This window comes from Mycobacterium sp. NPDC003449, assembly GCF_053588415.1.
The window spans coordinates 1-41093 of record NZ_JBSFPX010000044.1; the positions used below are offsets into that span (position 1 = coordinate 1).

General features: G+C 68.6%; 40 protein-coding genes. 16 read left to right on the forward strand and 24 right to left on the reverse strand.

Annotated features, from left to right (window positions below):
- Nucleotides 1-130: 130 nt before the first annotated feature.
- From ACWDTP_RS14005 to ACWDTP_RS14035, 7 genes are all read right to left on the reverse strand, one after another.
- Entirely contained in the window at nucleotides 131-739 is a 609-nt protein-coding gene (locus ACWDTP_RS14005) for a GNAT family N-acetyltransferase (RefSeq protein WP_450020586.1), read from the reverse strand.
- A 141-nt stretch (nucleotides 740-880) separates the two neighbouring features.
- Nucleotides 881-2251, reverse strand: a complete 1371-nt coding sequence (locus tag ACWDTP_RS14010; protein ID WP_450020588.1) for an MFS transporter — start codon at nucleotides 2249-2251, stop codon at nucleotides 881-883.
- Nucleotides 2248-3870, reverse strand: coding sequence for an acyl CoA:acetate/3-ketoacid CoA transferase (locus tag ACWDTP_RS14015; protein ID WP_450020590.1), 1623 nt, complete (start codon nucleotides 3868-3870; stop codon nucleotides 2248-2250). The genes ACWDTP_RS14010 and ACWDTP_RS14015 overlap by 4 nt, the downstream gene beginning before the upstream one ends.
- The gene (locus ACWDTP_RS14020) at nucleotides 3867-4658 is read right to left on the reverse strand and encodes an SDR family NAD(P)-dependent oxidoreductase (RefSeq protein ID WP_450020592.1); all 792 of its coding nucleotides are present in this window, start codon (nucleotides 4656-4658) and stop codon (nucleotides 3867-3869) included. Before ACWDTP_RS14020 ends, ACWDTP_RS14015 begins: the two co-directional genes overlap by 4 nt.
- Nucleotides 4655-5413, reverse strand: coding sequence for an enoyl-CoA hydratase/isomerase family protein (locus ACWDTP_RS14025; RefSeq protein WP_450020594.1), 759 nt, complete (start codon nucleotides 5411-5413; stop codon nucleotides 4655-4657). The genes ACWDTP_RS14020 and ACWDTP_RS14025 overlap by 4 nt, the downstream gene beginning before the upstream one ends.
- Nucleotides 5414-5492: 79 nt before the next feature.
- Complete coding sequence (locus ACWDTP_RS14030; protein ID WP_450020596.1) at nucleotides 5493-6521, reverse strand: LacI family DNA-binding transcriptional regulator; 1029 nt, start codon at nucleotides 6519-6521, stop codon at nucleotides 5493-5495.
- Nucleotides 6522-6606: 85 nt separating this feature from the next.
- Nucleotides 6607-7038 carry a CBS domain-containing protein gene (locus ACWDTP_RS14035; protein ID WP_450020598.1) on the reverse strand — a complete coding sequence of 144 codons (432 nt, stop codon included), beginning with the start codon at nucleotides 7036-7038 and terminating at the stop codon, nucleotides 6607-6609.
- A 222-nt stretch (nucleotides 7039-7260) separates the two neighbouring features.
- Between ACWDTP_RS14035 and ACWDTP_RS14040 the strand changes: the two genes are divergently transcribed.
- From ACWDTP_RS14040 to ACWDTP_RS14070, 7 genes are all read left to right on the forward strand, one after another.
- On the forward strand, nucleotides 7261-8127 hold the full coding sequence (locus ACWDTP_RS14040) for a ribonuclease Z (protein WP_450020600.1): 867 nt from the start codon (nucleotides 7261-7263) through the stop codon (nucleotides 8125-8127).
- A gap of 80 nt (nucleotides 8128-8207) precedes the next feature.
- Entirely contained in the window at nucleotides 8208-9224 is a 1017-nt protein-coding gene (locus ACWDTP_RS14045) for an amidohydrolase family protein (RefSeq protein WP_450020602.1), read from the forward strand.
- A 6-nt stretch (nucleotides 9225-9230) separates the two neighbouring features.
- Entirely contained in the window at nucleotides 9231-10373 is a 1143-nt protein-coding gene (locus tag ACWDTP_RS14050; protein WP_450020604.1) for a Gfo/Idh/MocA family protein, read from the forward strand.
- Between the two features lie 14 nt (nucleotides 10374-10387).
- Complete coding sequence (locus ACWDTP_RS14055) at nucleotides 10388-11467, forward strand: Gfo/Idh/MocA family protein (RefSeq protein ID WP_450020606.1); 1080 nt, start codon at nucleotides 10388-10390, stop codon at nucleotides 11465-11467.
- Complete coding sequence (locus ACWDTP_RS14060) at nucleotides 11464-12537, forward strand: amidohydrolase family protein (RefSeq protein ID WP_450020608.1); 1074 nt, start codon at nucleotides 11464-11466, stop codon at nucleotides 12535-12537. Before ACWDTP_RS14055 ends, ACWDTP_RS14060 begins: the two co-directional genes overlap by 4 nt.
- Nucleotides 12537-13574, forward strand: coding sequence for an Ldh family oxidoreductase (locus tag ACWDTP_RS14065; RefSeq protein ID WP_450020610.1), 1038 nt, complete (start codon nucleotides 12537-12539; stop codon nucleotides 13572-13574). Before ACWDTP_RS14060 ends, ACWDTP_RS14065 begins: the two co-directional genes overlap by 1 nt.
- A 13-nt stretch (nucleotides 13575-13587) precedes the next feature.
- Nucleotides 13588-14463 carry a fumarylacetoacetate hydrolase family protein gene (locus ACWDTP_RS14070; protein WP_450020612.1) on the forward strand — a complete coding sequence of 292 codons (876 nt, stop codon included), beginning with the start codon at nucleotides 13588-13590 and terminating at the stop codon, nucleotides 14461-14463.
- A gap of 75 nt (nucleotides 14464-14538) precedes the next feature.
- Here ACWDTP_RS14070 and ACWDTP_RS14075 read toward each other — a convergent pair whose 3' ends face one another.
- From ACWDTP_RS14075 to ACWDTP_RS14090, 4 genes are read right to left on the reverse strand one after another with little or no spacing between them, the layout of a single operon-like run.
- The gene (locus ACWDTP_RS14075) at nucleotides 14539-15282 is read right to left on the reverse strand and encodes an ABC transporter ATP-binding protein (protein WP_450020614.1); all 744 of its coding nucleotides are present in this window, start codon (nucleotides 15280-15282) and stop codon (nucleotides 14539-14541) included.
- Nucleotides 15283-15285: 3 nt separating this feature from the next.
- A complete protein-coding gene (locus tag ACWDTP_RS14080; RefSeq protein WP_450020616.1) occupies nucleotides 15286-16326 on the reverse strand; it encodes an ABC transporter permease in 1041 nt (346 codons plus the stop codon).
- Entirely contained in the window at nucleotides 16323-17132 is an 810-nt protein-coding gene (locus ACWDTP_RS14085) for an ABC transporter permease (RefSeq protein ID WP_450020618.1), read from the reverse strand. The genes ACWDTP_RS14080 and ACWDTP_RS14085 overlap by 4 nt, the downstream gene beginning before the upstream one ends.
- Before the next feature lie 57 nt (nucleotides 17133-17189).
- Complete coding sequence (locus tag ACWDTP_RS14090) at nucleotides 17190-18257, reverse strand: ABC transporter substrate-binding protein (RefSeq protein WP_450020620.1); 1068 nt, start codon at nucleotides 18255-18257, stop codon at nucleotides 17190-17192.
- Between the two features lie 259 nt (nucleotides 18258-18516).
- Between ACWDTP_RS14090 and ACWDTP_RS14095 the strand changes: the two genes are divergently transcribed.
- The 3 genes from ACWDTP_RS14095 to ACWDTP_RS14105 are packed head-to-tail and all read left to right on the forward strand — an operon-like array spanning nucleotide 18517 to nucleotide 20893.
- Entirely contained in the window at nucleotides 18517-19626 is a 1110-nt protein-coding gene (locus ACWDTP_RS14095; protein ID WP_450020622.1) for an LLM class flavin-dependent oxidoreductase, read from the forward strand.
- Entirely contained in the window at nucleotides 19623-20162 is a 540-nt protein-coding gene (locus ACWDTP_RS14100; RefSeq protein ID WP_450020624.1) for a carboxymuconolactone decarboxylase family protein, read from the forward strand. Before ACWDTP_RS14095 ends, ACWDTP_RS14100 begins: the two co-directional genes overlap by 4 nt.
- Nucleotides 20159-20893 (forward strand): alpha/beta fold hydrolase, encoded by a 735-nt coding sequence (locus tag ACWDTP_RS14105; RefSeq protein WP_450020626.1) that lies wholly within the window; start codon nucleotides 20159-20161, stop codon nucleotides 20891-20893. The genes ACWDTP_RS14100 and ACWDTP_RS14105 overlap by 4 nt, the downstream gene beginning before the upstream one ends.
- Nucleotides 20894-20907: 14 nt before the next feature.
- On the opposite strand, the gene ACWDTP_RS14110 is transcribed toward ACWDTP_RS14105, so the two are convergent.
- Nucleotides 20908-22218, reverse strand: coding sequence for a PucR family transcriptional regulator (locus ACWDTP_RS14110; RefSeq protein ID WP_450020628.1), 1311 nt, complete (start codon nucleotides 22216-22218; stop codon nucleotides 20908-20910).
- Nucleotides 22219-22316: 98 nt separating this feature from the next.
- Entirely contained in the window at nucleotides 22317-23309 is a 993-nt protein-coding gene (locus ACWDTP_RS14115) for a Gfo/Idh/MocA family protein (RefSeq protein WP_450020630.1), read from the reverse strand.
- A 206-nt stretch (nucleotides 23310-23515) separates the two neighbouring features.
- Here ACWDTP_RS14115 and ACWDTP_RS14120 point away from each other — a divergent pair, with 206 nt between their 5' ends.
- A complete protein-coding gene (locus ACWDTP_RS14120) occupies nucleotides 23516-24664 on the forward strand; it encodes a flavin reductase (protein WP_450020632.1) in 1149 nt (382 codons plus the stop codon).
- Here ACWDTP_RS14120 and ACWDTP_RS14125 read toward each other — a convergent pair.
- The 3 genes from ACWDTP_RS14125 to ACWDTP_RS14135 are packed head-to-tail and all read right to left on the reverse strand — an operon-like array spanning nucleotide 24661 to nucleotide 28125.
- On the reverse strand, nucleotides 24661-25500 hold the full coding sequence (locus ACWDTP_RS14125) for a transglutaminase family protein (RefSeq protein WP_450020634.1): 840 nt from the start codon (nucleotides 25498-25500) through the stop codon (nucleotides 24661-24663). The two genes, ACWDTP_RS14120 and ACWDTP_RS14125, sit on opposite strands and share 4 nt — an antisense overlap.
- Nucleotides 25501-26475, reverse strand: a complete 975-nt coding sequence (locus ACWDTP_RS14130; RefSeq protein ID WP_450020636.1) for an alpha-E domain-containing protein — start codon at nucleotides 26473-26475, stop codon at nucleotides 25501-25503. It abuts the gene before it with no gap.
- A 12-nt stretch (nucleotides 26476-26487) separates the two neighbouring features.
- A complete protein-coding gene (locus ACWDTP_RS14135) occupies nucleotides 26488-28125 on the reverse strand; it encodes a circularly permuted type 2 ATP-grasp protein (RefSeq protein ID WP_450020638.1) in 1638 nt (545 codons plus the stop codon).
- A 173-nt stretch (nucleotides 28126-28298) separates the two neighbouring features.
- Between ACWDTP_RS14135 and rpsT the strand changes: the two genes are divergently transcribed.
- Entirely contained in the window at nucleotides 28299-28559 is a 261-nt protein-coding gene (rpsT, locus tag ACWDTP_RS14140; RefSeq protein WP_217159606.1) for a 30S ribosomal protein S20, read from the forward strand.
- Nucleotides 28560-28580: 21 nt separating this feature from the next.
- On the opposite strand, the gene holA is transcribed toward rpsT, so the two are convergent.
- The 5 genes from holA to ACWDTP_RS14165 form a co-directional block, all read right to left on the reverse strand.
- The gene (gene holA, locus ACWDTP_RS14145; protein WP_450020641.1) at nucleotides 28581-29555 is read right to left on the reverse strand and encodes a DNA polymerase III subunit delta; all 975 of its coding nucleotides are present in this window, start codon (nucleotides 29553-29555) and stop codon (nucleotides 28581-28583) included.
- A gap of 13 nt (nucleotides 29556-29568) precedes the next feature.
- The gene (locus tag ACWDTP_RS14150; protein WP_450020643.1) at nucleotides 29569-31113 is read right to left on the reverse strand and encodes a ComEC/Rec2 family competence protein; all 1545 of its coding nucleotides are present in this window, start codon (nucleotides 31111-31113) and stop codon (nucleotides 29569-29571) included.
- On the reverse strand, nucleotides 31110-31931 hold the full coding sequence (locus ACWDTP_RS14155; RefSeq protein WP_450020645.1) for a helix-hairpin-helix domain-containing protein: 822 nt from the start codon (nucleotides 31929-31931) through the stop codon (nucleotides 31110-31112). Before ACWDTP_RS14155 ends, ACWDTP_RS14150 begins: the two co-directional genes overlap by 4 nt.
- 96 nt (nucleotides 31932-32027) lie before the next feature.
- Nucleotides 32028-33143: a hypothetical protein gene (locus tag ACWDTP_RS14160; RefSeq protein ID WP_450020646.1), complete on the reverse strand. Its 1116-nt coding sequence runs from the start codon at nucleotides 33141-33143 to the stop codon at nucleotides 32028-32030.
- A gap of 81 nt (nucleotides 33144-33224) precedes the next feature.
- The gene (locus ACWDTP_RS14165) at nucleotides 33225-34682 is read right to left on the reverse strand and encodes a purine-cytosine permease family protein (protein ID WP_450020648.1); all 1458 of its coding nucleotides are present in this window, start codon (nucleotides 34680-34682) and stop codon (nucleotides 33225-33227) included.
- 228 nt (nucleotides 34683-34910) lie between these two features.
- Between ACWDTP_RS14165 and ACWDTP_RS14170 the strand changes: the two genes are divergently transcribed.
- The 3 genes from ACWDTP_RS14170 (at nucleotide 34911) to ACWDTP_RS14180 (ending at nucleotide 37310) form a co-directional block, all read left to right on the forward strand.
- Nucleotides 34911-35603 carry a hypothetical protein gene (locus tag ACWDTP_RS14170; protein WP_450020650.1) on the forward strand — a complete coding sequence of 231 codons (693 nt, stop codon included), beginning with the start codon at nucleotides 34911-34913 and terminating at the stop codon, nucleotides 35601-35603.
- A gap of 19 nt (nucleotides 35604-35622) precedes the next feature.
- Nucleotides 35623-36561, forward strand: coding sequence for a PDR/VanB family oxidoreductase (locus tag ACWDTP_RS14175; RefSeq protein WP_450020652.1), 939 nt, complete (start codon nucleotides 35623-35625; stop codon nucleotides 36559-36561).
- 95 nt (nucleotides 36562-36656) lie between these two features.
- A complete protein-coding gene (locus ACWDTP_RS14180; protein WP_450020654.1) occupies nucleotides 36657-37310 on the forward strand; it encodes a GntR family transcriptional regulator in 654 nt (217 codons plus the stop codon).
- On the opposite strand, the gene npdG is transcribed toward ACWDTP_RS14180, so the two are convergent.
- Nucleotides 37274-38023 carry an NADPH-dependent F420 reductase gene (gene npdG, locus ACWDTP_RS14185; protein ID WP_450020656.1) on the reverse strand — a complete coding sequence of 250 codons (750 nt, stop codon included), beginning with the start codon at nucleotides 38021-38023 and terminating at the stop codon, nucleotides 37274-37276. The two genes, ACWDTP_RS14180 and npdG, sit on opposite strands and share 37 nt — an antisense overlap.
- 139 nt (nucleotides 38024-38162) lie before the next feature.
- On the opposite strand from npdG, the gene ACWDTP_RS14190 reads away from it, so the two are divergent.
- Nucleotides 38163-39821, forward strand: a complete 1659-nt coding sequence (locus tag ACWDTP_RS14190) for a PucR family transcriptional regulator (protein WP_450020658.1) — start codon at nucleotides 38163-38165, stop codon at nucleotides 39819-39821.
- A gap of 1 nt (nucleotide 39822) precedes the next feature.
- Here ACWDTP_RS14190 and ACWDTP_RS14195 read toward each other — a convergent pair whose 3' ends face one another.
- Nucleotides 39823-40446: an SRPBCC family protein gene (locus ACWDTP_RS14195; RefSeq protein ID WP_450020660.1), complete on the reverse strand. Its 624-nt coding sequence runs from the start codon at nucleotides 40444-40446 to the stop codon at nucleotides 39823-39825.
- A partial coding sequence (locus tag ACWDTP_RS14200) for a xanthine dehydrogenase family protein molybdopterin-binding subunit (protein ID WP_450020662.1) occupies nucleotides 40443-41093 on the reverse strand: 651 nt, incomplete at its 5' end. The genes ACWDTP_RS14195 and ACWDTP_RS14200, both read right to left, overlap by 4 nt.

Consider the following 41093-nt stretch of genomic DNA (forward strand, 5'->3'; position numbering starts at 1 on the left):
CTCACCCGTTCGTCGCCGCCACGCCGTTCACAACCTCCCCAAGAGTTACAGCTAGGCCCCCGGCCGCGAGCCTGCGCCCAGATCGCGTTCGCGGCGGTTTCGATGATCCCACCGCAGTCTCGGAACGGAATTACCGGGGCGGCCGCCACATCGGCGTCATGGTGGGTCCGCCGCCGGGCAGCGTGATCTCTCCGGTGACCTCGAACCCGAACCGCAGGTAGTACGGGATGTTGTCAGGGTTACTGGATTCCAGATACGCCGGAGCGTGTTCGGCGTCCACCCGATCCAGGCGCGAGGTCATCAGGGCATGCCCGAAACCGCCGCCGCGCACCGCGGGATCGCTGCCGATCACCGCGAGATACCAGTGCGGTTCCTCCGGGTGATGCTTCTTCATCAGCTCGGCGATCTGTTTGCCTCGCCCCAGGCTGCGGCCGAACGCCAGCACCAGGGCGGGCAGCATCCGCAGCTCCTGCCGTTGGGTCTGCTTCCAGCGCCCCGGCCCGTCCCACAGCGCGGCCGCACCGATCTCCCCGTCGCGGCAGGCCACCTCGGCCCCACCTCCGGCCAGCGCATGGTGCTGCGTGATCGCCGCGAACAACCGGGGTAGGCCCTTGGCCCGGCGACCGTCGTCGGGTAGCACCCACTTCATCACCGGATCGTCGTAGAAGGCCCGGCCCAGGACCGCGGCCAGCTCCTTGACGTCGGCCTGGTTCGGCGGGCGGACGGTGGTGGCGGTCACCTGCCCACGATCGCACAGCTGTCAACGCCGGCCCCGACGTGGCGGATCTCGCGCGCCCGACAGTCACCCCGCCGCGGCCTACCGCGGCGCCTTCGGCGACAACGACCTGCTCAACGGTGTCGGGGAGGCGGTCGCGACCGGTTAGAACGCCGCGTCCTCGACGCTCAGCAGATCACGGCCCCGCGTTTCGGGGGTGACGAACGTCGTCGCCAACGAGATCGCCGCGAACAACGCCGAGTAGGCCGCGATCGACCACCAGCCCCAGCCGGAGGATGACAGCAGCACGGCGCCGATCAACGGCACGAACCCGCCGGCGAGCACCGCGGAGATCTCGCGGGACAGTGCCACCCCGGTCAGCCGGTGTGGCGCGCCGAACAGCTCGGGCAGCAGCGAGCAGTGCGGGCCCGAAACCCCCTGCACCGCAACGCCGAAGCCCAGGCCGATGACCAGGATGGCCAGCCATGGCTGGCCCAGCGAGATCAGGTAGAAGGCCGGAAAGGCGATCAACACCTGCATCGTGCAACCGATCTGATAGGTGCGGATCCGGCCGATCCGGTCGCTCAACCAACCGAAGAACACCACCGAGAAGGTGGCGATGGTGGCACCGACCGCCACTCCCGCGCTGCCGATCGAGGCACTGCTCTCATACACGTCCAGCCCGGCGACGAACGCCACCACGAGGGTCAGATAGACCGAGGAATTGCCGTTCTCGGCCATCCGCAGCCCGATGGCGCGCAGGATGTTCGGCCGCGAGGTGCGCAACACGTCGCGCACCGGGTTCTTGACGAGTTCCCGCTCGTTCTCCATGGCCTTGAACGCCGGGCTCTCCTGCATCTTGAGCCGGATGACCAGCGCGACGGCGATCAGGACCGCGCTGAACAGGAACGGAACCCGCCACAGCCAGGCGTGCACCAGATCCCGCTGGAGCGCCCCGAGCAGCGCGAAAACGGCTGCGCCGAGCAGGGTGCCGCCCTGGATACCGATATAGGGCAGCGCCGAGAAGAATCCGCGCCGGGCCGGTGGCGCGAATTCCGCCATCAGGGTGATGGCGCCCGCCTGCTCGGCCCCGGCGCCCAAGCCCTGCAGAATGCGCAGGCCCACCAACAGAATCGGTGCGGCGACCCCGATCGAGGCGTAGGTGGGCAGGCACCCGACCAGAAAGCTCGCCGAACCCATCAGGAGCAGGGTGACCAGCAGCACTGTCTTGCGGCCGTACTTGTCCCCCACCGCGCCGAACACGATGCCGCCGAGCGGGCGGGCGCAGAATCCCACCGCGTAGGTGGCCAGGGACGCGAACAACGCGGCACGGTCGCTGCCGAGACCCGAGAAGAACAGCGGTCCGAAGATCAGTGCGGAGGCCAGGCCGTAGATGTAGAAATCGAAGTATTCCAGGGCCGACCCGACCGCCGCCGCGAGTGCCGCGCGGCGCAGTTGGCGGGGTTCGACGACCATTTCGGGCTCACCGTCTTCGCCCGATGGCGCGTGTCGCGGCACCGATGTCGCCTTGGTCATGCTGACGCCCTTTCGGTTGGAGTCTGTTGAGTTTCGTTGTCGCTGTTGCGTTGTCCGATCCACCATCGCGGACCGAGCCGTTCCGGCGCGAAGATCCGCGCATCCATCACCGCCAGGTCGTCGCTGACCTCGACCGGGCCGAGGTGAGTGAGCACATCGGCGTGAATATCGATACCGGGCGCCACCTCGATGAGCCGCAGTCCGGTCGAGCCGAGTTCGAACACCGCCCGTTCGGTGATATAGAGGACGCGCTGGCCGCGTTCCCGGGCCTGCGCGGCGGAGAAGGTGATCTGCTCGACCTGGTCGACGAACTTGCGGTGCCTGCCCTCGCTGACGATCCGGAGCACACCGTCGACGGGCTCGGCCACCAACCCACCGGCGGTGAACGTGCCGCAGAACACCACCGTCCTGGCGGTCTGGGAGATGTTGACGAAACCACCGGTGCCGATGATGCGTCCGTTGAACTTGGAGACGTTGACGTTCCCGGCCAGGTCGATCTGGGCGAAGCCCAGGAAGCAGATGTCCAGGCCGCCACCGTCGTAGAAGTCGAATTGCGAGGGCTGGTCAAGGATCGCCGTCGGGTTGGTGGAGACCCCGAAGATCACACCACGGGCCGGGATTCCGCCGATCAGCCCCTGCTCGATGGTCAGGGTGAAGGTGTCCAGGCGGCCCTCCTCCGCCGCCACCGCCGCGACCCCGTCGGCGATACCGACCCCCAGATTCACCACGTCGGCATCGTTGACCTCGCGAAGTGCCCTTCGTGCCACTACTTTTCGTTGGTCCAGCGGGAACGGCGGCAGCGTGGACAACGCGGCGCGGGCAGCGCCGCTGAAGGCGGGGTTGTAGTCGTGGGTCACCAGTTGGCGCTGGTCCGGATGGGCCACCACGACATCGACACAGATGCCGGGGACCTCGACGGTGCGCGGATCGAGGGTGTTGGCCTCGGCGACGTGTTTGACCTGCGCGATCACGATGCCGCCGCTGTTGCGGGTGGCCTGCGCGATCGCCCGCATCTCCAGCCGGGCGGGTTCCTGCTCACAGGAGATGTTGCCGAGTTCATCGGCGGTGGTACCGCGGATGAAGCACACATCGATGGGTTGGGCCGGATAGAACAGCCATTCGCGGCCACCCAGGGTCACCACCTCGACGAGGTCATCGGTGGTGCGGGCGTTGAGTTTTCCGCCCTCAAGGCGCGGGTCGCAGAACGTGCCGATCCCCACGTGGGTGACGGTGCCGGGACGGCCCGCGGCGGTGTCGCGGAACAACTGCGCCATCACGCCCTGCGGAAAGTTGTAGGCCTCGAAGGAGCCGGCGACCGCCAGTTCGCTCATTCTCGGGGCCATACCCCAGTTCCCGGCGATGATCCGTCGCGCCAGTCCGTCATGGGCCAGCAGGTCCATTCCGCCGCCCTCGCGGTCGCCGATGCCGGTGGTGTGGATCAGAGTCAGACCCCCGGGGGTGCCGGTGCCGGTGAAGCGTCGGCCCAACGCCGCGAGAAGCAGGTCCGGTTCCATCAGCCCGCCCCCTGAGCCGCCGATGGCCACCGTGGCGCCCGGCGGAATCAATGCGACGGCCTCGTCGGCCGACAGGAACTGCGCGCCGAGCTGTGCCGCGGTCACGCCATCACCCCGCCACCGTTGAGATGCAGCACCTGACCGTGGTAGAGCGCAGCGTCGTCGGAGGCTAGAAACACTGCGGTTCCGGCAATTTCGTGCGGCATCGCCAAGCGGCCGAGAACCGAGTCGCGGGTGCGCTCGTGTACCCAGTCCGGGGTGGCGACGTCTGCGATGAACGGGGTGTCGACGGGGCCGGGCGCGATGGCATTGACCCGGATCACCGGCCCCACCTCCCTGGCCAGGGCCCGGGTCAGGCCCGCGACACCGGCTTTGGCGGCACAGTAGGCCGTGTAGTCCCTGGCGCCCTTGAACGCGAGTTGCGAGGATACGTTGACGACGACCCCGCGGCCCCGCTCGAGCATGCCCGGCAGGATGTGACGGGTACAGAGGAAAACGCCGTCGAGGTCCACCGAGACGGTCCGGCGCCACGCCGAAAGATCCATGTCGACCAGGCTGGCGGCGGCCATCACCCCGGCGTTGTTGACCAGTACGTCGATACCGCCGAAACGGCACTCGACGGCCCGCGCGAGATCGGCCACGGATGCCTCGTCGGTGACATCGGCCTCGAACACGTCGGTGTCGATCCCGTCTCCGGCCAGTTCCTCGTGCCGTCGCCGGGCCTGCGCGGACTGCCCGAGATGGTGCAGGGCGATCCGGGCTCCGCTGTGCGCGAAGGCATCCGTGAGCGCGGCGCCGAGGCCGCCGAGCGCGCCGGTGACGAGAACTCTTGCCCCGGCGAGCGACGGATGGGTGGCGTACGGGTGCGTCCGCACCCCGGGGATGGTGGTCACCGGATCTCCTTCGAATTGTTCCTGCGGTCGAGGAATGCCTGCTTGCGCTCCCGCGATGCGTCCGACGAACTGAAGTAGGCGGCCAGGACCGGTTCGACGGCGACGGTCGTCTCCAATCCGGCGAGCACGCTCTTGACGGCGCGCACCGCGGTCGGCTCGGTCTCGTGCAGGTCGGCCAGGGTCCGGCCAAGCAGGTCGTCGAGTTCGTGGTCGGCGGTCGCGGCATGCACCAGGCCGATCTCGCGCGCCCGCTCCCCCGACATCAGGGCACCGGTGAGAAACATCTCCCGGGTGCGGCCGAGGCCGATGGTGTCGACCAGCCGAGCCAACCCACCCCATGCGGTGAGATTGCCCAGCCGCGGCTCAGGGAAGCCGAGTGTGGCGGTGCTCGTCGCGATCCGGAGGTCACAGGCCAAGGCCAGCTCGAGACCACCGCCGACGGCGCCACCCTCGATCACTGCCACGGTGGCCACCGGCAGCGCGGCGATCTGGTCGAACGCCTCGGTGCCGAGGCGGGACAACTCGGCGGCCAGGTGCGGTCCGGGGTCGGTCCAGTCGCCGATGTCGGCGCCCGCGCTGAAGTACTTCTCGGCCCCGCGCAGCACGACGGTCCGGATGCGGCCGTCGCCGGCGAGCCCACGGGCGGCGGCGGCGAGGTCGGTGAGCATGGCGCGGTCGAGGGCGTTGCGCTTGGCCGCGCGGTCGAGCCACAACGTGACATCGCCGTCGTCGGACCGGGTGATGCGGGTCGGCACGGAGAACCTCTCTTCTGTCGTGGATTCTGTTGGAAACCGGTTTCTCAAAACTGCCGAGGAACCGGGGATACGGAGGTGTCTAGGAACCGGTGCAGCCGCAGGTCCGGCGGACGACGAGTTCGCTGCGCAGCACCATGCGCTGCGGCCGCCCCGATGTGTCGCGGCCCGCGCCCTCGAGTTGTTGGGTCAACATATTGGCCGCGGCGCGGCCGACCGGCCGGGTCTTCGAGTCGATCGTGGTGAGCTTGATGCCGGGCAGTCGACTGACCCAGATGTCGTCGAATCCGATGACGGCCAGGTCGTCGGGCACCGAGAGCCCGGCCTCGTCGGCCGCCGAGAGCACACCGAGGGCGATCGTGTCCGTCGCGGCGAAGACCGCCCGCGGCGGATCCGCGCGGCCCAGCATCTCGCGGGCGGCCGCGGTCGCGATCTCCAGGTCGTTACCCGTGGCCTCGACGATGTCGGCGGCATCGCCGTAGACCGCGCGGAAGCCGTCGAGCCGCAGCCGGAACGGAGCCACGTTCAACGGTCCGGTCAGGAACATCGCACGCTCGTGACCATGCTCTTCCAGGTGGCGCGCGGCCAGAACACCGCCGCCTCGGTTGTCGATCACCACGGTGTCCAGCGCCGGACCCGACAGTTCGCGGCTGGCCACCACGACCGCGATCCCGGCGTCGACGAACCGGCGGACCCAGCGGTCCTTCACGGTGGCCGCGCTGACCACCACGCCGTCGACGCGGCGGCGGATCATCGCGTTCACCACATCCAGTTCGCGTGCGGCGTCCTCCTCCGATGAGCCGAGCAGCAACGTGTAGCCGGTCGAGTTGATGACGTCCTCGACGCCGGCCACCAGCTCGGCGTAGAACGGGTTGGCGACGCTGGGCACCAACACCCCGATGACATTGCTGCGCTTGGTCGCCAGACTCTGCGCCGATGCATTCGGCTGGTAGTCGAGTTCGGCGATCGCGTCCTCGATCCGGCGCCTGGTCGTGCGGGACACGTAGTACGCGCCGCTGGCATTGAGGTATTTCGAGACCGTCGCCTTGGAGACGCTGGCCCGCGCGGCGACGTCCATGATCGTCGCCCGTTTCGGAAACCGGTTCCCCATGTGGGCCATCCTGAGCGCGGCGAGACACACCCGTCAATGAGTTTCCGAAAGGTTTCCGATCCGGGCCTGGCCCGGTCGTGTCGCGTCAGCGCCCCTGGGTGATGTAGGCCTGCAGCTGCTGCTGCTCGGCTTCCAGCTCCTCCATCCGCGTTTTGACCACGTCACCGATGCTGACGATGCCGGCCAGCCTGCCTTCGTCGAGCACCGGGATATGCCGAACCCGGTTCTCGGTCATGAGCACGCTCAGATGATCGACGGTATCGCGCGGTGTGCAGGTGGCGACCACCGTCGTCATGATCTCCGACACCGGCTGCGCCAGCAGGCTGCTGCCGCGCTCGTGCAGCTTGCGCACCACATCGCGTTCGGACACGATGCCGGCCAGACCATCGGGCCCCATCACCACCATGGCCCCGATGTTCATCTCGGTGAGGCTGGCCAGCAGCTGCACCACCGTGGTCTCCGGTGGGATCGTCGCCACCGCCGTGCCCTTGTTCTTCAGCACATCCGCGATCCGCATCGATCGCCTCCGATCGTGATCTACTTCACAACAGACTAGGTCGGCGGCGACCCGATTGAAAGAAGAACCGCATCTGGACTCGCGTGGATGAGCCGGAGCGAGCACCGGCCGCTACCCCGACCCGACCCGAAAGTCGTTGGCGTGTGGGCGATGACGCACGAAAATAGACGGATACGAAAGTTTTCGGCGTGTCACCGGGCCCGGAGCGGTAGGAATGACCGCATGATCGAGGTCACCCTGCTCGGCACCGGCAGCCCCATCCCTGATCCGAATCGAGCCGGGCCGTCGACGCTGGTCCGCGCCGCCGACCAGACCTTCCTCGTCGACTGCGGGCGCGGCGTGCAGCAGCGGCTGGCCGCGGCGGGGACCGGCGCCAACCGGCTGACCGCGTTACTGCTCACCCACCTGCACAGCGATCACATCGCCGACCTGGGTGACGTCATCATCACCCGCTGGGTGACCACCTTCACCGCCGACCAGCCACCGCTGCCGATCATCGGCCCGCCCGGCACCGCCGACGTCGTCGACGCCACGCTCAAGGCGTTCGGTTTCGATATCGGCTACCGGATCGCCCACCACGCCGACCTCACCGGTCCGCCGCCGGTCGAGGCGCACGAGTACACCGACGGGGTGGTGTGGGACGGCGACGACGTGAGCATCCGGGTGGCGCCGACCGATCACCGCCCGGTCTCGCCCACGATCGGGTTCCGGATCGAGCACGGCGGTGCCTCGGTGGTCCTGGCCGGCGATACGGTGCCGTGCGAGAGCCTCGACACCCTGGCGGCCGGAGCCGGCGCCCTGGTGCACACGGTGATTCGCAAGGACCTCATCGATCTGCTGCCGCAGCAGCGCATCCGGGACATCTGCGATTACCACTCCTCGGTGCAGGAGGCGGCTGCCACGGCGCAGCGCGCCGGGGTCGGCATCCTGGTGCTCACCCACTACGTCCCCGCGATCGGCCCAGGGCAGGAGGATGATTGGCGGGCGCTGGCCGCCTCGGAGTTCGACCGGCAGATCGAACTGGGCGACGACCTGCACCGGGTCGAGGTGCACCCAGGGGTGTGCGGCACGCGCGACGTTCACGCTTGACGTGAGTGTGGATGTCGAGATGTGACATTGCCCGTTCACCGCGGGTTTCCTACGGTCGACATCATGCGGAGCGCACCACGATGAGCAGGGTCAGGCGCGGCGACGGCCCGGTGATCGACATCCACTGCCATCGCGAATGCCCGCCGGCAGCCGAGATCATGTCCGAGGCGGCCCGTAGCGCCGGGAAAGTCGCACTGGGGCACGGCAATCCGACCACCCAGGCGGTCAACCGGCGCCAGCTGGAGACGATCAGGCCCAAGATGGACCTGCTGGACGTCCGGCTCGCCGACATGGATCGCATGGGCGTGGACATCCAGGCCGTCGCGGTGGCGGTCTACCAGTACTACTACTGGGCCGACCCGGAACTGGGCGCCAAGGTCGCCCGCATCGTCAACGAGGAATTGGTCGAGGCGACGACGGCGCACCGCGGCCGGTTTCTGCCGCTGGGGACGGTACCGCTGCAGGACAGCGAGGCCGCCATCGCGGAATTGCGCTATCTGTCAGGCGAACTCGGAATGCGCGGCATCGAGATCGGCACGCATGTCGAGGGTGAGGAGATCTCGGCACCCCGGCTCGAACCGTTCTGGGCCGAGGTCGAGGCGCTCGGCCTGGTGGTGGTGATCCACACCCAGGGTGCCACCCACGCCCAGCGGCTGGCCGACCACAACTTCGTCAACATCATCGGCCACGCGTTCGAGGCCACCCTGGCGACCGCACACCTGATCTTCGACGGCGTGGTGGCCCGCCATCCCGATCTCAAGATCGTGGTGGTGCACGGGGGCGGGTACCTACCGGCCTACCCGGGCCGGATCGACCACGGCTGGAAGGCGAGGGCCGATGTGCGGGAGGGCGTTCCCGAGCTGCCCACCTCGTATCTGCGCAAGTTCTACTTCGACACCATGGTGTTCGAGCCCGGTCAGCTCGAGTATCTGGTCGACCGGTACGGTGCCGAGCACGTGCTGCTCGGCACCGACTACCCCTACGACATGGGTGACCAGGACCCGCTCGGATTACTCGGCACCGCAGCGGGATTCGACCAACGGCAGGTCGACCTGATCGCCGGCGGAAATGCCGCCCGACTACTCGGATTGGGGTGAACGCCGATGCCCACAGCACACGGAACCGTAGGACTGGCCGTCATCGGATGCGGCACGGTGGGGCGCATCCGCGCCGTACTGGCCCGTGAGTATCCGGGAATCGGCTGGCTGGGCCTGTGTGACCGCGACGAGCAGACCCTCAAGAACCTCGCCACCGACACCGATGCGGATTTCGCCACCACCGACATCGCCGACCTGTTGGCCCGTCCCGAGGTGGGTGCGGTGATCGTCGCGACCGACGAGCGCGAACACGTCGATCCGATCCTGCGGTCGGTTGCCTTGGGGGTGCCGCTGTTCATCGAGAAACCGCTGGCTACCGACCCCACCGAATCGGCCCGGGTGCTGGCGGCCATCAACGCCGCGGGTGTCGACGCGGTCGTCGGGTACACCCAGCGGTTCCGCCGCCGGTTCCAGACCGTCAGACAACGTCTGCGCGACGGCCAGATCGGCGACGTCACGACCGTCGTCACCCGTGCCTTCATGAACCGCATGGTCCCCGAGGCGACGCTGCGCAAGATCCCCGAAGGCACGGCCACAACCAATCTCACGCCCATGGTGGTGTCGGGCACCCACAGCCTGGACATGTGCATGTGGCTGCTGGAGGGTCGCAGGCCGGTCGAGGTGTACGCGCGTTCCACCGACCGCACGCTCGGGTCGATCGGAACCAAAGACGCCACCCTGGGCGTCTTCACGATGGACGACGGTGTGGTGTTCAGCATGAACATCAACTGGGCGCTGCCGACGGTGTGGCCCGGCGCGGTGTACGGGCTGGAGATCGGCATCGTCGGCACTCGCGGTGTCATCGACATCGAGGACACCCACCGGGATGTGGTGCTGGCATCGGAGATCGGCCAGCCCGCCGGGTACAACAGCCGCGGCTTCGAACCGCCCGCCCCGCGCCACGTCGACTTCGTCGGCAGCTATCCGCCCGGCGACGTTTCGGATGGAATGCTGTGGGGCCCCATGCGCGAGGAGACCACCACCTGGTTCGCCCGGATCTGCCGCGGGGTGGCGACCCCGCACGCCACGGCCGCCGACGGGCACGCCAATCTCCTGTACACCATGGCGATGGATCTGTCGGCGCGGACCGGTCGCCCGGTCGCCCTGCCGATCGACGCGGATGAACTCGTCGCCGGACTCGGCGCCTGACGGAAAGGACCGCAATGCGGCAGATCAATCTCGGCATCATCGGTACCGGCTGGTGCGGGGGTATCCGGGCGGTGACGGCATCACGCAGCCCGCTCGTCGGCGAGTTGCACCTGGCCGAGATCGACCCGGGCCGCCGGGCCGAGATCGCCGAACTGACCAACCCGGCGCAGCTCACCGACCGCTGGCAGGACATCGTCGGGAACCCGGCCGTCGACGCCGTCGTCGTGTCCGCGACACCCGAGGTGCTGCATCACCCGATGACCAGGGCGGCGCTTGAGGCCGGCAAGCATGTGCTGCTGGAGAAGCCGATGGCGGTCACGCTGGCCGAGGCCGATGAGCTGATCGGACTGGCCGAGGCCGGTGGGCTCAAGTTCACCATCGGGTACTCGCAGCGGTTCAACGCCAAACAGGCGATGATCAAACGTTCCATCGACGACGGCACTCTCGGCGATGTCACCAGCATCCTGCTGAGCCGGCACATCACCCGGTCGCTGGGCGCCAAGATCTCCTCGCGCACAAAGCTTTCCCCCGCGGCGATGGAGGCCACCCACGATCTGGACTTCGCGTTCTGGTGCCTGCAGCCGCGCCGCCCGGTGCGGGTGTATTCGCAGAACGCGTGGGGCGTGCGGGCCGCGACGCTCGGAGCGCCGGACTCCCAGTACATCGTGGTGACGATGGACGACGGGGTGGTGGTCACGGTCGGCGCCGGGATGTCCCTGCCCCCTGGGTATCCCAATGCGGCGACCACCTGGATCGAGGTGATCGGGACCGAGGGCGCGGTGCTGGCCGATGCGAGCCACCGCGATATCGTCCTGAACACCGTGGCGAACGGGGTGCAGTTCCCGCTGTCCACCATGCCCGGTGAATTCGTCGACCACGTCTACGCGGGCCCGATGGAACGCGAGACCACGCACTTCATCGAATCCGTCGCGCTGGACCGGCCGGTGCTGGTCGAACCGCGGCTGGCCCGCACCACCATGGAGGTCTACCTGGCCGCGGACCTGTCCGCGCAACGCAACCAGGTGGTGGAACTGCCGCTGTCCCCGACCGACGTCGACGAAGCCCTGGGTGAGACGGCGTTGAGCCCGGCATGACCCGTGGCGAGTGGTGGCCGCAGCTGGCGCCGCGGATCGAACCGTCGCGGGCGCCGCGGCCGGGCGGTCCGTGCATCGACGCCCACACCCATCTATCGGTGAAACCGGCTGCCACCCTTGCCAAACCGCACTTCCGTCCCGAGTTCGAGCCGCGCTCGCTTTACTCGTCGCCGGAAACCACCCGGTACAACGCCGAGTACCGGGCCAGCCCGCTCAACACCGCCCAGTTCGAGGATGCCGAACAGCGCCTGGCCGACATGGACGCCCAGGGCGTGGACATGCAGGTGCTGTCGGTCCCGCCGACCGAGTACTTCTACTGGCTCGACGAATCCGAGGCCGTGCGGGCCAACCGGATTCAGCACGAACGGTTCGCCGAGGTGGTGGCCAGGTGGCCGGATCGGTTCGCCGCGGTCGCCAATGTGCCGATGAACCATCCGGATCTGGCCGTCGCGGTGTTGCGGGAGGCCAGGGGCGATTTCGGTTTCGGCGGCGTGGAGATCAGCGCCGACGTACTGGGCCTCGATCTCGACGACCGCCGCTTCGACCCGTTCTGGGAGGCCGTCGTCGAACTGGACATGACGGTGATCCTGCATCCGCAGGGCTTCACCCACGGACAGCGGTTCAGCGACTACTACCTGGTGAACGTGATGTGCATGCCGCTGGCCTCGACGCTCGCGGTCACCCGGATGATCCTGGGCGGCGTGTGGATTCGCCACCCGCTGCTGCGGGTTCTGGTCGTTCACGGCGGCGGCTACCTGCCGTTCTACATCGCCCGCACCGACCATGCCTGGCGGGTACGTCCGGAGCTGCGGCACCACCTCGACGTCCCGCCCAGCGAGGTGCTGCGGGCGATCTACGTGGACACCAATGTGTTCGACCCGCGGATGGTGGCGACCCTGGTCGCCGACCTGGGCGCCGAGCACGTCCTGATGGGAACCGATTACCCGTTCGATATGAGCACCGTCGACCCGGTCGGATTCCTCACCGATGTCGACCTCGCCGCATCCGAACGGGATCTGATACTGGGCGGCAACGCGATCCGCCTGTTCGACATCGACACCGCACGATGATGCGGGTCGACCGCGCCGCGCTGACCTGGTTCGCCCGCGATGTGCTGCGGGCCGAGGGCGTCCGGCCCGACCATGCCGCCATCACGGCCGCACGTCTGGTCGAGGCGGATGTGCGGGGCCGCACCGGGCACGGCCTGATCCGTCTGCCGGCGTATGTGGACCGGATCCGCGCCGGCGGTGTGAACGTCGACCCCGATATCGCGGTGACCCACGAGACCCCGGTGTCGGCGCTGGTCGACGGCGACAATGCACTCGGCCAGGTGGTGATGACCCGCGCCACCGAGCTCGCGATCGGCAAAGCCGAGCGGTCCGGGCTGGCCTGGGTCGGCACCGTGCGGTCCAATCACGCTGGTGCGGCGGGCCTGTACGCGCAGATGGCGGCCGACGCCGGGCTGGTCGGGATCTACCTCGCCGTCGCCAACGCCAACGGCATGCCTCCGTGGGGCGGCACGAATCCGCTGCTGGGGACCAATCCGCTGGCCATCGCGGTGCCCACCAAGACGGCGCCGTTCGTCCTCGACATCGCCACCACCGCGGCCTCGCACGGCACCATCAAGGTGGCCGCCGGTGCGGGCAGGCCGATGCCGGAGGGCTGGGTGATCGATGCGGCCGGGCAACCGATCACCGATCCGGCCCGTGCGCACGAGGGCTTCCTGGTGCCGATGGGCGGCTACAAGGGCTCCGGGCTGACCGTGGCCATCGGCCTGCTCGCCGGGGTGCTCAACGGCGCGGCGTTCGGCGCCGACGTCGTCGACCACCGCCGGGACCTGAGGACCCCGACCAACACCGGACAGGCGGTTCTGGTGCTGCGGGCCGATCTGTTCCGGCCGGGTGCCGAGGTGATCGCCGACCTCACCCGCCATCTCGACGAGCTGCGGGATTCCGGGGCCGTCGACGGCGGTCAGGTCCGCCTGCCCGGGGACGAGGCCGCGCGGGTGGCGGCCGACAACGAACGGCTGGGCGTACCGGTGCCGCCGTCGCTGGCCGGGCCCCTCGACCGGTTGGCCCGCGACGCGGGAGTCGAATCACCTTTCTAGAGAGGACGACACGTTGAAACTCGTCACGTTCCGCCGGCCCGGCGGTATACCGGAGATCGGTCTCGTCGACGACGACAAGATCGTCCCGCTCGCCGCCGACGCCGGACTGCCGGTGACGATGGCCGAGTTCGTCGCGCTCGGCGCCGACGGGCTCGCACGGGCGTCCGCGCTGGCCGCCACCGCACCGCGGATCGCCGCCGACGCGGTACGGCTGCTCGCGCCGATCCGGCCGCGCAACAACGTCATGTGCGTGGGCAAGAATTACCACGACCACGCAAAAGAGTTCGCCGGCAGCGGATTCGACGCCAGCCAGAAGCAGGTCGTGCCCGACCATCCGGTCATCTTCACCAAGGCGCTGTCCTCGCTGGCCGGTCCCGGTGACCCGGTGTGCGTCAGCGACGACGCCACCGGTACCAGCGACTACGAGGGTGAGCTCGGTGTCGTGATCGGCCGCGGCGGGCACCGGATCACCGCGGCAGACGCCTTCGGGCACGTATACGGCTACACCATCGTCAACGACGTCACGATCCGCGACCTGCAGCACCGCCATGTGCAGTTCTTCGTCGGCAAGAGTGCGGCCACCTACTGCCCGATGGGCCCGGTGCTGGTGACCGCCGATGAAATCGGCGACATTGGCGCGCTGCGTCTGCAGACCCGGGTCAACGGCCGGCTACGCCAGGACGCGACGATTTCCGATCTGATCTTCGACATCCCCACGTTGATCGAGGCGATTTCGGCCGCGGTCCGGTTGGAGCCCGGCGACGTGATCGCCACCGGAACGCCTGCCGGTGTCGGTATCGGCCACACCCCGCCGAAGTTCCTGTCGCCGGGGGATCTGATGGAGGTCACCATCGACGGCATCGGCACGCTGACCAACCCGGTGCGCTGAGCGCCACGGCGGGCGTGGAGCTGGGCACGTGATTGAGGGGTAGGCGCGCGTGCCCAGCTCCAGCGCGGCGGCCGGTCAGGACACGGCCAGTGCTCCGATGTCCTCGAAGGTCTTGAACACCTCAGCCTTGGTCACCGCCACGTCGGCGTCGGAGACGTCGCGCGGGAACGGCAGGGTGAGCTTGATATCGTCGGCCAGCCGACCGCCCTTGGCGAACACCAGGATCCGGTTCGACAGCTCGACGGCCTCCCCCACATCGTGGGTGACGAATACCACGGTCTTCCCGGTCTCGGCCCAGATCGTGTGCAGTTCGGAACGCAGGGTCCGGGCCGTGATCGCATCGAGATGACTGAACGGTTCGTCCATGAACAGCACATCGGGTTCGGTGGCGAACGCCCTGGCGATACCGACCCGCTGCTGCATGCCGCCGGACAACTCGCCGGGGTACTTGTCGCCCTTGTCGCCGAGCTGGACCATCTCCAGGTAGTGCCTGCACCGGGCCCGGGTCTGCTCGGACCGGTCCTTCTGGACGAACAGCATGTTGTCCATCACGCTGCGCCACGGCAGCAGCCGGGCGGCCTGGAAGACGTAGCCGGCCCGCGCGGGCTTGCCGTTCTCGGTGATGCTCACCCGCCCACTGGTCGGTGTTTCGATTCCGGACAGGATGTTGAGCAGCGTCGACTTCCCGCAGCCCGACGCCCCGACGACCGATACGAACGCGTGCCCGCTGATGTTCAGGTTGACGTTCTCCAGGGCGATCACCTTGTCGGCGCCGAGGCCGAACTCCTTGTGCAGGTCGGTGACGGTGATATCGGCCATGTTTCAGTGCTCCTGTTTCCGGTCGGGCGCGTCGGGCGCCGTTGGTGCTCCGGCCTCGTCATCGGGGCCGTGAGTTGCCAGAGTGATGCTGCCGAGTGCGGCGCTGGTGGAGCTGGCACCGGTTTCGGCGGCCACCACCGCGGCGCGGGACGGCTGGTCGAACCGCTCCTCGACGACCTCGACCGAGTCGACCGCGGGCCGCCACTTGAACAGGCGTTTGGAGAGCTGATCGAACATGAACTTCTCGAAGATCAACGCGAAGATCACGAACAGCAGCGCGTACCCGATGACGCCGTAGGCGCGGTGCGCGTCGTACCAGAACTTGATCGTCCAGCCGGCACCGTCCTGGCCGCCGAACACCTCGGCGACCACCAGTCCCTTCCAGCCCAGCGCGAAGCAGTACCGCGCGGCGGCGAACAGGAACGGCAGCAGCGACGGGATCAGTACCTGGCGGATCACCCGGTCCCGCGGGACGCCGAACGCCCGCGCCATATCGAACAGGTCGGTCGGGGTGTTGCGTACGCCCTCCCGGACGTTGATGATCACGAACGGTATCCCCGTCAACACCACCGTGACGATCGGGCCGACGTCGCCGAAACCGAAGGCCAGGCTGCAGAACAGCGCCCAGGCCAGGTTCGGCATCGCCAGGATGGCCACCACCCAGTCGTTGAAGAAGGCGTCGACGGCCTTCGAAAGGCCCATCGCGATGCCGATGACCGTGCCGATGACCAGGGCGATGGCCATCCCGACCGCCAACCGCTGCAACGAGATACCGAAGGTGACGTACATGTTGTGCGGGGCGAGCGTGTCGCCGCGCAGCTCGTCGGCCATGAACCCGAACACCTGCCACGGCGTCGGCAGCACGTCGACGGCGAACGGCCAGATCGTGGTGACCGCCTTGATGGCCAGCAGCCAGAACACCAGGCAGGCCACCGGGAACAGCAGCCGGCCGACCAGTGAGTTGCGGGTCGCCGTCCGCCAGGCCCGGGTGAGCGGGGACGGCCGGTGCGGCGCGGCGGGGCGGGGCGTGGTCTGAACGCTCATGACTTCAATTCCCCTCTCCAGGCGAAGAATCGGCGCTCCAGCGATTCGAGCACCACCTTGTCCAGGAACAGCGCGAGGATGTAGAACGCCAGAATCCAGGTGAGGAACTCGTCGAGGCGGAACAGCTGTGTCGCGGTGCGCATCTCGAATCCGATGCCCTGGGACGCCGAGAACACCTCGGTGAGCACCGTGACCTTCCAGGCGATCGAGAAGCCGAACCGCACACCGGTGAAGATGAACGGCGCCAGATGCGGAACGACGATGTGCCGGTTGCGTTTCACCACCCCGACGTCGAACGATTTGCCCATATCGATGAGGTCTTTGGGCAGCGCCTTGATACCTTCGGAGATGTTGACCGTGATGAGCGCGAACGTGGTGAGCACGATCGCGGTGATCGGCCCGGCCGTCCGGTTCCCGAAGATGATCGCGGTGATCAGCGCCCAGATCAGGCCGGGTGTGGTCACCCCGATGGTGACCGCGTCCCGGAAGAAGCCGTTGAGGAAGCGGTTCTGCATGAGGATGCCGATCGCCACACCAAGGACGAAGGCGATGGAGAAACCGACGGCGATCCGGGCCAGGGTGGTGGCGAAGGCGCCGGGCACCTCACCGGTGGCCCACAGCCGGCCGAAGGTCTCGAACACCGTCGACGGTCCGGGCAACAGGCGCTCGTCCATCAGGTTGCCCGAGGCGAGCTCCCAGATCCCCAGGAAGAACACGTAACCGGCGATGCGCCAGCCCCATGTGGTGATGCGGTCTTTGCGTTTGGCCGCGCGAACGATGTCCTCCTCGCTCGTTCGCGGGGGCACTTTCGGGGGTGACTCCAACGTCGTGGACACAATCGCCTCTCGGGTGTTGGTGGGGAATCACGAAATCTTGACGGCCTCGAAACGCGGAGTCGGCGCATCCGGCCGCAGATAGTTCGCGTTCTTCGGATTGAGCTGCTTCATCAGGTTCCAGATCTCGGTCTCCACCGGTATCCAGTCCTTGTCCATCGCCACCTTGTCGACGAACCAGTCGTTGTCATCGGACATGAAGTTGGTGATCCAGTCGATGTCCTCGGGTGTCTCGACCGAGAAATGCTGCGGATACTTGCGCACCACGTCGGCCTTCTGCTCCCGGAACATCTCCACGCCGTGCTGCCACAGCTCGAGGAATTTCACCGCGAGATCGGGATGGGCGTTGTACCACTCCTCGGTGGCGGTGAAGGTGTTTCCCACGACGTGCCGCTGGTCGTCGCTGTCCGGCGCGAACTCCTTGTAGAGCTGGAACGGAAGTTTGCCGCCGTACATGATTTTGAGTTCGCCCTTGCGCAGCTGCGGGACGGCGGCCTCGGGGATGACGGCCGCGGCTTCGCAGTCACCGCGCAGCAGGTTGGTCGGGTTGACGAAATGGTCGTTGACGAGCAGCTGGAAGTCACCGCCGCCGACGCGGTAGTCGAGGTTGTGCATCTGCTTGGCCAGCACGGTCCAGAACGCGGTGTTCGAGGTCGGCCCCGAAACGCAGATCTTCGAGCCCTTCGGGATGTCCTCGAGGGTTTCGTACGGGCTGTCGGAGCGGGCCAGCATCGGCACCCGCTGGTAGTTGTACTTGCCGAAGGTGACCGTCTTGATGCCGGTCTGCTCCTCGAGGACCGGCACCTCCTGGGTGGACATCGACACGACGTCGCCGTGGCCGCCGGCGAAGTAGGTGAATTCATCCCAGGTGGAACTGGTCTCGACACGGATGTTGCTCTCCCGCTCCCACTTTGCGAGCTCACCGGAGTCCTTGAGCAGGTCCCACACGGGATCGGGGGCGAAGGCGAACCGGATCACCTGCTGCCCGTCCGCCCCCTGCGATTGTTGCGATCCCCCACAGCCCACGGCCGCCGTCAACGCCAGCACCGCCGACGCGGCGAGGCATAGCGACTTCCTTGCCGTCCTACCGACCTTCACAGTGGTCCTCCTCATGGTCCGCAGCCTTCTGTGATGTGTGACACTCAGTACAGTGCCAGCCGGCGGGCACACCTATGTCGTGGCACGTGAATTTCGTTCCCGACGGGTGTCGCGGCCTGTGACGTGGGCCGTCACCGATCCGGCGGCGGTGACGCAAGCCGTGATGTGTGCCTTGCCGATTTCGACTACGCCGCCACTGACGCGCGGCGCCCTCGGGCCTTGACTGGATGTGCTTGTCCGTCGTGACCTGGAGGAATCAATGCGACTCGGCTACTTCGCAATGCCGCTACACCCCGCCGGCCGGCCCTGGTCGGAAACCCTTCGCGAGGACCGGGAGGCGGTGATCCTGGCCGACCGGCTGGGCTTCCACGACGCGTTCATCGGCGAGCATCTGACCGACCGGCACGAGAACATCACCAACAGTCTGGTGTTCCTCGCGACGCTGATCTCCGAGACCGGGCAGATTCGGCTCGGCACCGGCACCACCAATCTCTCCCAGCAGCATCCGGTGCTGGTCGCGGCGAACTCGGCGATGTTCGACCACCTGGCCGACGGCCGGTTCATCCTCGGCATCAGTGCCGGCGCGCTGCCCTCGGATGCCGAGGCGCTGGGGATCCTCGATCAGGACCGCAACGAGATCTTCGCCGAGGCGATCGACGCGATCACCGCGGTGTGGGAATCCGAACCGCCGTATTCCCTTGTCCGCGAAGGCGGCCGGTTCCCGGTCAGCACCGCGAGAACCTACGATCCGGAACTCGGCGTCGGGATCCTGCCCAAGCCGCTGCAGCGGCCGCGGCCCGAGATCGTCGGCACCGTCGTGGCCCCCTATTCCAAGGGGGTGATCACGATGGGCGCCCGCAATTTTCATCCGCTTTCGGCCAACTTCCTGCTGCCACAGTGGGTTTGCACACACTGGCCCAACTACGTGCAGGGCAGGGAGTCGGTGGGCGAGGTCGCCGACACCGCGGACTGGCGGGTGGCCAGGACGGTGTTCGTCGCCGACGACGCCGCCGTCGCCGAGCGCTACGGCCGCAGCGACGCCCGCAGCCCGTACCGGTTCTACTACTCGAAGATGCTGACCAAGATGCGCAAGATCGGCCGCCTCGAACTGTTCAAGACGCACCGCGAGCAGCCCGACGAGGACGTCACCCTCGACGGTGTGCTCGACGAACTGGTCATCGCAGGCACCCCCGAATCGGTCACCGAGCAACTGCTGGAGTTCCGGGAGCGCACCGGTGAGTTCGGTGAGCTCGTCTACGCCGGCCTCGACTGGGTCGATCCCGGCCTGGCGCGGCGGTCGATGGAACTGATGGCCGAGAAGGTGATGCCCGCGGTCAATGCGGCCGGACCCGGGTCGCAGCGGCCGTGACCGATCGACTTCCCCTGCCCGCCGCCATGGACGCCGACCAGCGAGCCGCGGTGCAGCGCATCACGACCGGACCGCGCGGCGGGCTGTTCGGCCCGTTCGTCCCGCTGCTGCGCGCCCCCGAACTCATGACCCGGGTGCAGCTGGTCGGCGAGTATCTGAGGTTCGGGTCGGGCCTGGCCGATCACCTGCGCGAACTGGTCATCCTGCTCATCGCGCGGGACTGGGACCAGGATTTCGAATGGGGCCACCATGTCCCGCTCGCCCGCGGCGCGGGCCTGGATGCCGGGGTCATCGCGGCCGTCGCGGCGGGTGACTCGCCGACCGGCCCACCCGAGGTGTGCACGGTGTGGCGATTCGTCGAGGAACTGATCGGCGAACACCGCGTCGGCGACGACACCTTCGAGGCGGCCGTCGGCCAGCTGGGCGATGCCGGTGTCGTGGAGATGATCGTGACCGCCGGTTACTACACCACGCTGGCGATGACGTTGAACGCCGCGCAGACCCCGGTTCCCGACGACTACGAGCGGCTACCGTGACCGGATCCGAGGCGCTGCCCTACCTGCTGCTGCATCCGCTGGGCGGCGACCGGACGTTCTGGCAGCCCGTGCAGGCCGAACTCGCACCGGGCCGGGCTGTGGCGCTGGACCTGCCCGGGCACGGGTCGGCCGCGCCGCTTCGCCGCGGTGCGGGCGTGGCGGAGTTCGCCGCTCAGGTGGCCGACCAGTTGGCCGGCGGGCCCGCACCGGTGCACGTGGTCGGCGTATCGCTCGGCGGCATCGTCGCCCAGCGACTCGCGATGGACCGGCCCGATCTGGTCGCGTCGCTGTTCCTGGTCGACACGGTGGCGGTGTATCCGGAACCGATGCGCCAGATGTGGCGCGAGCGGGCCGACACCGCCCGGCGCGGCGAGCTCGCCTCGCTGGTGCCGCCCATGGTCGAGATGTGGTTCACCCCGGCGCTTGTCGCGGCGGACGATGCACGGGTCCGGCGGGCCCGCGAGGTGTTCGCCGGCACCGACGCCGAAGGGTACGCGCGGGCGTGTGACCTGCTGGCGACCGTGGACCTCACCGGCGGCCTGGCCGGGTCGCCGGTGCCCACGGTGGTGGTGTGCGGCGAGGACGACGCCCCACCGTTCCGCGCCGCCGCGACCGGGCTGGCCGACGCCACCGGCGGTGCGCCCGTCTACTGGCTGCCCGGCAGGCACGCCTGCGCGGTCGAAGCGGCGCAGGCCTTTGCGTCGCTGCTGACCGCCGCCGCCCCGGGCTGAGCGGCGGCGCGGCGTCAGCCGGCGCCGAAGCCCGGCAGCAGCCGGATGAGCCGGGCCGCGACCTGCAGCTCGGTGCGGCGCTCACCCATGGGATGCCCCAGCAGCTCCTCGACCTTGTGCAGGCGGTTGCGCACGGTGTGTTCGTGCAGCTGCAGATGTTCGGCGGCCGCCACGTGCGAGCCGAACCGGAACGATGCCTCCAGGGTCTCGCGCAGCCGCGCGGCCTCGACCGTGTCGCGGGCCAGCGGCCCCAGTTCGCGGTCGACGAACTGCCGGGCCCGCTCCGGGTCGCGCATGAGCAGGATCTCCAGACCGACGTCGTCGTGATGGACCACCGACGGGGCACCCGCGCCGCCCCACGCCGCGCGGATCCGCTCGGCGTCCACCGCCTCGGCCAGGGTCGCGCGGAAACCGTCGATCCCGGCGTGCGCCCCGCCCAGGGTGGCCACCACCCCGGCTTCGGCGAGCACCGCGTCGAGGGCGTCGAGCACGGTGCGCTTCCACTCCCCGATCCGGCCCAGCCACACCACCGTCGAGCTCAGCGTCAGCGGGTAGGCCAGCGCGTACTGACAGCTGACAGCCGACCGCAACCCCACCGACAGTTGCGTCGCGGCGCCCTCGGCCAGGGTGGGCAGCACCACCGCGATGTGGCGCGAACTCAGGTCGTAGGACAGGATCGCGGTGTCCGAGCCGGTGAGCGCACTGTTCTCACCGCGCAGGATGTCCTTGACCAGGCTGCGCCGCATATGCCCGCGCGACCGGTTGAGTGCCTCGTAGTCGCGGGTGTAGGTCTCGGCCACCTGGGACGCCACGAAGTCCTGGTAACCGAGAATGGTCTGGGTCAGCAACTGCAGCGCCAGGGTGGCCTCGTCGCGATCGATGTCGTGGTCGGCGATCACCCGCCGCAGGAACCCGGTCCAGGCCTCCCACATGGTGAAAAAGCTGACCCGGTAGGACCGCTGCATCGATTTCTGCGGTATCCGCAGCTGCGCCTGCACGGTCGCGAACGACAGCACCTGCTCGAGATAGACGTCCTCCAGGGCCATCTCACCGGCGATCACCGACCGCAGGCAACGCGCGTTGGCCCGGGTGCTCGCGGTGAGATGGCCGCGAAATTCGTCGTCGCCCACGTGGTTGGGGAACGCCACCCCCAGGCAGCGCCCGATGATGACGTCGACGAGCGCATCGACGTCGAACTCGCCCGCGGCCCGCTGCACCCAGGGCGGCACCGGCCGCTCGTCACGCCACAGATGCAGCGGGGCAGGCATCGTCACACCGGCCGGGTCGGGATCGGCCTCGGCCGTCGCCTCAGAGATCAAAGACATCGCGTTGCACCTCGGTGGGGTTGTGCGGGGGTGCGATAATGACCTGCGTCACACCGTGCCGCGATGGTAGCCGCAACCGGCGCCTGCGGGCACCCACCTCACCGCACCGGCTCCACGGCCCCGCTCCGCGCGGATCGGGTGATCGCCTCGAACGTGCATGCGTTGGCGACCATTTCGTCGAGCGGAACCGGATAGGCGGCGCCCCCGGCCACCGCCCTGGCGAACGATTCGATGTTCTCGCGCACGGACGCGTGCGGCGGGAAGAACGTCGTGGAGGCCGGATGTCCGCGCAGCTGGCGGGTGACGTCCCAGCCCTCGGGGGCCTCGGGGTGGGTCCGGTCGCGGATCTCGACCCAGCCCTCCGAGCCGAGCACCGTCACCCGCCCGACGAACGGTGTCGCCAGCACCGCCGTGATCAGCGCGGTCTGCCCCTTCTCGAAGGCCAGCGTGATCGCCAGGGTGTCGCCGTTGGCGAATGCCGTCGCCTGGGTGGACAACCGCGCCCACACCTCGGTGGGGCGGCCCAGGATGCTGATGGCCAGGTCGACGAGGTGGATCCCGGTCGCCGACAACGGCCCCACCGGCGCCTCGACGGCCGACAGCCGCCAGTTCTCGGCGGGCAGATCGAGGAACTTGTCCTGGCTGAAGTTGCCCTCGAAGATCAGCGGCACCCCGAGTTCGCCCTGGGCGATGGCCCGGCGCAGCCCCACCACGGCGGGCTCGAACCGACGTTCGTGCCCGATTCCGAGTTGCACCCCGGCGGCCTTGACGGCGGCCACCGCGCGCCGCGCGTGCGCGCCGGAGGCGCTCAGCGGCTTCTCGCAGAACACGTGTTTGCCGTTGGCAGCGGCCGCGACGATCTGTTCGGTGTGGAATTTGTGTGGTGTGCAAAGGATTACCGCGTCCGTCGAATCGTCGCGCAGGACCGCGTCGTAGTCGTCGTGCACATCCTCGACCCACGGTCGTACGGCGGCGCGCGCCGGTTCGCTGATATCCACTCCGGCCACGATGCGCACATCGTCGCTGCCGGCCAGATCGCGCACGATCTTGCCGCCCCACCAACCCAGTCCCACCACGGCTGCTCTGATCACATCAGACAGTCAAAGGTTCGGCCGGGGTGCGTGCATTGTCGGCGAACGTGAACTTCTGGTCGCCGGGTGGCGCATTCCGTCACCGGCCCGCGCGGCCGTGTCCTCGGGCGCCATCGGCACCGACCGAGATTCACGAACTCCGTGAGTGAATGCCGGTCCGGCCCGACGTTCAATTGAGGGCAGCAGTGCGACGACAGGAGACACACGTGACCCAGGACTACGTGACCGCGGGCGGTGGGGTCGACACAGACCTGTTCCGTCACGTCGTCGGACACCTGGCCAGCGGGGTCACCGTGGTGACCACCCGGGTCGACGGCCGCGATTACGGCATGACCGCCAGTTCGGTGACCTCGCTGTCGATGGAGCCGCCGATGATGCTCGCGTGCGTCAACAACGCGGTTCCCACCGCGACGGCGATCGAGCGCAGCGGCCGCTACACGGTCAACGTGCTCGGGCAGACGCAGGGCGAGCTCGCCTATCAGTTCGCCGCGCCGCGACCGGACAAGTTCGACGGGGTGGCGGTCGAGCGGGGCATCGCCGATGTGGCCATCCTGTCCGAGGCCATCGCGGCGCTGGAGTGCGAGGTGACCGAGCAGGTCACCGGCGGAACGCATTCGGTGTTCCTGGGCTATGTGCTGGCCGCGACCGCACGTGACGGCGCACCGTTGACCTACTTCCGGGGCGGTTTCGGGCGTTTCGAATTCGAACGCAACGACAACGCCTACGCCCGGGCCCGCGACATGGTGCTGAGCCGGGTGTTCACCGCGGGCCAGGTGGTCACCGTCGACGAACTCGCCGAGCGCCTCGACGGCGACCGGCCCCAGGCGTTCTACGTCCTGACCCGGCTGGCCGCCGACGGACTGGTGCTGCGCGACCCGCACCGCGGTTATGTGATCGCACCGTTCGACGTCCGCACATCCGACTACACCTTCGAGGCCCGGCTCGCCATCGAACTGGGCGTGATCGACTCTGTCGCAGGCAGAGCCGATCCGCGCCAACTCGCCGTCGCGCGCGGTCACCTCGAGACGATGTCGCACCATCTGGTCGATGACCGGTTCGAGGACTTCCATGCCTATCTGGACGCGAACTACGCGTTTCACGAGGCGATCGTCGCCCTGACCGCCAACCCGGTGCTGATCGCGGCGTTCGGATCGTTGAGCATCAAGAACGTCATGATGCGCAGTTTCGGCACCACCGCACAATCCTCGGCCGCGTTCCTGTCCGCGCAGCGCGATCTCCTGGTCGCCCTGGAGAACGGCGACGCGGCGGGCGCCCGCTCCGCCGCGCGTACCTACTGCGAACTGGCCAAAGCACGTACCCGCCAACTGCTCTCACTCACCGGCGGACTGTTCTAGGCCAGCCGGGTGATCTCCACGACCACGTCGAGGTCGGTGGACCCCTCACCGGAGTAGATGCCCTTCAGCGGGGCCACGTCCGAATAGTTGCGGCCGACACCGACACTGACGTACCGCTCGTTGATCTCGGCGTCGTTGGTGGGGTCGTAGTTCCACCAGCCGCCGGTCCAGGCCTGGATCCAGGCGTGGCTCTGCCCGTCGACGGTGTCGCCGACCGAGGCCTTGCGTTTGGGGTGCAGGTAACCCGAGACGTAGCGCGCAGGAATTCCCATGGACCGCAACATGATCAGCGAAAGATGCGCGAAATCCTGGCAGACACCCTTGCCTTCGCGCAACGCGTCCAGACCCGACGAGTGCACACCGGTAGTGCCCGGCACGTAGTCGAGTTCGCTGCGCACCCACTGGGCCACCGCGATCACCGCCTCGTGGGGCTGGTGATCCTTGGCGATCCGTTCACCGACCCGTTGGATGCGCTTGCTGCGCGGGGTGTACTGGGTCGGGGCGAGCATCTCGTCGAATCTGTCGAAGACGGCCTCGGAGGCCAGGTCCTCCCAGCTCGCCATGTCGTCGGGTTTCTCCCCCACCTCGGTCTCGACCACCGACGCCGAGGACACCTCCAGTTCGGTGTGCGGAGCGTGCAGGTCGAACGCCGTCACCGCGGTACCCCAGTAGTCCACGTAGCGGTAGGACCTGGTGGCGGGGACGGTTTCCACCCGGTTGAGGATCACGTTCTGCCGGGAGTCCGAACGCGGCGTCAGCCGCGCCTCGTTGAAGGACGCGGTCACCGGGGACTTGTAGGCATAGCCGGTCGAGTGCACCACCCGCATGCGCCACATCTAGAGCTCACCCTCCTCGATCACCAGCGGATCGCCGTGCCCGGCGTCCGTCCACGCCACCCACGGAACGGAATGGAAATACTGCAGCGCCAAGGCTTCTCCGACATCACGACAGGTCCGCTGGAGTTCGGCAAGGGTGTTCTCCAGCGATTCCAGCAGCACACCCGGCTGCAGGAACTCGAGCTCGCTGCGGGCCCGGCCGAGCAGACGCTGCGCCTCGGCGGTCGCGCCCACCCGGCTGTAGGGCGAGCTGAGCAGTTCGTCGAGGCTGTGTTCGGCCACCCGCAGCGAATGGAAGATCGACCGGGGGAACAACCGGTCGAGCATCATGAACTCGACCACCCGCCCGGCGTCGAGGACACCGCGGTAGGTCCGCAGGTAGGTGTCGTGCGCGCCGGCCGCCCGCAGCAGCGTGACCCAGGCCGGTGAGGAGGCACTGTCCCCGACCCGGGACAGCAGCAGCCGCACGGTCATGTCGACCCGCTCGATGGCCCGGCCCAGCAGCATGAACCGGTAGCCGTCGTCGCGGCTCAGTGTCGAGTCGGCCAGCCCGGCGAACATCGCCGCCCGCCCCTCCACGTAGGCCAGGAACTCGTGCGGGCCGAGCCGCTTGGCTGCCCGTTCCCGTTCCGGCAGGCCGTTATAGGTGGTGTTGAGGCATTCCCAGATCTCGGTGGAGGTGACCTCGCGGGCGCCGCGGGCGTTCTCCCTGGCCGCCGAGACGGCGTCGACGATCGATGCCCCGTAGGTGTCGCGGCTGAACGCGACGATGTCGGTCAGCGACCACACGTCGAGCGGCTTCTCGGGCGGTTCGATGCCGAGGACCCGCAACAGCGTGCGCGATGCGCCGTCCGGGTCGACGCTGGAATCCTCCAGCAGCTGGTGGATCGTCACGTCGAGAATGCGGGCGGTGTCATCGGCCCGCTCGACATAGCGACCGATCCAGTACAGCGATTCGGCATTGCGTGCCAGCATCTGATTCACCACCTACTGCTGTTGCTGGGACGAGTCGTCGGGCGCGCCATCGCTGTTGGGTCTGGTGGCCGACTTGGGCAGGGCCCGCACCACCTCGGCCCCGGCCAGCTCACGGTCGGCCGCCGAGGTCCGCGAAGCCAGCACCCAGGTGTCCTTCGAGCCACCGCCCTGGCTGGAATTGACCACCAGTGACCCCTCGGGCAGTGCCACCCGGGTCAGACCGCCCGGCAGCACCCACACATCGTTGCCGTCGTTGACCGCGAACGGTCGCAGGTCGACGTGGCGCGGGGCCAGCCTGCTGTCGATCTGGGTCGGCACGGTGGACAACTGCATGACCGGCTGCGCGATCCAGCCACGCGGATCGTTGCGGATCTTCTTGGCGATCGCGGCCAGTTCTTTGGCCGAGGCGTCCGGCCCGAACACGATGCCGTAGCCGCCCGACCCCTCGACCGGTTTGACCACCAGTTCGTCGACCCGGTCCAGCACCTCCTCGCGTTCCTCGTCGAGCCAGCACCGGTAGGTGTCGACGTTGGCCAGGACCGGCTTCTCACCCAGGTAGTACTCGATGATCGTGGGCACGTAGGTGTAGACGAGTTTGTCGTCGCCGACCCCGTTCCCGACCGCGCTGGAGATCACCACGTTGCCGGCCCGCGCGGCGTTGAGGATGCCCGCGACACCGAGCACCGAGTCGGGCCGGAACTGCATCGGATCCAGATACGCGTCGTCGATGCGCCGGTAGATGACGTCGACCTGACGCTCCCCCTCGGTGGTGCGCATGTAGACCGCGTTGTCCCGGCAGAACAGATCGCGGCCCTCGACCAGCTCGGCACCCATCTGTCGGGCCAGCAGGGAATGCTCGAAATACGCCGAGTTGTAGACGCCGGGGGTCAGCACCACCACCGTCGGGTCGGCGACGTTGGTGGGTGCCGCGTTGCGCAGCGCGCGCAGCAGATGCGACGAATAGTCGCCGACCGCACGCACCCGGTTGGTCGCGAACAGGTTCGGGAAGACCCTGGCCATGGTGCGCCGGTTCTCCATCACATAGGACACCCCCGACGGCGACCGCAGGTTGTCCTCGAGCACTCGGAAATCGCCCTTGGCGTCGCGGATCAGGTCGATCCCCGCGACGTGGATGCGCACGCCGTTGGGCGGGACGATGCCCGCGGCCTCGCGGTGGAAGTGCTCGCAGGAGGTCACCAGCCGGCGTGGGATCACCCCGTCGCGCAGGATCTCCTGCTCGCCGTACACATCGTCGAGGTACATCTCCAGCGCCTTGACCCGCTGGGTGATGCCGCGCTCCAGCCGTGACCACTCGGCCGCCGAGATCACCCGCGGCACCAGATCGAGGGGGAAAGGTCGCTCCTGACCGGACAGCGAGAAGGTGATGCCCTGGTCGATGAACGCCCGCCCGAGCGCCTCCGAGCGGGCCTGCAACTCGGAGGCGTCCGACGGAGCAAGCTCGGCGAAGATGCCCTTGTAGGGTCCGCGAACGTTGCCCGACGCATCGAACATCTCGTCGAACGCCTGCGAGTAGTGGCCCAGCCGGTTGTAACCGTCGAAGATGCCCTCGTGTCTGACCCGGGGCTTGGAATTGCGCGACGACCTGCCCGGATCGGCCGGCCTCTCGGTAGCGACGGTTCGGAGGCTCATCTGCACCATGCTGCACCACCGGCAGGCTTTTTGTCGGTTCATAGGGCCGTCGGCGCTGTCGCTTTTGGGGGTTCGTGCGCTGCACTGGTACCCTGAAACGTCGCTGCCCGCCGTATGCGTGGGCGCACCGAGACTTCGTAACCCCTGCTAGAGAATTAAGAAGGAACTTCTACGTGGCCAACATCAAGTCGCAGGAAAAGCGCATCCGGACCAACGAGCGTCGTCGGCTGCGCAACCAGTCGGTGAAGTCGTCGCTGCGTACGGCCGTGCGCGGCTTCCGCGAGGCCGTCGAGGCCGGCGAGAAGGACAAGGCCGCCGAGTTGCTGGTGTCGACCAGCCGCCAGCTCGACAAGGCCGCCAGCAAGGGCGTCATCCACGCCAACCAGGCCGCGAACAAGAAGTCGGCCCTGGCCCTGGCGCTGAACAAGCTCTGATCCTCCGGCAGTAACCCGGGTTCACCGGGTGGCGAGGTCTGCCACCCGGCGCACCGCGGCCTCAAGGGCGTAGTCGGCATCCGCCGCTGCGCCCTTTACGTCTGCGTTGAGCGCGGCGACGACGCGCATCGCCTCGGCCACCGATTCCCGCGACCATCGCCGCGACTGTTTCTGCGCCTTCTGCACCCGCCACGGCGGCATCCCCAGCTCACCGGCCAGCCGGTACGGATCCCCCGACAGCGGCCCGACCCGCGCGATGGTGTGCACCGCCTCGGCCAGCGCATCGGCCAGCACGACGTGCGGCTCACCGGACAGCATGGCCCAGCGCAATGCCTCCGCGGCCCCGGCGGCATCTCCGAGGACCGCCTTGTCGGCGATATCGAAGCCCTTCACCTCGGCCTTGCCGCTGTGGTAGCGGCGCACGGCGGCCGCGTCGACCTGGCCGTCGGTGTCGGCCACCAATTGCGAGCAGACCGCGGCCAGCTCGCGGATGTTGGAGCCGACGGCATCGAGTACGACGCTGACGGTGTCATCGGACACCTTGGCCCGTAGCCGGCGGAACTCGCCGCGCACGAAATCCGCCCGCTCGGCCGGCTTGGTGATGCGCGCACACGGATGCACCTGCGCCCCAAGTTTTTTCAGCTGATCGGCCAGGGCCTTGGCCCGGCCGCCACCGGAGTGCAGCACGACGAGGGCCGTGCCGGGCGGCAGATCGGCGGCGGCCGCCGCGATCAGCGCGACGGCGTCCTTACCGGCCTCACCCGCGGCTTCGAGCACCACCATCCGCTCCTCGGCGAACAGCGACGGGCTCAGCAGTTCGGCGAGTTCGCTGGTGCTGACCTCGCCGGCCCGCAACCGGTCCACCGGCACGTCCTCGGATCCCAAGCCGGATCCGGCGCGCTCGCGCACCGACCGGAACACGGCCGCGACCGCACGTTCGACCAGCAATTCCTCATCACCGAGCACCAGGTGCAGCCCGTCGGTCTGTTGGCTCACGCCCATGATCGTGTCACGCCGCACCGACGGCGCCGACCACCTGGCCCGCCAGCGTCCAGGCCAGCAGCACGATCGCCAGGCCGGCCGCACCGTGCCGCATCCACCGGTACCGCCACAACACCGCCGAAGCGATCCCGCCCGCCGCCACCACCAGCACCCCGACCAGCCCCGACGGTGTCGGCAACGCCGATCCGGGCACCCCCGACGCCCACCGCGCCACCGAAAGCAACCACCACAGCTCGGGCCCGGTGAACCGGATCAGCAGCTGCGCGCCCGCCGGCCACAGCGCCGATACGGCGGCCGCCGTGGTCCCGAGCACCGTGATGGGCGGTATGACCGCGGCGACGGCCAGGTTGGCCAGCACCGCCACCACGCTGAACCGGCCCGAGATCCCGGCGATCAGGGGCGCGGTGACGAGTTGGGCGGCCACCGCGACGCTGACGGCCGCGGCCAGCCAGCGCGGCCAGCCGCGGTCCTCGAGGCGTCGGGCCCACACCGGTGCGATGACGACGATGCCCGCGGTCGCACACACCGACAAGGCGAATCCGGCGTCGACGGCCAGTTCCGGTGCCGCGACCATGAGCACCAGAACGCTGCCCGCGAGTGCGGGCACCGCCTGTCTCCGCCGGTGGGTGAGCACCCCGAGGAGCGTGACCGCACCCATCACCGCGGCCCGCAGCACACTCGCCGACGGCTGCACCACGATGACGAATCCGATCAGGCCCAGGGCCGCCAGCCCGACCGCGATGCGCGGGCCGACCAGGGCCGCGGTCAGGAGCAGCGCACCGCACACGATGGTGACGTTGGCGCCCGACACCGCGGTGAGATGGGTCAGGCCCGCCGCCCGGAACTGCGCCGTGGTCTGTTCGGTGACGGTCGAGGTGTCCCCCAGCACCAGGCCGGGCAGGATCGCGGCCTGATCGGCCGGCAGGGCGCCGCGTGCCGCGTCGGCGAAACCCGTTCTGATGTGCTGCGCGGCCCGCTGCACCGCCGGGGCCCGCCCCGCCGTGACCGGCCCGGTGACCGAGAGGACCGCGAGCGTGAGGTCGCGGCGCAGCGGACGCGCGATGGTGGCCCGAAAGCGGGCCGGCCGCCCGACCGTCACCGCCGGGTACCCGGTGGCGCGGGCGAACACGATCACCCGCCCGCGATTGGGTCTGCCGTCCAGCGCGGTCAGGTCGGCGCGGAACATCAGCCGGCCGCCCTTGAGCACCCGGGGTGGCTCGGTGGGCGTCACCTCGACGTCGGCGCCCGTGCCGTAGCGCTGGACGATCGGATGGTGCTCAGCCTGATGCACCCGCAGCCCGACCGCCACCGCGAAGGCCACCCCCACGACCGCGACGGCCAGCACCGCGGGGCCACCGCGGTGTACCGCGCGGTCTGCACCGCCCCACCGGGCCGCCGCGGCCGCCGCTGCCGTCGCCGTCACCACCGCCGTGATGGAACCGCCGATGTGCCACCAGATTCCGGTGGCGGTCACCGCCCAGGCGGTCAGGGCGGCCGGGGCGATCCGCAGATCCAGCCGCTCGGTGTCGGGGTGCGGTTCTCCCGCTGTCACACCCGGACCAGGGTGCGCAGCTTGGCCAGCCGGGCCGGCCCGATCCCGTCCACGTCGCCGAGCTGATCCACGCTGGCGAATCGGCCGTTGGCCTCGCGCCAGGCCAGGATCGCCTCGGCGGTCACCGGCCCGACCCCGGGCAGCCCGTCGAGTTGCTCGGCGGTCGCGGCGTTGAGGTCCACCGGTGCCGCCGGGGCGTCGGGCTCCGCGCCACCGCCGGGGGCCGCGGGCTCCCCGGCCACCGAGCTGCCCATCGACGTGGGCTGCCCCGGCGGTGCCGCGATCCCCACCACGATCTGTTCCCCGTCGGCGATCCGGCGGGCCATATTCAGCCCGATCAGGTCGGCACCGTCGAGCGGCCCGCCCGCGGCCTCGAGCGCGTCGGCGGTGCGGGCCCCGGCCCGCAGGGTGACCAGTCCCGGTTTGTGCACCAGGCCCACCACGCTGACCACCAGCTGCCCCTCCGCGTCGCCGGCAGGTGTCGGGTTCGCCGACGAAATCATCTGCACCGGAGGAAGATTGGCCGCCGTCACCGGTGGCGGTTGATCCCTGACCAGGATGAAGACCGTGACCAGCACCGCGAGGATCCCGACCGCGCCCATGGCCAGCACCCCGGCCCGTCCCGGATCGGCCCGCACCGTCGCCAGCCAGCCCCTGGCACCGTCGTTCGACGTATCGGGTAGCCACCGCGACAGCGCCGTCTCGGCCACCTCGCCGGGGTCCGCTGCGGCCGTGCCTACCCCGTCATCGGCGTCGTCCGGGTCGTCGTCGGCCCCGAGCCGGCGACGCAGCCGCTGCACGGGCAGTTCGGTTCCCATGCCCGCGACGGTAGGTGTGCACGGGGACCGTTCCGGCTGCCAGGCGCGCGATCCACCGCTGCCTGTGAATGAATATCGCGCTGTGGATAACCGCGGCTACTTCTGGTGCCGGGCCCGGTGCTGCCCTTTACCCGCAGAAGACTTGGAGTTGTTGTGTCGCAACGACTTCTTCGGTGAATGGGTCAACGCGCCGGTCGCCTTTCCGACCGCCCGGCCGACGTCGCGGACCACCTTGCGCACGGGCCGGTCCTCGGTCTTTGGCTTGACCGGTTTCAGCGGCCGGGTCTTGGCGGGAGTGACGGATTCGTCGGCGCTATCGCGGCGGCGTTCGGCGGTCGGCGTCAGCGAACCGACCTCCCGAGTCGATACGGCTTTCGGGAACGGATCCTTGAGCGCCGCACCGATATTGGCGGCGGCCGTATCGACCGAGCCGGTGACGATGTTCGACGCGACATCGATGACGCCGGTGGCCCGCGCGGCGGCCGCGCTGACCGCCGCCAGCGGGTCACCGGTGCGGGCCAGCTCCTGGGCGCCCGCATCGGCGGTCTGCACCACGCCGAGCAGCAGAAGTTCACCGGCCTGGAATGCGACCGCGGCGCTGACCTTGACCGCTTCGACCGCGACAACCTCGGGCAGCGTCTCGGCCCCGGTCTCGGTGGGTACGGGAACCCCTGGTCCCGGCAGTGGCTGGTTCAGCCCGGCCAGGATGGTCTCCCTGGCTTGCTCGACCGCCTGCGGAAGATCGGCGGGATTGAGCACCGCCGATCCGACCCGCAACAGCTGCACGACCGAGATCTCCAGATTGTTGAAGGCTTTCGGCACCACCCGGTCGACATCGTTGAGAATGATGCCTTCGGCGGCCGTATTCGCCGGTCCGGTCACCGACGCCGCGGCCGCTCCGAGCGCCCTGGTCAGCGAGCCGGTGGTGGCCAGCGCGTTCAGCAACGCCGCAGGCGTCTGCACCGCGCCGAGCGGAATGGTGACCGCACCCTGCACGGCGAACGGGCAGATCACGCTGCAGTACTCGAGCTGGTTCTGCAGGAAGGCGATTGGCAACGCCCCCAACGAGGGCGTCGCGGTGAGCCGGATCTCGGTACTGACGACCGGCCGCGCAGAAACCTGCGGTGGTGCGGCCACCGGTGCGACGACGAGTGCTCCGATGCCCGCGACCGCGGCGGTGGTCAGGACAGCTGATTGAACGCGTGCAGACACTTTCGGGCCCCTGGGGTGGTGTTTCGGACACCCCGTATACGGCCCGTCGCGCCGAATGGTTCACCGGCGCGACCGACCCGATCAGTCCGTCTTCTGCATGCGCGACGGTGTGGCGCCGTGCGCCTGCGGATTGACCTGCGCCGTCCGCGGCGCGAACCGGCGATAGGTGGCCAAGTAGAGCACGGCCGCCACGATCGCGGACACGAAGTAGCTCAGGTCGGCGCCGGCGAGGCTGGCGCCCACGGGTCCGGTGAAGAAACCGTTGGCCATGAACGGCACCGACACGATGACGCCGATGATCAACGCTCCGAGGCCCGCGACGTTGAACCTCCCGAAGGCCCCGTCGGGCGTATAGAAATTCTCGAATGCCAGCGAGTTGCGTCCGGCCCGTTGCACGACGTAGTAGTCGACGAGCAGGACCGCGACCCACGGCGTGATGTAGTACGACAGCACGTGCAGGAACAGCAGGAAGTTCGCCTGGAAGTGGTCACCGCCGAATACCAGCGCGATCACCAGTCCCACCACACCTGCCACGGTCACCGTCAACCACTGCGGCAGCTTGATATCGCAGGTCAACGTGTTCATCGCACCGCTATACAGGTTGACCGAGTTGTGCGGAATGGCGGACAGGCCGAGCGTGAGCAGGACGACGTAGCGCAACCAGTCGGGCAGCGCGACACCGAACGCATCGATCACATCGCCGTCGGGCATGAGCGTGATGAGCCCGGCGCCCAGGCACATCATCCAGGTGGTCGAGGCGAACAGACCCGCCGTCGCGGCCGCGAAGATCGAGGACGGTTTGCTGTTCTCGGGCAGATAGCGCGAGTAGTCCGACGCGTACGGCGCCCAGCTGGCCGTATAGCCGAACACCGCGGTGAAGAGCACCGACCACGCCAGCCAGTAGTCGACTCCGGACACCGTCGCCTCGGTGCCGGGGCCGCCACCGTGGAACAGCAGGACGACCGAAACCACCGTCAGCACCACGATGCTGACGTTGGTGATGATCTTGCCCATGGTGTGCAGGATCTTGTAACCGAAGATTCCAATCAGGATGCTCACCGCGGCGACGACCACGACGGTCGGCGCGTAGGGAGCATTCAGCAGGTCGGCGAGCGATTTAGCGCCGAGCACCGTGCCGACGCTGTAGTAGCCGATACACATCAGCAACGTGAGGAACGCGGGCAGGAAGTTCCCGATGTAGCCGAACGGCGCACGGCCCATCGGCAGCTGGGGCATCCCCAACCGCGGCCCCATCACCGCGCACAGACCGGTGACGATCGACCCGAGGATGTTGGCGAGCACGATGGCGGTGATACTGCCGGTGAAGCCGAGGCCGAGGGGCCCACCGCTGGCTCCCAGATAGATACCGGCCAGGTAGATCACCGGGGCGAACCGGACGGTGAACTGGTTGCGCGGGTTGCCGTAGCGCTGGCTCGTCGGGATATGGCTGATGCCACTTCTTTCGAGCACCAACTGGCTGCCCGAGGTTTCCGAGGACGACCCGCCGGCCGTTGCTGATTGCGCGCTGCTGTCCTTCATTCGAGTTCCTCGTTCCTGGACAGGATGATTGTCAGGCCCATCACGCTAGGGTCGGCCGTCCCGGATGCACACGTAACGAGCAGCCAATCTCGTCCGGGCCCCTTTGGCAGGAGATGCCAACCATCATGGACGGGCCGATCTCCGGCCGGATCCGGGCATTGACTGCGACCGGCGACCTCCTTACTCTTCGATTATCGATAATCGAGAATTGACGGAAAGGCGACTCCGATGGCCAATGTGCGCAACGTCAGGGGCGGGACGGGACTCGACCCCATCAACGACGAGGTCAACGAGATCCTCGATTCGATCTTCGCCAATGCGAAACGCACCAGCGAAGAGTTCTTCGACTCGTTCGCCGCCGATCCCCAGCCGGTCATCCTGGCCGAATGGCTGGCCACCCGGGCGTGGCGTGAGATCGACTACGTGTTCCTGCTGAACGAGGAGATCCGCCGATACGGCCTCCGCTTCGAACGCAAGCACATCACCCTGTTGGCGAAACAGGCCTTCCAGGAGGCCGAGCACTACGAAGCGGTCAGCTCCGCCGTGGAGTCACTCGGCGGTACCGCGCCGACGACCGTGCCCGCGGACTCGCGGATCTGGAGCGAGTTTCTCTGGGACTGCCTGGACCGCCACCCCCTCGCGGCGGTCGCGGCCTGGAACGCATCGGAGACCTCGGCGACCGGAAGCCTCGAACCGACCTTCCTGGCCGGCGAGCGCTACGGCTTCGACGAGGTGGTCCGGGTACACCGCAAGATCGAGATCGACGAGAAGTTCCATGTCGGGCTCGGGCGCCAGATCCTTTCGCGCTACGCCGCAACCGACGACGATCGCGACGAGATCCTGCGTGCCATGCGAGGCATGCGGGACATCGCGGCCAACATGTTCTCACCGGAAGCGGCTACCCGGCTGCTGACCACCTAGCGTTCGGGACGGGAATTCGATGTCGCTGCTGCAGATTTCGTCGACGCGCCGACACGCCGACGGTGTCCTCGGCCTCGAGCTGCGCACCGCCGACGGCTCACCGCTACCGCCATGGTCGCCGGGTGCGCACATCGAGATCGAACTCGCCGATGGGCTGGTCCGGCACTACTCCCTGTGCGGGCACCCGGAGGACAGCGAGGTCTGGCGGATCGCCGTGCTGCGCGAGCCGGCCAGCCGGGGCGGTTCCCGGCTCATCCATGAGAGCGTCCGGACCGGGCACATCGTCTCGGTCAGCGGCCCGCGCAACAACTTCTCCCTCGTCGATGCGGACCGATACCTGTTCGTCGCAGGCGGAATCGGCATCACGCCCATCCTGCCGATGGTCCGCGACGTGGCCGCACGGGGCCTGCCATGGACGCTGACCTATGGGGGGCGGACCCGCGGCTCGATGGCATTCGTCGACGAGTTGGGTGAAATCCCCGGCGGCGATCTGCACCTGCTGCCCCAGGACGAGTTCGGCCTGCTCGACCTCGACCGCATCCTGGGTGATCCGCGCGAAGGCACCGCCGTTTACTGCTGTGGCCCAGGACCTTTGATGGACGCGGTGGTGCGACGGTGCGGCAGCTGGCCGCCGGGGGCGCTGCATCTGGAGCGGTTCACACCGAGCGCGCCCGCGGGCCGCTCCCCCGACGGCGAATTCGACGTGCGGCTTTCCCGGTCGGGAACCTGCCTGCGGGTTCCGACCGATCGAACCCTGCTGGAGGTGCTGGAGGAGGCCGGCCTTGAGATCGACAATTCATGTCGCGCCGGGATCTGCGGAACGTGTGAGCTCGGAGTCGCCGACGGCGTACCCGAACACAACGACGACGTTCTCAGCGATGCCGAGCGGGAATCCAACCGGGTCATCCTGCCGTGCGTCTCCCGGTCCAGAAGCGCTGTGCTGGTGCTCGACCTGTAGTCACCGCACCACGGACCTCGATGATCCTGCGACCCGGGCGGGAGGGAACACGGCGGGTGCACGTTCATGACGCGATGAGTCCGTATCTTCAGAACATGCCCGTGCACGAGACCGATCTCCGGCAGACGCTCAGTCATCGGATCCGGGACACGCTGGTACGGCAGATCGTATCGGGCGAGTTGGAGCCCGGTGAGCGGCTGGTGGAGACCAGGGTCGCCACCGCATTCGGTACCAGTCAGGCCCCGGTGCGAGAAGCACTGCGGGAGCTGGAGACGTTCGGACTCGTCGAGATCAAGCCGCGCCGCGGCACGTTCGTGCGGGCATTCATCCGCGAGACCCTGCGCGAGAGTTACGTCTTACGGGCAGCACTCGAAGAGACCGCGACCCGGCTGGTTCTGCTGGCCGGCACCGTTCCGGTCGACCAACTCCGAGCTGACGTGGCGCGAATGCAGAAGGCCGCGCGCGCCGACGACACCGAGGCGGTCGGCATGGAAAGCGTGATGTTCCATCGACACATCATCGAGGCGGCAGGCAATGACCTCATCAAGCGTTCCTGGGAGAACCTGCACATCGAGGCCCGCACCTCGGTGACCATCATGGCGCGCACCCCCAGTCTCAGCGCGATCGCCAACGACCACCAGCTGTTGCTGGATTCCCTCACCGGCGGCGATCTCGAGGCCGCATGCGCCCTCGCACGCGAACATCAATGGAACTACGCCGAGCTCCCGGATGCCGCGGCCACCGAATAGTCGCCCGCCCCGAGGTGGGTGACCTGAATGCCGGCATGGGTTTTGTGCCGGATGTTGATCCCGATCAGCACCGGGGTCAGCCCTTCCAGCAGGCGGCTCATCTCCAGCGATCCGGCGTCGACGACGCGCAACCCGTCGATTCGCTCCAGTGCCGCCGTCACCGCGGCCTTGGCCGCGGGGTCGCCGCAGATCAGGGTGTCCTGATCGAGCGGGCGACCCAGGTCGCGCAGCGCCGCCGCACTGATCGTGTGCAGCCCCGCGGCGAGAGCGATCCGGTCATCGATCGCCGATCGGGCCTGCTGCGCCGCCGAGCCGTGCCACGGTTCGACCAGATGCGTCGGGCGTCCACCGATCGCGGTCGCGAGCGGAACGGTGGTATCGAGCAGCACCTGGCCCTGGCGCCAGTGGTCGGCCACGCTGCGCAGGGTCGCCACATGGTTGGCGAACGGCACCGCGACGATCACCAGCCGATCGGCCAGCGCCACCGCCTCGCCGTTGCGGCGCCCGAGGAAGGTGCCACCGCGCACCAGTTCCCCCGCCGCCGCGGCGGCGCGATCGGCCCGTTCGGCGTCCCGGGAGCCGAGACAGACGGTGTAGCCGGCCACCCCGAGCCGCACCGCGAGACCGAAACCCAGGTTGCCGGTGCCGCCCAGGATCGAGACGGTCTCGGTCACGACGCCGTCAGCAACCTGGGATTTCACGCGTGGTGGCACGGTGCTCCTCCTCATCGGATTCGCCGGTGCCCGATGGCCCGGATGCAGCAACCATACGAACAACCGCCGCCGCCAACCCATGGCTATATGTGCCAAAGAACCCGGCGGTTGTTGTCGATCGACGCTAAGCTTGCCGCCCATGACCACGCCTGATCCGACGGCGATCCCCAGTTCGACCGAAACCCTCACGCTGCGAGAGCTGCTCGACGACGAGGTGCTGGCCGGGGCCGAGCTGATCGCGGGCGGCTCGGGTCTGGACCGGGCGATCAGCGCCGTGAACGTGATGACGGTGCCCGATATCGGCAGATGGGTTCGGCAGGACGAGTTCCTGCTCGCCACCGGCTATCCGCTGCCCCGCGACGACGAGGACCAGGGCAAGCTGCTGACCGACCTGCACCGGCTCGGGCTCGTCGGCATCGGGATCAAGCTCGACCGCTACATGCCCGAACTCGGGCAGCAGATGATCCGGGTCGCCGAACGCCTCGGTCTTCCGCTGGTCGTCATCCCCGAGCGGGTCCGCTTCGACGACATCCTGAGCCGGGCGTTCGCCATCATCGTCAACCGGCAGGCGTCGGCGCTGGCGAAGGCCCAGGAGATTCACCACTCGTTTCTCGCGATCACCCTGTCCGGCGGCGGCCTGACCGAGCTAGCCGCCAGCCTGTCCGGTCTGCTGGGCGACGCCAGCGTGGTGATCACCGATCCCCAGGGCACCGTGCTGGGGCTGGCCGGTGATGAAGCCCCGCTGATCGATCTGCATTTCCTCAAAGCCGAGTCGGCCGATCTGTTACGGCTGGGCCTGACCGGCCTGCACACCGACCGGCGCACCGGCAGGCGCTGGGCGTCGCGGGAGATCAGGGCGGGCCGCCTGCACCACGGTTTCGTCGTGGCCGTCGAAGCGCGGCGCCCGTTCGGCGAGTTCAGTCTGGTGGCGGTCGGGCAGGCCGCCATCGTGGCGGCCCTCGAGGTCACCCGAGACCTCGCGGTGGGCGCGGTGGAGCGCCGATTCTCCTCCAACGCGCTGTTCGAGCTGATCTCGGGCAGCGAGTTCGAAGCGGGCGAATACGCCTCACTGGGTTCGGGATTCGGATGGGACCTGGAACGCGATATCGCCGTCCTGGTCGGCAGGCGGGAGGGAACCGCCGACGACTCCCCCACCACCCGCCCGTCCCGGCTGGCCGACGACCGTGCCATCGAGTTCTGGGCCTCTGCGGTACGCAGCCGCGACCGCCTGGCGGCCGCCGCGGGGCTCGGCTCCGAACTGGTCGCGGTGATCGGGGCCGACCAGGACGTGCTCGCGGTCGCACGCGCCGTCCAGGACGAGGTGGCACATTTCACCCACGCCCGGTACGCGATCGGCGTGAGCCGCGACTACCCAGGGCCGGAGGGTGTTTCGGTCGCCTATCAGGAGGCGCGGACCGCCCTGCGGCTGGGACCGCGGGTGTCGGGGACGGGCGCGGTCACCGCTTACGGCGAATTGGGCCTGTTCCGGTTGCTGGCCCAGGTCAGTGACGAGGACCTGCGGGCGTTCGCCGAGGAGAAACTCGGCCCCGTCCTCGGGATGAGCGAGCCCGAACGGTCGGAGATGTTCCAGACCCTGGAGACCCTGATCGAGCACAATATGAACATGGCCGAGGCGGCCCGACATCTGCACTACCACTACAACACGCTGCGCTACCGCCTCGCCAAACTCGAGCGGCTCCTCGGCCCGTTCAGCACCAGCACCCCGGTGGCGATCCAGGTCGGGGTGGCGCTGCAGATCAACGAGATGCAGAAGATTCTGGCGAGCCGCCCGACCTGACTCAGTTCGGGCGCACGCGGGTGCTGAGCCGCACCAGGAAATCGGCGATCCGTTCCCGGGTCACCGCCAAAATCAGTGGCAGCACTTTGATCTCGCCGCCCGCATTCTTCTCGGTGGGCCGCAACAGCGGCGTCGGCGCCGTGGGCGCGGCCGGGCTGGCCGCGACCGGGGTCGGCCCGCCGGGGTGCTCGATGCGGCTGCCCAGTTCCCCGGCGAAATCGACGAACATCTGGTTGGACACGTCGCGGATCCCGCGGCCCAGTGACGCGATCCGGCCGGTGAGATCGATATCGGAGACCACGTCGATGCGGCTGCCCGAGTCGACGGGCTCGACCCGCAACGCGACATGAGCCGCGACCGAACCGGACCCACGCTTGTCGCGACCGCTGGCGTCCAACACGATTCGCCGTGCCGAGGCATCCCGTTCGACCACCGACGCCCGCCCCGCGTAGTTCATCTTCAGCGGCCCGATGGCCACCCGCAGCACGCCTTCGTAGCGGTCGTCACCGAGATCGTCGACGAGCTCGGCGCCGGGCATGCACTCCACCACGGCCGGGGTGTCCTGCAGAAACGCCCACACGTCATCCGGCGGGGCGCCGACCTCGGTCCGGTGCTGAAGCTTCATGTGCTCGTTCCCCTTTCGGCGTCGCGCTGGTCGAGCAGGGCCAGAACCCGCTCGGCGGTGATGGGCAGTTGGGTGGGGCGGACGCCGATGGCGGCCTCGACGGCGCTGGCGAGGGTCGCCGCCGGCGGCCCGATCGGGGGCTCCCCGATACCGCGGGCATTGAGCGGCCCACGGCCCTCACCACTTTCGACGACGGTGACCCGAATATCGGGCAGGTCCATCGCCGTCGGAATGAGATAGTCGGCGAACAGCGACGACAGCGGATGCCCGGCCTCGGTGACGCAGTCCTCGGTCAGCGCGTAGCCGATACCCTGCGCGGCGCCGCCGATGATCTGGCCCTGCACCCGGATCGGGTTGATGGCCCGTCCGACATCGTGGCAGGCGGCGTACTTGAGCAGCCGAACGTCACCGGTCTCGAGATCGACCTCGACCTCGGCGGCGTGGGTGCCGAAGGTGTAGTCCGGATAGGTGTGGCCCTGCCCCTTCTGCGGGTCGAAACCCCCGGAGCGGGCCCGCCAGGTGTTGAGGACGGCGGTGTCCACCCGGGCCTCGTTCGCGGCGCGGACCAGTTCGGGCAGGCTGAGGCCGGTGGCGCCGTCCTCGGTGCGCACCATCCCGTCGACCCACACCAGTGCGTCCTCGGGAAC

Excerpts from the sequence above, each read along its gene's own strand:
- ACWDTP_RS14095 (WP_450020622.1), top strand. The coding sequence starts at position 18,517 with ATGCGACTCGGCTACTTCGCAATGCCGCTACACCCCGCCGGCCGGCCC.
- ACWDTP_RS14175 (WP_450020652.1), top strand. The coding sequence starts at position 35,623 with ATGTCGCTGCTGCAGATTTCGTCGACGCGCCGACACGCCGACGGTGTC.
- ACWDTP_RS14055 (WP_450020606.1), top strand. The coding sequence starts at position 10,388 with ATGCGGCAGATCAATCTCGGCATCATCGGTACCGGCTGGTGCGGGGGT.
- ACWDTP_RS14050 (WP_450020604.1), top strand. The coding sequence starts at position 9,231 with ATGCCCACAGCACACGGAACCGTAGGACTGGCCGTCATCGGATGCGGC.
- ACWDTP_RS14075 (WP_450020614.1), bottom strand. The coding sequence starts at position 15,282 with ATGGCCGATATCACCGTCACCGACCTGCACAAGGAGTTCGGCCTCGGC.
- ACWDTP_RS14010 (WP_450020588.1), bottom strand. The coding sequence starts at position 2,251 with ATGACCAAGGCGACATCGGTGCCGCGACACGCGCCATCGGGCGAAGAC.
- ACWDTP_RS14155 (WP_450020645.1), bottom strand. The coding sequence starts at position 31,931 with ATGGGAACCGAACTGCCCGTGCAGCGGCTGCGTCGCCGGCTCGGGGCC.
- ACWDTP_RS14180 (WP_450020654.1), top strand. The coding sequence starts at position 36,657 with ATGCCCGTGCACGAGACCGATCTCCGGCAGACGCTCAGTCATCGGATC.
- ACWDTP_RS14030 (WP_450020596.1), bottom strand. The coding sequence starts at position 6,521 with ATGGGGAACCGGTTTCCGAAACGGGCGACGATCATGGACGTCGCCGCG.
- ACWDTP_RS14040 (WP_450020600.1), top strand. The coding sequence starts at position 7,261 with ATGATCGAGGTCACCCTGCTCGGCACCGGCAGCCCCATCCCTGATCCG.
- ACWDTP_RS14060 (WP_450020608.1), top strand. The coding sequence starts at position 11,464 with ATGACCCGTGGCGAGTGGTGGCCGCAGCTGGCGCCGCGGATCGAACCG.
- ACWDTP_RS14130 (WP_450020636.1), bottom strand. The coding sequence starts at position 26,475 with ATGCTGGCACGCAATGCCGAATCGCTGTACTGGATCGGTCGCTATGTC.
- ACWDTP_RS14065 (WP_450020610.1), top strand. The coding sequence starts at position 12,537 with ATGCGGGTCGACCGCGCCGCGCTGACCTGGTTCGCCCGCGATGTGCTG.
- ACWDTP_RS14190 (WP_450020658.1), top strand. The coding sequence starts at position 38,163 with ATGACCACGCCTGATCCGACGGCGATCCCCAGTTCGACCGAAACCCTC.
- ACWDTP_RS14125 (WP_450020634.1), bottom strand. The coding sequence starts at position 25,500 with ATGTGGCGCATGCGGGTGGTGCACTCGACCGGCTATGCCTACAAGTCC.
- ACWDTP_RS14195 (WP_450020660.1), bottom strand. The coding sequence starts at position 40,446 with ATGAAGCTTCAGCACCGGACCGAGGTCGGCGCCCCGCCGGATGACGTG.
- ACWDTP_RS14045 (WP_450020602.1), top strand. The coding sequence starts at position 8,208 with ATGAGCAGGGTCAGGCGCGGCGACGGCCCGGTGATCGACATCCACTGC.
- ACWDTP_RS14080 (WP_450020616.1), bottom strand. The coding sequence starts at position 16,326 with ATGAGCGTTCAGACCACGCCCCGCCCCGCCGCGCCGCACCGGCCGTCC.
- ACWDTP_RS14165 (WP_450020648.1), bottom strand. The coding sequence starts at position 34,682 with ATGAAGGACAGCAGCGCGCAATCAGCAACGGCCGGCGGGTCGTCCTCG.
- ACWDTP_RS14170 (WP_450020650.1), top strand. The coding sequence starts at position 34,911 with ATGGCCAATGTGCGCAACGTCAGGGGCGGGACGGGACTCGACCCCATC.
- ACWDTP_RS14110 (WP_450020628.1), bottom strand. The coding sequence starts at position 22,218 with ATGTCTTTGATCTCTGAGGCGACGGCCGAGGCCGATCCCGACCCGGCC.
- ACWDTP_RS14135 (WP_450020638.1), bottom strand. The coding sequence starts at position 28,125 with ATGAGCCTCCGAACCGTCGCTACCGAGAGGCCGGCCGATCCGGGCAGG.
- ACWDTP_RS14035 (WP_450020598.1), bottom strand. The coding sequence starts at position 7,038 with ATGCGGATCGCGGATGTGCTGAAGAACAAGGGCACGGCGGTGGCGACG.